Origin of the sequence: Salinispirillum marinum, assembly GCF_042650105.1 — a bacterium.
Lineage (GTDB): Bacteria > Pseudomonadota > Gammaproteobacteria > Pseudomonadales > Natronospirillaceae > Salinispirillum > Salinispirillum marinum.
Genome location: NZ_JBHSAL010000001.1, coordinates 1,201,596 through 1,259,266, shown reverse-complemented (window position 1 = coordinate 1,259,266; position 57,671 = coordinate 1,201,596). Strand labels below are relative to the sequence as shown.

Below are 57,671 nucleotides of genomic sequence, written 5' to 3'. Positions count from 1 at the left end.
CGAGCAGTGATAGCAAGCCAATCTACGAGTTCGCTTAAGTAGTCTTCTATATGCGAAGCTGGATTTGCGCCAGCAAAAGAGTTTTGTATGGCAGTCAATATCTGCTTTGAATCGTCGGAGAGCTTGTCACTTATTAGTGCTTTTTCTGTTAGCTGGCTTGTTAATGGGAGCCCAGCGCAAACACTTGCTCCTGCACCTAACAGAACCGCTTTTGAATGTGATAGCAACTCTTCGAGTTTGTTGATTACTTCTCTGAATTCTTTTTGTTCAAAAATTGTGGTATCAAATGCCATACTCCCTCCTTAGAGCTCGCCTTTAAAGGCAGAATCAAGAATTGATGCTTTTAAGCTTTTCAAGTCTTCTATTTTCCCTAGAAGGACTGCTTCCGCATCGTGAATTTTACTTTTCAGCGCTTCAATCGTTGATACCAATGACTTCTGCTCTTCCAATGAACACATTGGGATTTCAATTTTGCTTAAACGAGTTAGTGCCAACTTAGGCTGTGCAACTGTCTTGGTCGCTAACCCTGCCTGTGCAGAGAAATCAGAGGTCAATGTAAACAGATACAGGTAGCTTAAATCTAGTTGTTGTTTATCTTTGATAACCAACTTAGCGGCGTTTTCTGTCAGGTTTGCACCGTCCAATTCTGGGGGGACGAAGCCTGTCTTACCGATAGTCCCAGCAATACTGATATAAAGGTCGTCCTTGGAAATCACATAGCGTTTGATTTGTTCATGGATTTCTTTCGATATGTACTTGATACCAGATAAATCTATCGTTCCTCTATCGGTAAAATCTGCCACTCGGATATATGGGTGCTCAGTCTCTTCATCACTTAGCTTTTCACCTTTTGGTAAGCGCTTGCCGCCTTTTACCTCAGCTAGCGATTCAATCGTCATTCTCTCAGTGATAGTTGAAAACTGACCATCAAGCGCTGAATGAAAAAGGCTATTTTTCAGTGTGACGCTCTGTTGCAAATGCTCGATAGCTGTGTCGATGCGGGTGAGCAGTGCGTCGAGTTTTTCGACAATGCGTTTTTGTTCGTTCTGTGATGCCAGCGGAATAAGAAACTTAGACAAACTTTTTGCAGACAAATTTGGCTGCGCAGCACCGTTGTTATAGCGTTCAATGAAAGTAGCACATAGAGAGCTATTAAAATAATACAGCAAGTAATTTGGGTCGAGAGCTTCAGACGGTCTAACAATTACCAAAGATGAGGCAATTGCACCTTCGCTTAGATTGCTTACGATAGCGCACTTTCCTAAAGACCCTCTTAAGCAGAACAGTAAATCGCCCTGGCGGATTTTCCCGGAGCCCAAAATATCGTACCGTTCGCGGGTTATGTAATTTAGTCCAGCCTCGACTATTTTTCGTCCATCTAAATTACCTGCGTTAATGACAGGAATTCCTGATTCTACAAAAGCATCTCTAGACGGGTAGTTTTTCCCTCGATCTCCATTCTCAAACTTACAGAGAGAGGCTAATTCTGTGTAACTCCACCCATCCGGCAATTTATGCAAAACCTGCTCCATGCTCATTTCTCCGCCAACAGGTTTTCAATTTCATCCAACAGGCCTGACACCAGTTTTTCTTTGGTGCGGATTTGCTTAAGGATATCGCTTGGCGCTAGATGCTCGGCATCTTTTTGTTTGGCTGGATTTTTGGCGGATAGGTCATAGTCTTCAGCGAATTTACTGGCGGATACCGTCCAAGAGCGCTCAGTAGTTTCTCGGCTGCTATACAGCTCAACAAACTCTTTTAAATGTTCGTCGGTGATCGGTTTGTTTTTGGTGAGCTTTTGCTCAGGCTCACATTCGTAGTACCAGACATCGCTGGTGCCGCCGCTACGCTCGAAAAACAGCACGTTGGTTTTTACGCCCGAATATGGCAAAAATACCCCAGCGGGTAGGCTTAAAATGGTGTGTAGGTTAAAGTTTTCCAGCAGTTCTTGTTTGACCTGTTTAAACGCACTGTTGGTTTGGAACAGCACGCCTTCTGGTACGACGATGGCTGCTTTGCCACCACTTTTCAGTGTTTTCATAAAGTGCTGTAAAAACAGCAGTTCAGTTGCATTACTCTGGATAGGGAAGTTTTGCTGGATTTGTGACTTTTCTTTACCGCCAAACGGGGGGTTGGCCAGAATAATGTCGTAGCGGTCTTTTTCCTGAATGTCGCGGATATTCTGCGTCAGGGTATTACCACGGAACAGGTTGGGTGACTCGATGCCATGCAAAATCATGTTCATCATGCCCATGACGTAAGCCAGCGAGGTTTTTTCAAAGCCAAAGAAGGTATCGCGCTGGATAAAGTCCCATTGCTCAGTAGAAAGCGCACTCTTTTTTGCTTTCAGGTGGTCAAAGGCTTCGACTAGGAACCCGCACGAGCCAGCCGCTGCATCGTAAATGGTTTGCCCGGCTTGCGGGTCAATGGCCTTAATCATGGCGCGTACTACTGGGCGCGGAGTATAGAACTCACCCGCATAGCCACCGGCGTCGCCCATGTTTTGCAATAAGCCTTCATAGACTAACGACAGCTCAAACATTTCATCACTGGACTGGAAATTCAGTGTGTCGATAATATCCAGCACTTCACGCAAGGTATGGCCAGACGCTACCTTGTTGTCTAAATACTGGAAGATGGCACCAATTTTATAGGCGAAGGATTTTGGGTCTGCTCCCGTAATGGCGGCATTGGCAAAGCTTTTTAAATAAGGGAATAACTCGTTATTCACATAATCGGTTAAGTCATCACCCGTGCGAACTTGATTAATGTCTAACTTGCCCTCGGCATTTTTCGGGCAGGCCCAATTTGACCAGCGGTGTTCATCATCCATTACGGGGCGATAGTCTTTACCTGACAGTACAGCTTCATCTTCTTTTTCAGACTCATAATCATCCAAAAACTTTAAGAACAACACCCAAGAGGTTTGCTCGGTATAGTGCATAGCACCACTAATGCCATCGTCGCGGCGCAGTATGTCGGTAATTCGGTCAATCTTTTGTTGTAATAACATTATCGTAATTTCTCTTCAATAAACTGGTACATATTGGTGATGTCTTCGCTGATTTCTGCGGGCGGAATCAGGTCGATATAGGCTTGGAGCTTGTCAATGTCGAGCCCTATACCCTCGGTATTTATCAGAGGGTCAATAACACCTTTGGCATTCAATCGCCGAATATCGTCGTTATCACAAGGGTTGTTTGGTTGTAAATGATTGCGCTGCGCAATATCAGGGTTGTTGATTTGAGTAAGCACGTTGTGGTGCGACAGCGCTGTATGCGAAAGCAAGTAATTTTTGATTTCACGGCGTTTCCAAGCCAATAGATACGGCGAAACTCTGGTACCACGAGGCCATTGAATGGCATTTAGCAACTCACGGTACACTTGTCCGTTCACTTGAACGCCATTGGCAGCATTCCAGTCCAATGCCGCCTCGTCTCGATCACAAATTAGGAAAATCTGTGTTGTTACAAGTGGTGATTCAATCTTGCTTAAGCCATGTAACCAATCTATTTTGCCCTTGCCAAAGGTTTCGCTAGCAGAAGCGTAGCTGGAGGACTTTTTCATGGCATGCACAGTGGCTAATCGATTTACGTCTAACCCTGCACGTGAGGCGAGTTTGGTAAAGATAATCCAGTCGTTGTAGTCATCTAATAAGGCGATGTTAGGCAGCTTGCCACACACCTCAAATTCGACGGATTTGGCACGAGAAAGTACACTGAGGCGGCTGATTAGTTGCTTGATCTTGTTGTCTTCGTTAATTCGACCTTGTTCCACCACTTTCAGATGTTCTATGCGGTTTTCTTTTGCAGAAATAGAGTCCAACAGGTGTGTCGTAGTAATCGCATGACCTTCGATACTGTGAAGAAGCGACCATAGTTTCTCTACATTTTTATAATGAAGGTGCGAATCCGCTTCATCAAACAAGAACAACGTATTGGGGGCATCAAAAAGATCTATCAACGCGTATAGAAAGAGCAGTTGGTATTCTCCATCACTAAGATCATCCAGGTCTAGATCACCTTTAAACGTAAGAAGTACATTAGAACGATCAAAAAAATCATCGGTTCTAGCTGCTTGAGTAAAGAAATCAACTGCTGGAAGTTCCCTGTATACTTCTGGCTTAGGTTCTTCACGAGTTGGATCATCGAATAGATTAGATAAAAAATGGATTTCATTAAATTGATATGGGTGCAGCACTATAGAACGCTGCCTAATTGAACTAGAAAACTCATAACTACTATCAACAGTTTGTTCTACAAAATTCGCTAAATTTCGATGAAAAACGCTCTGCCTAAGAGTATTTATTTCACCGCTTTCTTCTCTCTTCAGTGCATTATGTATTTGCCTAACGTACTCATTCTTGATACGAAATTTCATGGTCAGACGTGAGTGAACATCATCCTTCCAGCCATCCTGGCTTTCTGCCGTGTAGCCCTTATCGACGAGGAACCCTCTTACCTTTCCGGTCTTCATTAAAGTTGTTGCCAGAAATATCAGAGTTTTAGACCACGATTTGTCGTAGAAATAGGCATAAACCTGTTCCGATGATTGAGTGTTCTTCAGTCTTTTGACGTAGAGGGAAAAACCTTTTGAAAACGATTCATTTTGACCGCTCGAAAAACATACAACTCTATAGTCTCTTTGTTGACCAGAAGCGATTCGATCTTCAAATATTGATTGCAGAATGGTGGATTTACCACTGCCATTTTCACCAATCAAAGTCGCCACCTTGTTGATAATTAAGGTTTGCGAATGATCGTACATCGGGTTAGGCGCTAGTGTTAATTCCATTTCAACTCACATGATAAAGCTGTTTTTGAAGTTGTTTGAAGGCCGTGAGCAATTGCGCAGGTTTACCACCAAATGCCATGGAAGCATCTTTGGTTGTTCCAAGACCGGATAGTTCGATCAGAGCTGGCAGGCGATCACGTGACAGTTCTGTAGCGCCAGTTTGCTCGTAGCGGTTCAGAACAAAATGCAGGAATTGCTTCGCCTTTTCCTGTTGGTACTGGTCGAAAAAAGCGCTGTTGGCTCGCACTGCTTCTGCTCTGGATTTACGGGTAGCCATGGGTTGTTCAAAGGCTAGAAACGCCAACAGATCGAACATATCGCAATCTTCCGCTTCAAACATACGACGCAGGGTGGAGAGCTGCTCTTTGTCAAAGCCCGCCTGTACCAGTTTTGCCAGAAGTTGTTCGCGAAGATCTGGATCTGACCAAATGTCACGAAGCTCATCAACACTTTTGAACAATCCGGGGAGTTGTTGAATTAACCGTTCAACAAATTCCTGAATGCTGAGCGGTTTGCCATTTTCGTCTATATAGCGAGTTTCGATATCAATGACCTTAAGTTCGCGGTGTTTACCAAGTTTCACTCTCAGTCTTGGGCGCGGCTCACTCGTTTCTGTATCAGGGCCTTCGCCGCCTTCCGGAGGCTCTGGTGTATAAGGCGGGGTTGGCTCTCTGATTCCTGCTGGTTCAGGCGCTTCAGGCTCGCCGTCCCATTCCTCATCATAAAAGTTATTCGTTGCGCCCCGAAAATCCACGATGGTGAAGTAGTCTTTACCGTCAAACACACGGGTGCCGCGCCCAATGATTTGTTTGAACTCCACCATTGAGCCTATAATGCGATCCAGTACCACGTTACGCACGTTACGGGCATCGACCCCTGTTGTGAGCATTTGTGAAGAGGTAATAATGGTGGGTATATCTTTGTCGTTATCCTGAAACTTCTCCAATAGCTCGCGTCCGACTTTGCCTTCGTCGCTGGTGACTCGTACACAGTAAAGCGGGTCTTTTACGGCTTTGTATTTATTGATCATGTCGCGCATGGTCAGCGCATGATTCTGGTTTTCGCAAAAGACAATGGTTTTTTCTAGTGGATTGATATTGTCCAAAATGGCTTTTGCGACCAGTTCGGTGCGCTCATCAACAATAATTTTTCGGTCATAGTCTTCGACCTGATACAAATCCTGACCAGATTCACCTTCGACGATCACGTCATCTTTGGTAAGCACCAATTCATCCAGATTGGTTCTAACTCGCTTAACTCGGTAGGGAGTCAAGAAGCCATCATTGATACCGTCTTTCAGTGAATAGACATAAGCAGGCTGACCAAAATATTCATAGGTGTCTACGTTGTCTGTACGTTTCGGCGTGGCGGTTAAGCCAAGATGCACGGCACTACTGAAGTGCTCCAAAATAGCTCGCCAAGAGCCTGTGTCATTAGCAGCACCTCGGTGACACTCATCAATCAACACAAGATCAAAGAAATCCTTTGGGTACGCTTTGTAGTAGCCATCAATGTTTTCTCGCTCCGCAATCGCCTGATAGATCGCGAAAAATATGTGGGCATTGGTTGGCACCACACCATTGCGTTTACGTACTTCTTCCCCGTTGATTTTGATCAGGTCTTTTTCATAGGGGTTGAAGGTATTAATCGCCTGGTCGGCCAGGATATTACGGTCGGCCAGAAACAGAACCCGTGGCCTGCGTGAACCGGGGGCGTCGCGGTTCCAGCGAGCCTGAAAAACTTTGTGAACGATTTGAAAGGCGATGAAGGTTTTACCGGTACCGGTGGCCAGTGTGAGCAAAATGCGGGATTTGCCTTGGCCAATGGCATCGGTAGCTGCATGAACTGCCAGCTCTTGATAATAACGTGGTTGCATGGCCCCTTCTATCTGGAAAGGGATATTTCTAAGCTCCTGGCTTAAATCTGTGGTTTCTTCGGCATAGCGTTTTTCTAGCTCAGCAGGCGTTGGGTAGAACTCAATATAGTCGCCTTTACCTGTTTCCAGATCGAATTCATAGGTTTGTTTTCCATTACTGGAATAGACAAAGCGAACGCGAAGCTTGTTCGCATAGTCGATGGCTTGTTGCAGACCTTTAGTTGGATGCTCGGATTCTTTCTTAGCTTCGACTACTGCCAGATAACGGTTGTCTTTGTGAAGTAAGTAATCCACGAAGCAACGTCGTCCACGTACTCCTCCGGCCATTTTTCTGCCGTCGGTGAAGTAATGCTCGCGAATAATATTGCTCGGCTGCCAAGAAGCTGAATGTAGTGCGGGGTCAATGTAGTTTGCTCTTGTATCTGCCTCGGAAGCTCTAATCATCACCAATCCCTGCGTACTACCAATCTGTTGGTCAGCTAAAAGTACCTTACAAGGTATCAGATTGCCAACCATCGAGTTCAGAATGATCTAAGACTACAGCTTTTGCCGAAAGTGAACCTTGTATATGAAAGACTAAAAGGTAGGAATTGATAATAACGGGTCGGTCGTAACCGACCCCTACCGTAGGGGTCAAACAAGATTGACCCGTTGACTGCATGCCACCGAACGTTACTGCAAATGCGCGAGGTACTTTTGCTCCAACCGCTTGAACAGGTAAACCAACGCAAACGTCAGCACCAGATAAATCGCCGCCACAAACAGGAACGAGGTGAACGGTGCGTAGTAGCGCGAGAAGATATCGCGTGCGGCGCCGGTCAAGTCGATGATGGTGACTACACTGGCAATGGAGCTGGCGTGCAGCATAAAGATCACTTCGTTGCTGTAGGCCGGTAGCGCGCGACGCAATGCACTGGGTAATTTAATCCGCGTGATCACTTGCCATGGGGTAAAGCCATAGGCCTGGGCCGCTTCAATTTCGCCGTGCGGTGTCTGCTTGATGGCACCGCGCAAAATTTCCGTGGTGTACGCTGCTGTGTTCAACACAAAGGCAATCAACAACGGTACATAGGCTTCACGAAAAATAACCCAGAAGATCGAATCCTGAATACCCTCGATGAAGGTCACGCCGTAATAAATGATGTAAAGCTGAATCAGCAAGGGTGTGCCACGAAATACATAGGTGTAGCACCATATTGGCCCACTGATCCACCAATGTTTGCTCGTTCGGCCGACAGCCAAAGGTACTGCCAACACCAAACCAACCAACAAAGCCAGAAAGACTAGCTGCACCGTCATCACCAAACCGCCCCAATAATGCAGGATGGTTTCGGTGTTCAAAATGAGATTGTCGGCGAGGAAAATGTCTAAAAATTGTTCAATCATGACGATACCACTCCCCGACTGAAACGCTTGTTGATCAGCTTCATGCCAATTTCCGACACCGCCGTCAGCAACAGGTAGATCGCGGCCACCGGCAAGAAGAAGGCAAAGGGTTCATTCATGGTGCGGGATGCTCGCGAGGCGACCAAGGTCATATCCTGCAGGCCGATGATCGACACCAAAGCGGTAGTTTTCAACAATACCATCCAGTTATTGCCCAAGCTGGGCAGTGCATGGCGCACCATTTGCGGGAATAAAATGCGTGTAAACACCTGCACGCCGCTCATGCCGTACGCTTGACCGGCCTCAATTTGGCCTTTCGGCACGGCCAGAAAGGCACCGCGGAAGCTTTCGCCCATGTACGCACCAAAGATAAACCCAATGGTGACCACACCCGCGGTAAACTGATGAATTTCAACAAACAAATTCGGGTTATCAAACTGGCTGCCGACCCAATACAACAGATTGTTCAAGCCAATCTGGCCACCGTAGAAAATCAACAGCATCAACACCAAATCCGGTACGCCACGAATCAGCGTGGTGTAGGTGGTGGCTGCACCGCGGGCCACGCGGTTTTTGGAAAGTTTTGCGATGGCCGTCAACAACCCTAAAACCAAGGCCAGCGCCAAAGCCATGAAAGCCAACTGAATGGTGAGCCACGCACCGGTCATGATGCTACAGCCATAGCCATGTAGCCCTAAACCGATGCTCTCGTAGAAGCCTTGGCAGTCAAATGTATTTTCGTTCATGGTTGCACCTTGAATCGTCAAATGTGGGGAACCGACCCTTTAATACTTCGGCGTCAGGAACTGCTGTAAACGTTCCGAGCTGGGGTTGTTGAACACCACTTTGGGGTCACCCTGTTCTTCAATCTGACCTTGGTGCAGGAATAACACCTTATTGGATACATCACGAGCAAACGACATCTCGTGCGTGACCACGATCATGGTGCGGCCTTCTTCGGCCAGATCGCGCATCACCTGCAACACTTCACCGACCAATTCCGGGTCTAGCGCAGAGGTCGGCTCATCGAACAACAACACTTCCGGCTCCATCGCCAACGCTCGGGCAATCGCCGCCCGCTGCTGTTGGCCGCCCGACATTTGTACCGGGTAGGCGTCTTTACGATGCGTTAAACCCACTTTTTCCAATAAAGCTTCGCCGCGCGCGACGGCTTCGTCTTTACTGAGCCCGAGCACACGACGTGGCGCTTCGATCACGTTTTCCAAAACCGTCATGTGGGACCACAGATTAAAATTCTGAAACACCATCGCCAACCGGGCCCGCATTAATTGCACTTGTTTCATATCGGCCGGGGCACGGGTGCCATCACGCAAGGTTTTGAACAGAATGGGGTCGCCATGCACTTGAATATCGCCGGAGGTGGGCGTTTCCAACAGGTTAATGCAGCGTAAGAAGGTGCTTTTTCCGGAGCCTGAAGAGCCAATGAGCGAAATCACGTCGCCTTTTTGTGCGGTTAACGAGATACCTTTCAGTACCTCTTGGTCGCCGAAGGATTTATGAACGTCCTTCACCACCAATGGGGGCTGTTGTGTTGTCATGGGTACTCCACTGTTCAAAGGCTTTTTATTTGGGCACTTAACTGCAAATTCGGAACCGATGGCGCAACGCATGGATGCCCTGCAACTGCATGGGCAGACGGGGCGAACGCAGCAACCCTGTTAGAATTGTTCGGTGCTCGTTTAGCGCATCTTGCCGACTATCTTTCTGGTAAACCAAAATGAATGCAACCGTCACGCCAAAAATGTGCATAAAACTGTCGCAAATTTGAAGAATTCCAACCGTTTTACGCACGAAAAAAAATGCAGAACTGGTATGTTGTGCGGCACAACTTACAATAACGGCCGTGTGTAGAGCGTCATCCACTGTTATACACCCCTGCGGCCTTGCCCAGAATTAGGAGAAATCATGAGCGACTTCCAGCCGCCGGCCGTTGGCCATCTATTGTTACGCAATGCCGATGTGCATGCGCCGAGCCGACAGGGCGTGCAGGACATCCTGGTCATCGCCGGCAAGATTGCTGCCCTAGGGAAGAACCTTGAAGTATCGGGTATTCCTGAATTGGTGGATCTGGACGCCCAAGGCTTGCCGGTGTCGCCGGGCTTGGTCGATACCTTAACCCACATTACCGGTGGGGGTGGTGAAGGCGGTTACAGTACCCGCATGCCTTGTATGCCGGTTGAGGATGCCTGGACCAGCGGCGTAACGACCGTAACCGGGGCGCTGGGCACCGATGCGGTGCATCGCACCCATGCCGACCTTCTTGGTCATGCGCGCTTTTTGCAAAGCCATGGCATCAGCGCCTACATCTATGCAGGCCATTATCACCTACCGATCAAAACCCTAACGGGCAGTGTGCAGACAGATATTGCCTACATTCCTGATGTCATTGGCGTGGGCGAGGTCGCCATTGCCGACCATCGCGGTAGCCATCCCAGTGTTGAGGAACTGGCGCGTCTGGCGGCGGAAGTGCGCGTGGGTGCGATGTTGGCGGGTAAGAAAGGCGTCTTGAGCATTCATGTCGGCGACCATCACTCAGGCCTTAGTACACTGCACGCCGCCGCCGACCGCTATCCGGTCAAGCTCAGTCATTTTTATCCCACTCATATCAATCGGCATGAAGATTTGCTGCAACAGGGTTTTACCTTCGCGAAAGGTGGCGGCATGATTGACTTCACCGCTACGAACAACGAAAGTCTATTAGCGGCCGGTGATATCGACAGCCCCATTGCCATTGCGCGGGCCTTGGAAGCGGGTGTGCCGCTAAGCCAACTCACCATGTCAACCGATGCGTACGCCAGCCTGCCCGAATTTGATGCCGACGGGCGGTTTTTACGCGTCGATATGGGGCGCTTGGACAGCTTGGCTAACGCCATTCGTCGAGGCTGTGGCGAGGTAGGCCTAACGTTCTCCTCGCTGCTGCAAACCGCCACGCTTAACCCAGCGAACGCCTTGGGGCTGTGGCATAAGGGGCGCCTGACCGTCGGTGCCGACGCCGACTTTATCATTTGGAGCAAAGACCTCAACGTCAACGCAACCATTACTCGTGGCCTCGTACGGCGCGAACTTTCTGTGTAGGACAGGTTATGACACAACAGATCCCAACCCTTGATATCCAACGTTTCACCACCGACCGTTCCGCTTTTGTGCAGGCGTTGGGGGATACCTATGCCGAATGGGGTTTCGCCGGTATTTCAGGCCATGGCATTGACCCGGAATTAATCACCCGTGCCATGGCGGTGGCGGAACAATTTTTTGCTCTACCAGCCGACACCAAGGTTGGCTACAAGAGCACCTATGGCGGTGCGCGCGGCTATACGCCATTTGGGGTTGAGGTGGCGAAGGGTGCCCAGCATGTTGACCTAAAAGAGTTCTGGCATGTCGGCCGCGAAGTTGAAGGCACGCCACGCTACCCACAACTGTTACCCAACGCGTGGCCCAGCGAAGTACCCGAATTCAAGCCGGTCATGCTGGCGCTGTATGACGCCCTCGATCAACTTGGACGCCAGGTATTGCGTGCTCTCGCGCTCTATTTAGGCCAAGAAGAAACCTACTTCGAAGACAAAGTCGACAGCGGCAACAGCATTTTGCGCGCCTTGCATTACCCGCCCGTTCAGGATGAAGGCACCCCGAGCGTGCGCGCCGCCGCCCATGAAGACATCAACCTGATTACCTTATTGGTCGGATCGCGACAAAGCGGCTTGGAAGTGTTGAGCCAAAAAGGTGACTGGGTGCCCATCTCCATCATCCCCGGCACCATCATTGTGAACATTGGCGATATGCTGCAACGCCTGAGTAACCATGTGTTGCCCAGCACCACCCATCGCGTGGTGAACCCGGCGGGTGCGGCAGCGCAAGAAAGCCGGTATTCCATTCCGTTTTTTCTGCACCCGAATCCCGATGCTTCGCTGGATGCTTTACCGGAATGCGTGACTGCTGAGAACCCAAAACGCTATCCACCGATCACCGCCAACGAATATTTAGAAGAGCGCTTGCGCGAAATCGGTTTGCTGAAGTAAGTTCAGCGGTCTATCGTAGGAGCGCAGCCCTCTGCGCGAAATTGTTAAGACGATCTGAGTCGACTACCTAAACAAGAGAGCTATCATGACCATCCAGCACGTCGCCATTGTCGGCGGTACGCACGGTAACGAAATCACCGGTTTGCATCTGGTGCAACATTGGCAGGAAAGCCCGGACGAAGTGCTGCGCAACTCTTTTGCGACCGAACTGCACATCGCCAACCCGCAGGCCAATCGCATCATGAAGCGCTATGTCGATCAGGATCTGAACCGGCAATTCGCGCTGGAAGACTTGAACAACACGGCGCTGACCAATTATGAGCAAAGCCGTGCCAAAGCGATCAATCACATGCTGGGGCCAAAAGAAGACCCGCGTGTGGATTTTGTGATTGATCTGCACACCACAACCGCCAATATGGGGCTGACGCTGGTCATTTCAGAAAACTCACCCTTTCTGATTGGTATGGCGTTTTATATCAAAAGCCACATGCCAGAAACGGTACTGTTTTATGAACCCAAGGAACGGTTGGATGATTATTTTCTTGCCAGCTTGGGGCGACACAATGGCTTATTGATCGAAGTTGGCCCCACACCGCAAGGTTTGCTGCGCGCCGACGTTTACGATCTAACCCGCCGTGCCACCCTGCATGCCTTGGACTACATCGAGCACACGAACCGGGGCGATGTCCTCGATTTGCCGGATTCTTACGAAGCCTTTGAGTTTGTCGACACCATCAAACTGCCCGAAAGCACGGATGGCCGCCGCTGGGGCATGGTGCACCCCAGCGTGCAAGATCAAGATTACCAGCCGATCAACCCTGGCGATCCCCTGTTCCTGACCTTTTCCGGCGAAGTGATTCCGTACTCCGGAAACGCCACACACTACTTAGCGTTCGTGAACGAAGCGGCCTATTACGACCGCAACATTGGGGTAAGCTTGATGAACAAGATCACCCTACAACGCCCTTAGGACGCGCGGCGGTGTGGCCGGTCTAACTGGAGGCTCGGCCCCTTAGGCACCACCCGCGTCGGGTTAATGGTGTCGTGGCTGTAGTAGTAATGTCGCTTGATGTGCGTCAAATCCGTTGTGGCGGCTACCCCTGGCTGTTGATACAGCTCACGCAAGTACTCACTCAGGTTGGGGTAGTCTTCGATGCGTTTCAGGTTGCACTTAAAGTGGCCTACGTACACGGCATCGAACCGCACCAGCGTTGTAAACAACCGCCAGTCTGCTTCGGTGATCTGATCACCCGCCAGGTATCGGCGTTCACCCAGCAGACCGTCGAGCCATTCCAGACTGTCGAACAAAGCGGTAAAGGCTTCTTCATAGGCCGCTTGCGTGGTCGCAAAGCCGGACTTGTACACGCCGTTATTGACGGTGTGATACACCCGCTCATTGATCTGGTCGATTTCGGCACGCAAGGCTTCCGGGTAGAAATCCAAGGTGTTGCCGGTTAAGTCGTTGAACGCGCTGTTCAGCATGCGGATGATTTCCGCCGACTCGTTACTGACAATGGTATTGCGTTGTTTATCCCACAACACCGGCACGGTCACGCGACCGCTGTAGTCGGCTTGGGTGCGGGTATACACTTGATGCAAGAAATCGTAGCCGAACAGGTCATCGCCCACCGGGGTGCTGGAATCCAGTTCCGGGCCGGAGAATTCCCAACCATTGCTCAGCATGTCGGGGTGCACCGCGGATACACTGATGTGTTCGTCCAAGCCTTTAAGGTGGCGGAAAATCAGCGTGCGATGCGCCCACGGGCAAGCCATGGAAACATAAAGGTGATAACGCCCGAATTCGGCTTTGAAGCCCGCATCGCCGGTAGGACCAGCGCTACCGTCAGCGGTTACCCAGGAACGGAATTGCGCGTCTTCGCGCACGAATTTACCGCCGCTTTTGCTGGTGTCGTACCACTCGTCGTGCCATTGGCCGTCAACTAATAAGCCCATAATGCTGTCTCCCCTTTTCAGTTACTGCACATTATGACGGCTTACACCCAGTATGAAATTGTAAGTATCTGAACGCCCGCTTCAAAAAAAGTGAATAAGCTGACCACCTACTATCATTCCGGGATTTACCGACATTCATTCCGAAATTTACTTGTGTTAAAAGTGATACAGGGCACACCTTCGCCATTGAAACATGTGCGATCAAACTCAAAAAAGCATGGCTCAGCACCCCGTAAGCGGCTATGTTAACAACAGTTCTTCAGGTAGAGTCTGACCATGCGCTATTACCACCCTGACATTCAGCCTTACCATTCTGACCACCTACCGGTGGGTGAAGGCCACAAGATCTGGTTTGCGGAAAGTGGCAACCGCGACGGCATTCCGGTCGTCATTCTGCATGGCGGCCCCGGAGCGGGCAGCGCCGACAAAGACCGTGGATTTTTCGACCCCCGCCAGTACCGCATTATTCAACTGGACCAACGCGGTTGCGGGCGCTCTACCCCGCATGGCGCACTGGAAAACAATACGCCACATCATTTAGTGGCCGACTTGGAAGCGCTGCGCGCGCACCTAGGCATTACACAATGGGTGTTGTTTGGCGGCTCGTGGGGTTCAACACTGGCGTTGTTGTACGGGCAAACACATCCCGCCGCGGTTTTGGGGTTCATCTTGCGCGGCATCTTTTTAGGTCGCCCGGAGGATTTATCCTGGCTGTATGAGAACGGTGCAGGGCGGATTTTCCCGGAACACTGGCAAAAATTTTGTGCCGCGGTCGACTACGAGACCCCGTTGCTCGACACCTACTATCATCGCTTAACCGGTGCCGACGAGCTCGAAGCACTGCGAGTTGCCAAAGCATGGGCCGCTTGGGAAGGGCTGATTGCCACGTTGAAACCCAGCCCGAAAACCGTGGCGCGCTTCATCAACCCGCACACCGCGCTTTCGATGGCGCGTATTTCAGCACACTATTTCGTGCAACAGTGCTTTCTCGATGACAACCAACTGTTGCGCGATATGCCCAAGATCGCTGATTTGCCGGCCATTATTGTGCACGGTCGCTACGACATGATATGCCCCATGGACAATGCCTGGGCCTTAAAACAAGCGTGGCCCGGTGCGCGCCTTGAGGTGATTCGCGAAGCTGGTCATTCAGCGCACGACCCCGCCATGGCGGATGCCTTGATCCGGGCGACCGATGACTTGGCGCATGACCTTGGTGTGCCCGACCGAAGTGCTTAACGCGGCAATCCGTTCATCGCTCATGATGCATTCGACCACGCTATCCGATGATTTTCCACCGCGCCGACTGCTGATCCTGTGCGGGCCGGATGATTGGATAACCCACCAGCTTGCCCAGCGCCCAACACGGCCAGTCGGTCCAGATGTACGCCTTTCTGTTGGCGTGCGCTTGCCCGACCACCAAACCATTCCGGCCAAGCAAGTGCAGCGTGTACTCGGATGCAGCGCCGAGAGCATCATCCTTGACTGGCGAAGCGGCTGGAACACCAACCACCTCAGCGCCCTGAGCGGCTGTATAAGAGCGGGCGGGATCTTGGTCATTTTGTTAGCCGACGAAGCTGCCTGGCCACAGGTCTATGCGTGGGATGCCGACTTTGCATGTACCGAGCCTCCGCCATTTTTTGCGCACGTTGTTCGGTGTTTACGACACCCAAGTGTACGCTGGCGGACACCGGAACAGCCCCCGACACCCGCCGAATGGGTGCCCGCACCATGGTCTGGCCTGCCCCCCAACGCACCCGTAGTCACCGAGCAATCCGCCGTCATTCAGGCATTGATTAGCCTGCCAGAGCAGCACGCCCATCATATTTTATTCACGGCACCCCGTGGGCGCGGTAAAAGCACAGCACTGGTCAAAGCCGCCAGCGCGCTGGCTCGCCATCAACCGGTCGTTCTAACCGCACCGCTGCTCGACCAACGCACACAGCTGACCGATTTACTGGCGCAGCATCACCATGCAGACCATGCGCCACCGAGCGTTCTGGCGTGGGATGCTTTACCTGACAGCTTGGCACCCGATACGATACTGATGGTCGACGAAGCCGCTGCATTCGGTTTGCCACGCTTACGCTGGCTGGCCAAACAGGGTAAGCGGCGTGTATTTGCCAGCACCACCGACGGCTATGAAGGCAGTGGGCAGGGGTTTCGATTGCGGTTTCTGCCCTGGCTACGTCAACAACGTGGGGGAACAAAAGAACTCACACTGCATCGTCCTTTGCGCTGGGCGGAGGCAGACGCGCTTGAACAACTCGTCAACGCGGCCCTGTTGCAAGACATAAGCCTGCAGGACACCAGCACGCACGACATTACCCCCAAAAGCCGCGACATCGAGAAAACGCTGCAATGGTGGAGCACAGAACAACTTTTAGCTCCGCGCTGGCAAACACGGTGGAGCCATTTATTGCGGGCAACACATTACCAAACCCGACCGGAAGACGTACGCCAAACCCTGGACGATGCGGCCGTACGCGCACTCGCCTGGGTAGACAACGACAACCTGTGTGGTCTGTTGTTAAGCCTTGAAGAACCCCCTATAGACAACGACTTAGCCAAATCCGTTTGGTTAGGCACACGCCGACCGGCGCAACAACAAGCCAAGCAAAGCATCATTGGTCAATTAGGTCATTTGACCGCCGGACACTGGCGCGGGCAACGCATTTGGCGCTTAGCGGTAGACCCCCGGCAACAGCGTCAGGGTGGAGGAAACGCCTTAGTTTCCGCCACCATCGCGCACGCACAACAGCAGGGTTATGACTATGTGGCTACCAGCTTTGGTCTGACCCCCGAATTGATAGACTTCTGGGCCGCCTCGGGTGCTTGGCGTTTGGTTCGCATTGGACAAACCGTCGACGCCGCCAGCGGCGCGCGTTCCGGCTTATGGATAAACCCCTTAAGCCCTGAAGTGAACGCTTGGAGTCAAACCGCACAGGAAGCGCTCTGCGAACAAGGGTTGTTGCAGCCGGACATCTGGCAGGGCTTAGATGATTCAATACTGCTCGCGCTGCTCGATCATCTGCCTGCGCCACCTCTGAATGCCGTTGCTCAGCAACGCGTACAGCACTGGTGCGCCAGCCAACAGCCGATAACAGGCGTCCGCGCATGGGTTTGTGTGGCTTGGTGGGCGGCACGTCAACACGGCTTTCGACATGCCGACGACGACCTATTGCTGCGTCTTTTATGGCGCGGTGAACACTGGCAAGCAGCACAACGCCACCGACCCGGTGACGACCAAAAAGCCCTCTGGCGACGGTTGAAAAATCGACTTTCCCTGTACCTCAACCACTAACCCACCGTGCTCCATGCTGGCTTAGGGGGTTCGCTTATGGTAAAAGACAAAGCGGTTGAGCGGTGCATCGACCTGATTATTTTACGCCCGGCTCGACATTCAACAGTTTTGGACCGCAAGGCACTTAAGCCTTGTAGCCCCTAGAGGTGCCACTATGATTTATCTTGTTCGCCATGGCGAAACCGTATGGAATGCAGAACAGCGCCGCCAAGGGCGCGGTGATTCACCCCTCACGGAAAAGGGCATAGCGCAGTCGCGTGCTCTGGGGCGTACGTTAAAAACCATGCTGGAAAGTGAAAAAAGCATCACCTTGGTGACCAGTCCGGCGGGCCGGTCGCGGCGCACGGCGGCCATCATTGCCGAAGAATTGGGCATCGCCCATGAACGCATTCAGACCACACCGCTGTTGCAAGAAATGGACTTTGGCGGCTGGCAAGGCCTAACCGACGCGGAAATCGCCGACCAGTTCCCCGAGCAATGGCGCGAGCGCGAACTGAACCGCTGGTTTTTCGTCTACCCGGACGGTGAAAGCTACCCTGTATTGTGCAGCCGCGTTGCCCAATGGATGGAAACCGCGCAAAACCAGCATGGCGTTATCGTGGCGGTTACGCACCAGTGGACCAGTCGGGCCATTCGTGGGCAGTACCTGCGATTGCCGAAAGAAGACATGTTTGAACTGATGCACGCACCCGAACACATCATTGAGCTGCGTAATAACGAGCAACGGGTGTTTCGTGTGCATGAAGAAGACTGAGGAAACTCACTCCCGGTGAAAGCTTTATTGCAGCGTGTAACGCACGCCTCCGTGGTGGTTGATGGCAATACCGTGGGCGCCATCGACACCGGGTTGTTGGTCTTAGTCGGCATTGAACCTGCCGACACCCCAAGCATCAGTGCGCGTATGCTCGAACGGTTGCTGAACTACCGGGTATTCCCCGACCAGGAAGGCCGCATGAATTGTAGCTTGCGGGATATCGGTGGGGGTTTGTTACTGGTTTCGCAGTTCACCTTGGCGGCCGAAACCAAGAAGGGCAATCGCCCGGGGTTTTCCACGGCGGCGGCCCCCGACCTCGCGGAGACCTTATTCAACGATCTGGTGCAGCAAGCACAGCGCTTGCATCAACCCGTTGCCACTGGCCGTTTTGGTGCCGACATGCAGGTATCTCTGACGAACGATGGGCCGGTAACGTTTCTTTTAGAGCTATAAAGTTCGACAAACGTCAGATTGAGAAAAGGAAGTTTTTAATTACCAGCCGCCTGTTACCAACCATAATCACGCCGTACCGCCGCTACCACCTTCTCGATGACCCGGTCACCCCGATCTCCATTCGCCATCACCACAACTCCATTGCCACTGCGCGTTTGTCCCAACACAAAGGTACGATATCCCGCGGTGCTGCCACGTAGGGAAAATTCGGTTTCCGAGCCACGCCGCTCCACCGACCATCCCAGGCCCCAGCGGCAACCTTGAGGACTCAACAAGGCGCTCACCAGATCCGGGTCGGTGATAATTCGGCCTTGCCCACGGACGGTCGCCATGACTTCGAGCACGATACGAGCCAAGTCAGTTGGCGTCGCCCACAGCCCCTTCGCCGCATGTTCATGATAACGCCGGAATCCACCGGGAATAACTTTACCGCGCCAATCATGGCCTAGGGCGGGCGAGGGCAAGCCGATCAATTGATAACGGGCAGGAATGTTAAGTGGGGTAAATACCGCAATATTTTGCCAACTGGCGAAGGTCCAATCGGATTGCTGTTCCAGCCAATACGCCAGCACTTCGTAACCCGCCGCTGAATAATCACAATTTTCACCCGGCTGGCTGGCAAGTAATACCGGTGCCGAGTTCGCCGCACCTTGTCCGGTGAGCATCTCGCTCCATGTCGGAGGCATTTCACCCACCGCATAGCCTCGGAAACTGGTGGGGCTTAAGCCATGCCGGTGGCTCAGCAAATCCCGTAGGGTAACGGCATTACCCGACCAACCACGGCGGTCGGCAATCTGCCAGTCGGCCAACCCTTCATTGACGACCAGGTCCAAATGGCCACCCGAGTCTTGCAGCCAGGCAAGAACGCCCAAGGCCGTCACCGGCATACTCAAGTCCCCGGCTTGAAACGGCGTGGTGACACTGATGGACCGATTCAGATCCATACTGGCGGTTCCTACCGCCCACTGCTCAACCACGCGAAAGTTTTGTAGCACCACAACACTGACTGCAGGCACATGGGCACGCGCCATGATTTCATCGAGTGTCGCTCGACATTCCGGATTGTCAGTCGGATCCGTACAGGGGATTACCGCGCGGCCACAACCGACCAACACGCTTACCACGCAAAGTAGCATAAACACTGTTTTACAGCGCCAAAACAACCCCATGAGCACCTAAACTTTGCCGGTTTCTAAACAGACGACATGATGCCACAGGCAAGCCTTATTCGACCAGCGTCCCGACCGAATACCCCTATCTAAAGCACCTCAAGCATCAACGATCGCTAGCAACGCAGCGGCAACCGTTTCATGCTGCCAATGAAAACCCTCCGCCTTCAGGCGCTCCGGAAGGGCGCGCGTGCTGGACAACATCAACTGTGCCCGCTGACCCAGCAATAGTCCCAAGGCCCACTGCGGTGGTGTCAGCCATACCGGGCGATGCAAGGTCTTCCCCAGCGTTTGTGCAAACTCTGCATAGCGCACCGGATGGGGAGCGGTCAGGTTATAAGGCCCTTGCGCTGTGGGTGTTCCGAGTAACGCAACGGTAGCCGCTACCCAGTCGTCCAGATGAATCCAACTGTACCAAAACTGCCCACGCCCTAATGATCCACCCAAGCCCAAACGAAACAACGGCAGCAGCGGTTGCAGCAAACCACCTTCACCCAGTACCAGACCTGTACGCAACAACACCGTGCGGATGCCCTCAGTTTCTGCTTGCAAGGCCGCACGCTCCCACGCCTGCACCAATTCAGCCGCCCAATCCTGGCCCGCTGGGCTTTGCTCATTCAGCGTGGTGTCGCCCGCATCCCCATAGATACCCACTGCCGAACCCGACAAGAATACCTGCGGGCGCACAGGGCGCTGCAGCATCCAATCCACCAAGGCTTGGGTATGGTCGACCCGGCTGCGCCACAAGGTGGCTTTGCGCTTGTCCGTCCAAGGCAGGGTAAACAGGTTAGCCCCGGTAAGGTTGATCACGGCATCCACATCGCCGTGTATGTCCTGCAGTGTTGCCACCCACTCAACGTTCAAATCGGGCTGGCGTCGCTTTTGTCGTTCCGGCTCGCGGCTGTGAATCACTACCTTGTGGCCTTGTAGTAACAGATCTCGACACAGTGCTTGGCCTAAAAAGCCACTGCCTCCGGTAATGAGTACTCGCATCGTTAACCCTCTCAGTTATCGTTTTTATCTTCATGCTGTCATCAAGGTTTGCTACCCTGCTCAAAACATTGCGCAACCCTAAGACATTAAAGGTACTCTCTTCCTTAAACACCTACGAACACAGGCCAAAATATGTTCACCATCAGCGAATTATTTCGTAAAACGCCCAATGAATTTGCTGCCATTGATTTGGGCTCAAATTCGTTTCACATGGTCGTTGCTCGACAGGAAGACGGTGAACTGCGGATTCTTGATCGACTCAAAGAATCTGTCCGTTTGGGGTTTGGCCTAACCCCCGAAGGTGATTTGGATGACGCGGCAAAAGAGCGTGCGCTGGCCTGTTTGCGCCGCTTTGGTGAGCGCCTAAGCCACTTGCCATCGGGTTCTGTACGCTGTGTTGGCACCAAAACCTTACGCTCGGCGAACAACACAGAAGCTTTCTTGAGCGCAGCGGAAGACGCCTTGGGGCATCCTATTGAAATCATCTCGGGCGCTGAAGAAGCGCGTTTAATCTACGACGGCGTAGCGCACAGTTTAGCCGGGCAAGCGGGCAATCGCCTGGTGGTCGACATTGGCGGTGGCAGCACCGAAATCATCATTGGCAAACAGTTCAGCATCGACTTCAAAGACAGCCTCGGCATGGGCTGTGTCGCCATTACTCGACAGTTTTTCCCCGACGGCAAAGTCACTGGCAAAGCCATTCAAGCCGCACTGATGTCGTGTTGGCAAGAGATCGAGCCCATATTGCGCACGCTCAAGCGCTTCCAGTGGGAGCATGAAGTGGGTGCCAGTGGCACCATCAAGGCGGCGTTTAAAGTGTGTCAGGCCAATGGCTGGGGCACCCATGGCATTACCCTGGAAGGGTTGGAAAAAATCTGCACTCACTATGAAGCACATGGCAATGTTGAGGGCCTTTCTTTGCCGGGGCTTTCCGCTGACCGTGAACCGGTGTTTCTGGGTGGCGTGATTGTATTACGCGCTCTGTTCGAGAGCTTACAACTGAAATCGATGGAAGCTTCTCAAGGGGCGTTGCGTGAAGGGTTGCTGTACGACTTAGTGGGCCGCTATGGCAACCAAGACATTCGTGAAACCAGTGTGCGTCAACTTGCCCAGCGCTTTCATGTCGATACCGAACAGGCCGAACGAGTGGCGAACACAGCCCTTGAGTTAATGCAGCAAGTGCAACAAGAATGGGACCTCAACCCGGAAGAGGCCGGGCGTTATCTGCGCTGGAGCGCCTACTTACTCGAAGTCGGCTTGGACATCGCGCACGCCAACTTTCACAAACACAGTGCTTACATCTGTGAACACAGCGACATGGCGGGGTTCTCGCAACAAGAGCAACAAATATTGGCGTTTTTGGTGTTGAGCCAACGGAAGAAATTTCCCGCTAAAACGTACAAAGAACAGAAAGACAAAGAAACCGTCGATAAAGCCATTCAGCGATTGTCCGTGCTGCTTCGCTTGGCCGTCATTCTGCACCGGGCCAGAGCGGACCACAGCGACATTCGCATCACCTTAAGTGCGCAAAAGAAAAAGCTCGCGCTGCATCTTGCGCCACCCTGGTTCGCCGAACAGCCTCTGTTGCAAGCCGATTTAGCCTCCGAAGCGCAGCATTTAGCTGCCATTGGTTATGAGTTAAGCCTAGACGCCCCGTCACCATCGACTTAAAATTCGGCAGGCACGCGCAAGGGGCGTATTAAAGCGACTTGCGGGAGGGTCGTGACCCCTCCCCTGCAACGCGTCCTATCGGCGTAGGGGTCATTCACGAATGACCCGATAAGTGAACGGTTACGGGCTCCGCGTTAGCGTTTCCAATAAGCGTTCTTGTGCCGAAAAGCGGTCTTCCCCGTCCGCGGGCGAATGACGGTAATATTCGCCGTCACTGTGCAATTCCCACGCTTGGCAATTGTCTTTCAGATAGTACTCGATTTCCCGAATGACTTTTTCTCTCAGCCTTTTCTGCAAAATCGGAAAACCGGTTTCGACGCGGTGGAACATATTGCGTTCCATCCAGTCTGCACTGGCCGCCCAAACTTCGGGTTCACCATTATTGTGGAAAATGAAAATCCGTGTGTGCTCCAAAAAGCGCCCCACAATCGAACGTACCCGAATGTTCTCTGATACACCGGGCACGCCGGGACGAATCTGGCAGATACCGCGAATCACCAGATCAATCTGCACACCGGCTTGCGATGCTTCATACAACTTGCGCGTTAAATGCTCTTCCCACAGTGAGTTCATCTTCGCCACAATACGCGCTGGCTTACCGGCTTTCGCGTTGCTGATTTCTTGCTCTATGCGCTTCATCATGCCTTTGTGCAAGGTAAAGGGCGCATGCAGCAAATGCTCCATTTTGGATACCTTACCCAAACTGGTGAGCTGCAAGAAGATGCGGTAAACATCATCACCCACCGCTTCATTCGCGGTCAGCAACCCATAATCGGTGTATATCCGGCTGGTGCGGGCATGATAGTTCCCCGTACCCAAGTGCACATAATTGCGCAATATGCCGTTCTCGCGGCGCGCCACCAGCACCATTTTGGCGTGTGTTTTATAGCCGACCACGCCATACACCACATGGATACCGACATCTTGCAGCTTAGCTGACAATGCTACGTTGGCTTCTTCGTCAAAGCGCGCGCGCAGTTCCACCACCACGGTGACTTCTTTACCCGCTTTGGCGGCAGCCACCAAGGCATCCACAATCACCGAATTAGGGCCAGTGCGGTATAGGGTTTGTTTGATCGCCAGTACGTGCGGATCTTTCGCGGCTTGGCGCAGAAATTCAACGACAGTGCGGAAAGAATCAAAGGGATGGTGCAATAAGATGTCTTGCTTGCGGATCACCTCAAACAGACTGTCTTTCTTTTGCACCGCACGCGGCATGCTGGAGGTAAAGGCCGGGTATTCCAAGTCGCTGCGTTCGGCCAAATCAATCAGTTGATTCAGGCGGTTCAGATTGACGGGGCCATCCACCCGATACAGGTCAGCCGCCGTCATTTCAAATTGTTTCAGCAGGAAAGCCACCAAGACATCCGGGCAGTTCTGCGCGACTTCCAAGCGCACTTCATCGCCGTATTGGCGATAGACCAACTCGCCTTCAATCGCGCGGCGCAAATCGCCCTGTTCTTCTTCGTCCACAAACAATTCCGAGTTACGTGTCACCCGAAATTGATAGCAGCCCACTGGCGTGATGCCGTAAAACAAATCGTCGATGAAGGCATGGATGATAGACGATACAAACACCACACCCTGCCCGCCCTCGGGCATGAGTTCGCTGGGTAAACGCAGCATATCGGGCAAGCCTCGCGGTACCGGCACGATGGCCATACCGCTGTTCCGGCCAAAGGCATCTTTGCCTTCCAGTTGCACAATAAAGTTTAGGCTTTTGTTCAGAATGCGGGGAAACGGGTGCGCGGGGTCGAGCCCCATGGGTGACAGCAGGGGCAGAATTTCGTCTTCAAAATACGCATGCAGCCATTCGGTTTGCGGTTTTGTCCAAGCATCACGTTTGAGCACATGCAAACCCACGCCATGCAGCAAAGGCAATAGGTGGTCGTTCAACAGAGCGTATTGATCAGTCACCAGCGCATGGGCGCGCGTACTGATCATATCCAATAACTCTTGTGGCCCCAGATTGTCTGGCCCGGTCGTTTGAATACCGGCTTCCAAACGCTCTTTCAAGCCGCCAACCCGAACTTCGAAGAATTCATCAATGTTGGACGCTGAAATACACAAAAACCGCAACCGCTCCAGTAAAGGCAAACTTTCTTCCATGGCTTGCGCCAACACACGGCGATGAAACGCCAACAAACTCAATTCACGGTTAAAAAAATGTTCGGCGCTGAAAGTGCTCATGCAGGTGCGTGATTCCTGTTAAAAAATGCTTTTTAACAGCATAGCACAGGCTTTGTGGCAAATTGGTGACCAAACACGCCTACGCGATGCGATGTCGTCTTTAACAACGCTGGCTTGAGAATGCGTAACACATAAAACCCCAGAGGCGATAAGCCAGCGCGGCAAAAATATCCGAGATGAGCCGAGCTTACTGCCGGTAAGTGAGCGATTCGAGGGAATTTTTAACAACGCTGGCTTGAGAAAAAGGGGTTTTATCCTAACTACATGCCCTTAACGGCATAGATCCCCGGCGCATTCCGCCAATACCCTTTGTAATCCATACCGAACCCGAACACATAGCGATCAACACATTCCAAGCCAATGTAGTCGATGGCCATATCCGGCCGGACTTTGCGGTCGTGGATTTTGTTGATCAATACCGCAACACGCACCTCTTCTGCACCCGCCGCATGGCAATGGTCGACAATGGCCGCTAAGGTGCCGCCTTCGTCGTAGATATCATCGACAATTAACACGCTACGGTCTTTCACATCCTGCATCGGGAAAGCCCGCCAGTCGAGCGAGCTGCCGTGGGTTTCATTGCGATAACGGGTAGCATGCAAGTAGCTGATTTCTAAAGGAAACGTGAGTCGCGTAACCAAGTGACCGGTCAGTACCAGGGCGCCGTTCATGACGGAATAGACCACCGGGTTGCGATCACCCATGGTGCTGTTGATGGCTTCTGCCATCCGGTCTATGGCGGCGCTGACATCGGCTGCGGAATACAGCTCATCGGCTTGGGCATAGACTTGGGTAATCTCGTTGGGTACTGGGTGCATAACAATTGGGTCCAATAGATAAAACTCGTGACCGGCGTATAATCCAGAACCTGAATCGAAAGTACAAGGGCAAGACCATGCAGAAAGCGTTAATTTGGGCACAAGCCGCCAATGGCGTTATTGGGCGTAACAATGCGTTGCCTTGGTATTTACCCAACGATTTAAAATTTTTTAAGGCCATGACCTTCGGCAAACCGGTAATTATGGGGCGAAAAACCTTCGATTCCATTGGCAGACCCTTACCGGGGCGCACCAATATTGTGCTTTCGCGTCAACCTGATGCGCTCCCAGCGGGCGTCATCGGTGTAACTACGTTGGCGGACGCATACGCTCAGGCAGAAGCCAAAGCGCTGATCGATGGGCAAGACGAAATCATCGTTATGGGCGGTGCCCAGCTGTATGCCCTTGCTCTGCCGGATGCCGACCGACTCTACATCACCCACGTCCATGCCGATGTCGAGGGTGATGCTTGGGCACCCGAAGTCGACTGGTCGCAATTTACCGAGCGCCAGCGCGAGGATTTCACGGCGGAAGGTCCGAACCCTTACCCGTATTCCTTCGTGCTGTATGAGCGGGATTCAGGCGCTTAATGCCGCTACTGTGCAAAAATCTGTACACATTGATGAACGAAATTCCGGCATATTCGCGGTGTACCGTCAAAAGCGTTTGAAATTCTTGACCGACCTGTCTAGCCTAGCCAGTGTTAATCTGCTGAGACAAAAACTATAAATCAGTGTTTACCCTACATACCAAGCGCAAACGTAACGTTATTTGTACATACTGCATCGTTTTAGTTTGACCAGATGTTCAACTGTGGCGTAATGTTTGCTGTGACGTGTGGCTGGGTGTAGAGACGGTCTCCGCATCACAGGCTCTGACACTGAGCTAAAAAGAAGAATCGCTTACCCGCCAAAGCTCCATGCTGGGGTTGAGAGTAAGCCCATTAATATTGAGGAAACCAACATGAAAAGGTTTGTCCGTACTGTATCAACAGGCGTTGCGATGTCTGTTGTTTTGGCCGCAGGGGCCAGTGCTGAAACGTTGCGCTGGGCTAGTGCCGGTGACTCTCTGACGTTTGACCCCCATTCACAGAACCACGGGATGACCCATGCCGTGGCGCACCAGATGTATAACCCACTGGTGTATTTGGATATGGACTCTGCCATGCAACCTGGCTTGGCGACCGAGTGGCGTATCCTGCCTTCGGACCCTACCGTGTGGGAATTCAAACTGCGCCAAGGCGTGAAATTCCACGGTGGTGAAGACTTCACCGCAGAAGACGTGGTGTTCTCCTTCCAACGTGCGCAGCACGAAAACTCGGACATGCGCACCCTGATCAGTTCAGTGGTAGAAGTCACGGCGGTGGATGACTACACCGTTCATCTGCGCACCAGCGGCCCGAACCCGCTGTTGCCGAACAACCTGACGAACCTGTTCATCATGGACAAGGGCTGGTCAGAAGCCAACAATGTAACCATTCCGCAGGACTACTCAGCCGGTGAAGAAAACTTCGCGGTACGTAATGCCAACGGTACCGGGCCTTTCCGCTTGGTCAGCCGTGATCCGGACGTCCGCACAGAAATGGTACGCAACGAAAACTATTGGGGCCGTAACATGTTCCCAATGGAAATTTCACGTATCGTACACACGCCTATTCAGTCCGCCGCCACGCGTGCTGCTGCCTTGCTGTCGGGTGAGATCGACTTCCTGCAAGACGTTCCTGTACAGGACATTCAGCGTCTGAACAATGCCGCTAACATTTCTGTGGCAACAGGCCCGGAAAACCGCACCATCATGTTTGGTATGGATCAAGGTCGCAGTGAACTGCGCACGTCGAACGTGAAAGGCGAAAACCCCTTCGCGGACATCCGTGTACGTCAAGCGATGAACATTGCCATCAACCGCCAAGCGATTCAGCAAGTGGTTATGCGTGGTCAGTCAACTCCTGCTGGTATGATCGCACCGTCGTTCGTGAACGGTTACACCACCGAACTGGATACCGTACCCGTTACTAACGTTGCTCAAGCACGGCAATTACTGGCTGAGGCAGGCTACCCCAATGGCTTCCAAGTCACGCTGACGTGCACAAACGACCGTTACGTGAACGATGAAGCCGTCTGCCAAGCCGTAACCGGCATGCTGGGCCAAATCGGTATCGCCGTTCGTTTGGACGCCCGTGCGAACAGCATTCACTTCGCTGAACTGCAACAAGGCGTGCTGGACTTCTACATCCTGGGCTGGTCTGTTCCAACACTGGATTCGCACTATGTGTTCGACTTCCTGTTGGAAACGAAAACGGCCAATACGGGTGCGTGGAACTTCACCGGCTGGTCTAACGCTGAGTTCGACCGTCTGTCACGTTCATTGCCAACGCAAACCGACCTGAACGCGCGTAATGCGGCCATCGCTCAGGCTTGGGATCTCGCACAAGAAGACGTGGTTTACCTGCCGGTTCACCACCAAGTATTGAACTGGGCGATGCGTACCGACATCAACTTTGATGTACAGTCGCAAAACCAGCCTATGCTGAAATACTTGAGCTTTAACTGATAAGTAACCATTAAGGCGCTGTTGATTTCGGCGGTAGGAGGCCAGCCCACTGGCCGAATTCGCGCGGTGGGCCGCGCTCCTACCCATGAATTCAACACAGCGTTAGCGGTAACCTGAGAAGACAGACTGCGGTCTGTCTTCTTGTTATGAGAAACGATCATGAATAAGGGTATTGACCAATGATCGCCATGTTAATTCGACGGATCATTCAAGCCGTCATCGTCATGCTGGTCGTGGCCTTCATTTCCTTCAGTTTGTTCCAATTTGTGGGTGATCCCATCAACAATATGGTTGGTCAAGAAGCCAGCCAGCAAGATCGAGCAGAACTGCGCGAGCGGTTGGGCTTGAATGACCCCATCCCTCTTCAATTTGTGCGCTTTGTCGGCAATGCCGTACAGGGTGAATTTGGTATTTCTTATCGCATGGCACGCCCGGTATCGGAAGTGATCATGGAGCGCTTGCCTGCCACCTTAGAATTAGCCTTTGTTTCCGGGGTGTTTGCCCTGAGCTTGGGTATTGGACTCGGGGTATACACCGCCTTGAACCGTAACGGTTGGCTGAGTAATTTTATTATGTCGTCATCGCTGGTTGGGGTGTCGCTACCGACCTTCTTGATCGGTATTTTGTTGATTTATGTGTTTGCGGTAGAACTGTCCTGGCTGCCTTCGTTTGGCCGTGGTGACGTGGTGCCCATTGGTGATTCCTGGACCACTGGCTTTTTAACCGCCTCCGGTATTCAGTCGCTGATTTTACCCGCCATTACGCTGGGGCTGTTCCAGCTGACGCTGATCATGCGCCTAGTGCGCGCTGAAATGCTCGAAGTACTGCGCACGGACTACATTAAGTTTGCCCGCGCCCGTGGCTTGAAACAGCGCTCTATCCATTTTCATCATGCGCTGAAAAACACCATGTTGCCGGTTATCACCATCACCGGCTTGCAGTTGGGTTCCATTATCGCCTTTGCCATCATCACTGAAACGGTGTTCCAGTGGCCGGGCGTCGGATTGCTGTTTATCAATGCCATCCGGTTTGTGGATATTCCGTTTATGTCCGCCTATTTGCTGGTGATTGCACTGATCTTCGTCATCATCAATTTCATCGTGGATATGCTCTATTTTGTGGTAGATCCTCGCTTGCGCGCCACTAAACGCAGCGCTGGTCGATAAGGAGTACCATAGGAATGAACAATATGACTGAACAACACGAGATGCCCGTAGCACCACCCTTGTGGAAGCGAATTGTCGATAGCGATTTGTTTTACGATTTTATTCGCCGCCCGGTGGTGGTGGCGTCAGCGGTGATTACCTTGTTGATCATTTTGGCTTCGTTTTTAGCCCCCTGGGTCGCACCGCATACCCCCTTTGACCCGGCCACGCTAAATCTGATGGACGGGTTTACGCCGCCTTTGGCCGAGAATATGTTCACCGGAAACAGTTACCTCATGGGCACCGACAGCCAGGGGCGGGATATTTTCTCGGCCATTCTATACGGCTCGCGGATTTCCCTACTGGTTGGCTTTGCCTCGGTGGCTTTTGCCGCCGTGTTGGGCATTGGTCTGGGCTTGATAGCCGGTTACAAAGGCGGCTGGGTGGACAGCCTGATCATGCGCGTTGCCGATGTGCAATTGAGCTTCCCAGCCATTTTGGTGGCCTTGCTGATCTTTGGTATTACCAAGAGTTTGATTCCGGTGGCCTATCAGGAACAAGCTGCGGTGTACGTACTGATCATTTCCATTGGCCTGAGTGACTGGGTGCAGTACGCGCGTACTGTGCGCAGTTCTACGCTGTCCGAGAAAAACAAAGAATACGTACAAGCAGCCCGCATCTTTGGCGTGCCGGCCCCCCGTATTCTGTTACGGCATATTCTGCCTAACGTTATGGGCCCGGTGTTGGTCATTGGCACCATCGGCTTGGCGCTGGCGATCATTCTGGAGTCTACCCTGTCGTTCTTGGGTGTGGGCGTACCCGCCACGCAACCCAGCTTGGGCACCTTAATTCGCGTTGGGAATGAATTTTTGTTCTCTGGCGAATGGTGGATTACCTTCTTCCCCGGGGTAACGCTGTTGATTCTGGCGTTGTCTGTGAATTTATTGGGCGATTGGTTACGTGACGCCCTGAACCCGAGGTTGCGTTAAACATGAGTCGTGAACAAAACAATGAACAACAGGGTGTACTTTTGTCGGTACGTGACTTGGTGGTGGAATTCCCCAAGCGCAAGAATGTGCTGCGTGCCCTAGACCATGTGTCGTTTGACATTGCGCGCGGTGAAATACTGGGCGTGGTCGGTGAGTCTGGCGCGGGTAAATCGCTGACCGGAGCCGCCATCATAGGCTTGCTGGAACCACCGGGCCGGGTAGCGTCGGGCGAGATTCTCCTCGACGGCGAACGCATTGATAACCTCCCCTATGAAGCCATGCGGCGCATTCGGGGCAAGCGCATCGGCATGGTATTTCAGGACCCCTTAACGTCACTGAACCCTATTCTGACCATAGCCGACCAGCTGATCGAAACCATTCGTACACACTTGCCGATGAACGAAAAGCAAGCGCGGGAACGTGCTATTGCGTTGCTCGATGAAGTAGGTATTCCCGCCGCAGACAAACGGGTGGACGATTATCCGCACCAGTTTTCCGGTGGAATGCGTCAACGCGTGGTGATTGCGTTAGCGTTAGCGGGTGAACCGGAATTGATCATCGCGGACGAACCCACCACCGCGCTGGATGTATCCGTGCAGGCGCAGATCATCGACGTGCTGAAACGCATGTGCAAAGAACACGGTGCAGCGGTGATGTTGGTGACGCATGACATGGGCGTGATCGCGGAAGCCTGCGACCGCGTGGCGGTTATGTACGCCGGTCGAGTTGCCGAAATCGGTCCGGTGCGCGATGTCATCAAACACCCGAAACACCCCTATACCGTCGGTTTAATGGGTTCCATTCCGTCTATCGTGCATGAAACCGAGCGTTTGGTGCAGATTCCTGGCAGCATGCCACGTTTGGATGCCATACCGACCGGCTGCGCCTACAATCCGCGTTGTGACCGGGTTTTCGCACGCTGCAAAGAAGAACGTCCCGACCTGATAGCTGTGGCAGACGGGCAAGTAGCCTGTTGGTTGTACGACGCTAAGGAGCCCTCATGACCGCACAACCTAAAACGCGAACGGCGAACGAAGCCTTGTTGCAAATCAACGATTTATCCTGCCATTTCGATGTCTCGAAACCTTGGTTAAACCGCGTATTAGAGAAGGAACCCAAACGTTTTCTGACCGCAGTCGACCGGGTTTCCTTTTCCATCAACAAAGGGGAAACCTTTGCTTTGGTGGGTGAATCTGGCTCGGGCAAGTCCACCATTGCGAAATTGATTGTGGATTTGATCAGTCCTTCCAGTGGCACCATTACCTTTGATGGTCAAAATCTTGCGGCCTCGAAAGGTGAAGCCTTCAAAACCTTGCGTCGACGCATTCAAATGATCTTCCAAGATCCGTTTGCGAGCCTCAACCCACGTTGGCGGGTGGGGGACATCATCGCCGAACCTATCTATGCCTTCGGCCTTGAGAAAGACAAAGCTAAAGTGGTCAAACAGGTTGAAAAGCTGCTTGATACCGTCGGTTTGGCCGGGCGTGACCGCCATAAATTCCCGCATGAATTCTCCGGTGGTCAACGGCAGCGCATCGCCATTGCGCGCGCACTGTCTGCGCAGCCCGACTTCTTGGTGTGTGACGAACCGACATCGGCACTGGATGTGTCCGTCCAGGCACAGATTCTGAACCTGATGCGTGACCTGCAAGACGAGTTTGGCCTAACCTATTTGTTCATCAGCCATGATTTGTCTGTGGTGAAACACATGGCCAACCGCATCGGTGTGCTCTACTTGGGTTCTATGGTGGAAAATTCACCCAGCCAAGAACTGTTCGCCAATCCCGTGCACCCTTACACCCGCATGCTGCTGGATGCTATTCCCGACCACGAAATGAGCGGACGGAAGCGTCAACCGGTAACCGGGGAAATCCCCAGCCCGATTGATCCACCATCTGGCTGTACTTTCCACCCGCGTTGTCCGTACGCCAATGACCGCTGCAAATCCGAACGACCGAAATTGATTTCAGTGCGTGACAGTTTGGCGTCTTGTTTTGCGGTAGAAGAAGGACGCATCTAGCGTTCCCAGCTCTGTGCCGAAAGGCGAGTCATTGACTCGCCTTTTTTGTGCATTCCGTCCGCGCAGGCAACAATCGACACGCTGTAATTTAGAACGCTGGAGAACCTGGCGTTGCTGATCTACGCTGTACCTGCAGTCCATCACAACAATAAATAGGAGACACCGCACATGCGTTGGCTAATTGCACTTTCCCTTGTGTTAACCGCTTTTGCCGCACAGGCACAAACCAGCCCAGTGGGATTTTGGTACACCATTGATGACGAAACGGGCGACGTACGCAGCCGCGTCGAGTTGAACGTCGTGAACGGCGAGCTGGTAGGGCACATTCGTGAAATCATCAAGTCAGACCGCCCACGTGACCAGTGGTTCTGTGACCAATGCAAAGGCGATAAACGTGATGCGCCCTTTGAAGGCTTACAGATTATCGAAGGTTTACGCTGGGATGCCGGCAAGCAAGAATGGAACGGCGGCACCATTACCGACCCGGCCAACGGCAAAGAATACAAAGCCTTGCTGACCGTAGCCGATAATGGCGATACATTGGAAGTGCGCGGGTTTATTGGGTTTGCGTTGATCGGGCGGACGCAGACGTGGCAGGCGGTGCAGTAGGAGTCCAGCCCCTTGGCCGAACAATAATCGTAGGAGGCCAGCCCTCTGGCCGAACAATAATCGTAGGAGGCCAGCCCTCTGGCCGATTTTCGCGCAGAGGGCTGCGCTCCTACGATACGTTCAAACGACCTTAAAGCAACTCAGTAATACTCGCCCTTCTGCGACGGCGTATTGATGACGGATAGGCGACGTACACCCGTCGGCGAGGCCAGCAACAACAAATCCGCGCTGCGACACGCAAAGATACCGTTCGTTACCACACCCACGATAGAATTCATCTCAATTTCCATGGCCTTGGGATCGGTGATGTTCAAACCATGTACATCAAGAATGATGTTACCGTTGTCGGTGATCACACCTTCACGATATACTGGCCGCCCACCGAGCTTCTCCAACTTCCGCATCACGTAATTACGCGCCATGGGAATCACTTCAACCGGAATGGGGAATTTACCCAACGTCTCCACCGCTTTTGATTCATCCGCAATGCAAATGAACTCTTTGGCACAGGCCGCGACAATTTTTTCCCGCGTTAACGCCGCTCCGCCACCTTTTACCAAGGCCAACTGCAAATTCGCTTCATCGGCACCGTCGATGTAAAACGGCAACTCTTTCACGTCATTCAGGTCAATGACTTCGATACCATGCCCGCGCAACCGTTCAGCTGAGGCTTCGGAACTGGCCACGGTTGCCCGGAATTTACCTTTTAACGCTGCCAATTGGTCAATAAAATGGTTCGCCGTAGAGCCCGTACCAATACCGATGACCGAATCAGCATGGATCTGCCCACGAATTTCTTCCAACGCCGCTGCCGCAACGGCTTTTTTCATGTCGTCTTGAGTCATGTGACCTGTCCTGAATGAAGTTACGACTCATTATAGACGCATCACCGGCAAGGGGGTATGGGTGTACTTTTTAGTTTTGTGTATTGTCTGCGTCTTCTCTGCTAACACGACCATAATTAGGGCTGTGACAACTTGCGGTAAACCCAAACTTCCCCAACGCAACCGATACATTTCCCCGCCCGCTTTGTTACAATCGAGCGCTTGTTGATTTCATCCACCCCCAAGCTCAGGCAGCACCATGACTCTGGAAGAAACGGTTAAGAAAATACTGAACGCTAAAGTGTACGAGGCGGCCCGTGAAACGCCGCTCGACATTGCGCACAATCTCTCCAAGCGCTTCAATAATCAGATTTTGATTAAGCGCGAAGATTTGCAGCCGGTATTTTCTTTCAAGATTCGTGGCGCCTATAACCGTTTGGCGAATTTGACGCAGGCAGAACGTGACCGCGGGGTAATTTGTGCTTCGGCGGGCAATCACGCGCAAGGCGTGGCCTATTCGGCGAATTTGCTGAAAACCCGTGCTGTGATCGTAATGCCGAAAACCACGCCAGACATCAAAGTGAATGCCGTGCGCAGTCATGGCGGCAAGTACGTGAAGGTGGTGTTGCACGGTGATGCGTTTGATGAAGCGTCAGCGCATTCGCGGATATTGATGGAAGAACAGGGCTTAACCTATATCCACCCGTTTGATGACCCGGACACCATCGCCGGGCAGGGTACCGTTGCACGGGAAATTCTGCACCAGCATGGTCGCCCCATGCACGCCATCTTTATCCCGGTCGGTGGTGGCGGTTTGATCGCGGGCATGGCCGCTTATGTGAAGTATTTAAACCCGGAAATCCGCATTGTCGGGGTCGAATTTGAAGAGTCGGCCTGTTTGGCGGCGGCTATGAAAGCGGGCGAACGGGTGATTCTGGACCAAGTGGGGATCTTTGCCGACGGGGTAGCGGTCGCGCAAATCGGTGCGGAAACGTGGAAAATTTGCCAGCACCATGTGGATGAAGTCATTACCGTCACCGCCGATGAAATCTGTGCGGCGGTGAAGGATATGTTCGATGATACCCGTTCGGTGTCCGAGCCTTCCGGAGCTTTGGCTTTGGCTGGGGTGAAAAAATACATTCAGCGCGAAGGCACTACCGACGAAACCTATGTGGCGATATCCAGTGGCGCCAACATGAACTTCGACCGCTTACGTTATGTGGCGGAGCAGGCGGAAGTGGGTGAGCAGCGTGAGGCCTTATTGGCGGTAACGATTCCAGAAAAAGCCGGGGCGTTTCTGGCTTTCTGTGCGGTGTTGGGACGGCGCTCGGTGACGGAATTCAATTATCGGTATGACGATGACAACGATGCCAACATTTTTGTTGGTGTGCAGGTGTCAGGCGCAGACGAAAAGAACGAACTGGTGGCTTCGTTGCGTGCGGCGGAATACCCGGTGGTGGACCTCACTGACAACGAAATCGCCAAGGCCCACATTCGCCACATGGTAGGCGGTAAATCACACCACAGCGTTACCGAAGTGTTGTACCGCTTTGAATTCCCGGAGCGCCCTGGAGCCTTGATGAATTTCTTAAAGAAATTGGGCAAGCGCTGGAGTATTTCATTGTTTCATTACCGCAACCATGGTGCGGCCTATGGGCGCGTACTCTGTGCGTTTCAGGTGCCAAGAGAGGACAATGCCGAGTTCCAGCAAAAGTTGAAAGAGCTGAATTATCAGCACTGGAACGAATCCGAAAATCCGGTGTATCGGATGTTCTTATAGCCGTTTAATCGTCGGCCCCGTTCCGGGGCCTACTGTCACAGAGTTTTGTCTTTGAGCTGCACCGATTTCAATTGCCGCCCGATCGCTTCTTCCGTCAGGTTATACCCTAATTGAATCAGCTCGTTTGCTTGGTCATAGTCAAAGAATCCACCGGCCGACCGGTGCAAATTGATCACCACATCCGGCCGATAAGACGCCAGCCTCGCATCGGTAATCTGTGATTGCATGATGTCGAATGAGCGGAACAACACATCCACCATGTTCATGCTGTTTTGCTGTTCGGGCTTGTCTTTGTGCATGCCACGAATGCTGTCCAACATGGCACTGAAGGCAGGCCAACGGCTGTCATCCTCTTCTGGCTCTTCCACCTTTTTCTTCAGCGGGCGTTTGCGGGGTTTTATGGGTGTGGCCTCACCCAAGAGTTCAATTTCATCAATCGCGTGGTTTAGGTTCACGGCAATGGTGATGTCGGCGTTTGCATTCATGGTCGGGCCGACGGGCACGGGGTCAACCAAGCCGCCATCCACCAGCCAGCGGCCCATGTAATGGTGCGGCGTAAACACCGAAGGCACCGCAATAGAACTGCGAATAGCGTCGAACAGCGAGCCTTTATTCAGCCAAATCGCGCGCTCCCGGTTCAAGTCCGTCGCCACCGCTGTGAATGGAATGGCCAGGTCTTCGATGTTCAGGTCGCCGGTCATGTCGCGCAGTAGCTTAATGACTTTCTCGCCTTTGAAGATCCCCGAACGAGAAAACGATAAGTCCAGCATGCGTAATACACTGGAGCGCTCCAAACTGGTCACCCAGTCACGATAGTCTTGTAGCTTTCCGGCCGCATGCATGCCGCCTATCAGCGCGCCAATGGATGAACCGGCAATACTGACAATTTCAAAATCGTGTTTCTGTAACCATTCGATAACCCCAATATGGGCCATCCCACGGGCTCCACCACTACCAAGGGCAAGGGCGACGGTTGGCATAACGAACTCCTGTTCTGTGTTTACTGTTAAGACGGTACATGCGGCCGCCGTGGCGAAATCCAAGCCGTGTCAGTAACAATGGCGTTTAAAGGCACATCCCACGGGGCATTGGGCAAACGCGCGACCTGTTGGCAGGTATGGGCAATACCCAGCAACAATGGCCGCATGCCACGGCGGGCAAAGGTGCGGTCGTAAAAGCCGCCGCCCATACCCAACCGCTGGCCGAGAGCATCAAAGCCCACCAACGGTAGCAAGACCAAGTCCAGTTCATAGGGCGCTCGGTGTTTTGTCGTACGCGGCTCGGGAATATCAAAACGATTGCGCCGCATCAGGCTATGTCGGCGATACAACGCGAACCGCATGCGTTGTTGTAACGGGTGAACCACCGGCAAGTAGACGTGTTTGTTCTGCAACCAAAGCAGGTGAATTAACGGTTGTAGGCTCACTTCACCGTCATTCGACAAGTACAAGGCAATGTGTTGGGCTTGATGTACCCAAGGGTGATGTTGCAAACGGCGGGCGATGCGCAGCGCTGCATGGCGTTGTTGCCACTCTGACAGGCCGCGCCGACGGGCTCTCAGCTCGCGCCTGAGCTGGATTCGGTCTGCGGTGTTGCTCATAAAATAGGATCCCCGATACTACCGCTGTCGAGTGTGGCCTTGAACCGAAGAGTTCAAGGTGGTGACTCTGGTGACGAATTAGGCGTTCCGACCAGCGGACGTGCACACATCGCCAACGCAAAATCTCCAGGATAATTAATATCGGCTCGAGGACGTATCGACTGGCAAATAGACCAGGGACAGTGCCTAGTATACTGATCTAAACTTCGAATACAGCGTTGACAATGTAATTTCGTGTATTTGGTGGCTTTATCTTTAACGGTCCGGACTAAACTGGATCCGTATCGTCCAACACGGCATCTATCTTGCCAATCAGTCGCGCAATGGATTCGTTCGAGGCTTGATTCGCGACCTGCTTCTGACGCAATTCATGGATCAGGTTTAACGCCGCCATGACCGCCACACGCTCAACGCCAAAAACTTTTCCCGAGCCTTTGATTTCGGTCATTTTCTGATGCAGTTGCAACGCCGCCGCCTTCAATTCCGCTTCCGATTCTGGCGGGCAGGCCACGTTATAGTCACGGTCTAAGATGGTCAATTTTACGGTATTGTGGGCTTTCATGATGCCTGCTCAAATTCTTTCAATCGGGCAATAACAAACTCCAGCCGTTGCCGCGCTTGCTGGTTTTTATTTTCTAAATCGGCTTTTTCGGCCGCCCACCCACGACGCTCTTCTTCATGGGCAGCTTGTACACGTTTAAGCCGTTGGAACTCACGCAGGAGCTCGTCTACCCGCGCTTCCAAGGCCATCATTTCATCTTGTGACATGCCATTACTCCCTGCTCTGTCATCAATATCGGGTTGCGCGGGGTAATTGAACCGTTTACCGGCCAAGGCCAGCGTATCGATCCGCGTCAAGGGCCTTAGCGTACCAGCGTCAAGGATGCTAGCATAGTGCGAAATTGTGAATAGGAGCTGGCTATGGAGCGTAGCACGGTGGAAAACGATTATTATGCGCTGGATGATGTCCTGGCCGATCTCGACCCGACGGAATCCTTGGCGTATTTGCATGGCAGCCTAACCGCGCGTCTGGTGAGCGGACAACGTTTGGATCGCGCTGCGTGGCTTGCGGCGGCCTGCGAAGCATTGGAAATAGACGCCGAATTGAGCGAGCAACACACCACGGTTTTGCATCATTTGTACGATGGCACATTGACCGAACTAAAAACGGAAAACTTCGCCTTAACGCTCATGCTTCCGGACGACGCACCACTGCCCGACCGCTTAGAGGCCTTATCTGATTGGTGTGCGGGTTTTGTCAGCACGCTCGGAGTAACCGGCCAATTGACGGCACCGGAAGGTGAAGACGAAGAATTGCTGGAAGATCTGATCGCCATTGCGCAATTGGACGTAGAATCAGAAAGTGACGCGGAAGCTGAAGAAGACTATGCCGCGTTAACCGAGCATGTCCGCTTGGCAGCGCATCACTTTCAACTGGTGCTGGGCATCACGGCCGAGGCCGAGAAGCCCACCCTTCATTAACCCAAGAAGACGTAAAACTCTATGTCACACACCCCCATTGCTCCGGAAGAGTTTGCGCTTCGTCGCCACCGTTTGATGGCGCAACTGGAACCCAACAGCATCGCCATTTTGCCGTCCGCCACCGAGCGCCTGCGCAACAACGATGTGGATTATCCGTTTCGCCAGGACAGCACCTTCTTCTACTTCACCGGCTTCAACGAGCCTGATGCACTGGCCGTGTTTATGCCCGGCCGGGCGGATGGAGAGTTTATTCTGTTTTGCCGCGAACGTGACCGTGACATGGAGATCTGGAACGGCTATCGCCTTGGGCCGGAAGGGGTGAAAGCACACCTGCAAGCCGATGAGGCCTACCCAAACGATGAGTTGGACGAGCTGATGCCCACCCTGCTGGACGGGTGCAGCCAGGTGTATTTTCCCATGGGGCAAGATCAAGGGCTGGACATGCAAGTGATGGCATGGATCGACACCTTGCGTGCACAAGCCCGGCGCGGTGCACGCGCCCCGGAACGGCTTGAGAATTTGAATCCGATTACCCACGAAATGCGCTTGTATAAGTCGGACGCTGAAGCCGCCATTATGCGCCATGCCGGACTGATCAGTGCCGAAGCCCACAAGCGGGCGATGCGCATGGCCAAACGTGCTACCCATGAATATCAGTTAGAAGCTGAAATTAACCATGAATTTGCCTGGCATGGCGCGCGCCTGCCCGCGTATTCCGCCATTGTCGGTGGCGGTGCCAATGGCTGTGTGCTGCATTACACCGAAAACAAATCACTCTTGCGAACCGGCGACCTGGTGTTGATTGATGCCGGTTGTGAGTTGGATTACTACGCCGCTGACATCACCCGTACCTTTCCTGTTTCCGGACGCTTCTCGCCGGAACAACGCGCCCTCTACGATTGGGTGTTGCGTGCCCACAAGGCCGCCCTTGCCGAAGTGAAGCCTGGCAATCATTTCAATCAACCACATGAAGCGGTCTTGCAGGTGCTTACCACTGGCTTGGTGGAACTGGGTTTACTAGAAGGCCCAGTAGAAGAATTGATCGCACAAGAAGCCTACCGGGAATTTTACATGCACCGTACCAGTCATTGGCTGGGCATGGACGTACACGATGTAGGGCGCTACAAGAAAGACAATGGCGATTGGCGCGAACTGGAACCGGGCATGTGCCTGACCATTGAACCGGGCTTATACGTCGCTCCGGATAATGAACGGGTAGACGCACGGTGGCGTGGCATCGGTATTCGCATTGAAGACGATGTCATGGTCACTGTCGAAGGCCATGAGAACTTCACTCTGAGTGTCCCCAAAGACCCTGACGAGATTGAACGCCTGATGCAGGATGCCTAATGCCCATTCCGTCCCCTATGGCTTTGGCACATATTGCCCTGCATTTTTTGGTGCCTGCGTTGGTTGCTTGGCTCTGCTTTCGCGCGCAATGGCGGCGTGCTTGGTTAATCATGGTAGCCACCATGCTGGTGGATCTTGACCACCTACTGGCGGATCCTATTTATGACCCGACACGCTGCAGCATTGGCTTTCACCCGTTACACAGCTACCCAGCAATAGCGGGGTACGGTGTTCTAGCCTTGTGGTCGCGCACGCGCTTGGTCGGCCTCGGTCTCCTGATCCACATGGCGTTGGATGGACTCGACTGTTTGCTGATGTGAACCAGCCCGCAGTTTAATGCCTCATCGGTTGCGCCGGACCGGAGCCTCTGCTAGCGTTCTCTGGCCGGTGCCACAAGGAACACTGGCGAATTGAATAAGGACGCAAGGGTTGGGGATGCTCAGGACGGCCCCACCATGATGCGTTCATCATGCGACCCCATTGGAGTACCACATTATGCAACGACTGCTCTTACCTCTGCTCACTGCTTTGGTCATCCTGACCGGCTGCGCGACCACGAACACCACCACCGAACGTAGCGCCTTACCGACCGACTACTCGTCGTACCCGACGGACAAGCCGGAAGCTCTGGTGTTCTTTGGCTACCAGTGTGGTCCCTGCTATCAGTTCTATCACCAAGAGCTGATTCACTGGGATGAACGCATCGAGAATGACGGCCAATTGGTCTTAGTCCCCGTGTTGTTTGACCCCACGGTTGAATACGCTGCGCGCGCCTTTCATGCGGCTGAAATATTGGGCGAAAACCCGCAGTTCCATGCGCATTTATTCTATGCCTATCAAAGCGGTGTAGATTTATACTCCGAGAAAGCCGTACTGGCCTTCGCCCGCCAACACATCAATGTACCTTATGCGGATTTTCAGGCGGCCTTACGGTCGGATTTGGTGGATCAACGTATGGCGCAGGCCCAAGCCTTGGTTCAACAGTACAATATTCGCGCTACGCCCAGCATTATCGTGAACCGCAAGCATTTGGTGGACCCAACCATGGTCGGCTCAACCGCCGAATTATTTGAAGAAGTACAGAACACCATGAACGGTGGGCAGCCGGGACGCGGCAGCGCCATTTAGACCTTTCGTCACCTGCGCGTATCCTGACTACTCAGTAAGGATACGCGTTAAATGCTTACCCCCCTTTAATTCATTCTACCCTTGATCGATAAAGAACCCCTTGCGGGGTTTAACTTCCGGCCGCCATCAGCGACAATACGCGCTCAAAAAAGAACCACCCGCCCAGGAGATCAGACCTCATGCCCAACCGCAATGAGTTGGCTAACGCCATTCGTGCACTCAGTATGGACGCCGTCCAAAAAGCCAAAAGTGGACACCCCGGTGCCCCCATGGGAATGGCAGACATTGCCGAAGTGTTATGGCGCGACTATCTGAACCATAACCCCACCAACCCGAATTGGCCAAACCGCGACCGCTTTGTCCTGTCCAACGGCCACGGCTCCATGCTCCTGTATTCTTTGCTGCACCTGAGCGGGTATGACCTCCCCATTGAAGAACTGAAGAATTTCCGCCAACTGCACAGCAAAACACCTGGCCACCCGGAATACGGCTATGCCCCGGGCGTTGAAACCACCACCGGCCCACTGGGGCAGGGCATTGCTAATGCTGTAGGCATGGCGTTGGCCGAACGCGTTTTGGCAGCCCAGTTTAACCGCCCTGGGCACGATGTAATTGACCACTTCACCTACACCTTTATGGGTGACGGTTGCATGATGGAAGGTATTTCGCACGAAGTCTGTTCTCTCGCAGGCACCTTGGGCTTAGGTAAATTAATCGCGTTTTACGACGACAACGGCATTTCCATTGATGGAGAAGTAGAAGGCTGGTTCACCGACGACACAGTGAAACGCTTTGAGTCATACGGATGGCAGGTAATTCCTCGGGTCAACGGGCACGACAGCGACGAAATTCGTCAGGCCATTGAAACCGCGCGTGCGAACACCGAACAGCCTACGTTGATTTGCTGCAAAACCATCATCGGTTTTGGCTCACCGAATAAAGAAGGCAAAGAAGATTGTCACGGCGCGCCCTTGGGCGACGATGAAATTGCCCTCACCCGCGCCCGCTTGGGTTGGAACCATGCACCGTTTGAAATCCCGCAGCCCGTCTATGAAGCATGGGATGCGCGTGGCAAAGGCCGCGTGAAAGAATCCGCTTGGGAAGACAAAATGGCCGCTTATGCCAAAGCCTTCCCTGAACAAGCTGCCGAACTCAAACGCCGCCTGGCCGGTGAACTGCCCGCCGATTTCGCAGCTCAAGCAGAGCGCATTGTGGCCGAGGTTAATGCAAAAGGTGAAACCATCGCCAGCCGTAAGGCCAGCCAAAATGCCATTACCGCATTCGCTAAAGTGCTGCCTGAGTTCTTGGGTGGTTCTGCTGACCTCGCGGGCAGCAACCTGACCAAATGGCCTGAATGCAAACCGGTAACCGGCCTGGACGCCAACGGTGACTACGTTTACTACGGCGTGCGTGAGTTTGGTATGAGCGCCATGATGAACGGCATTGCCTTACATGGTGGTTTCATTCCCTTCGGCGCTACCTTCCTAATGTTTATGGAGTATGCGCGCAATGCGGTGCGCATGGCTGCACTGATGAAGCAACGTGTGTTGTTCGTCTACACGCACGACTCCATTGGCTTGGGTGAAGATGGCCCAACGCACCAACCGGTTGAACAACTGGCCAGCATGCGCACCACGCCTAATCTGGATACGTGGCGTCCCTGCGATGCCGTGGAATCTGCAGTTGCTTGGCAGGTTGCCGTTGAGCGCAAAGAAGGGCCAAGTGCCTTGGTATTTTCGCGCCAAAATCTGGCCCACCAAACCCGCTCAGCCGAGCAACTGGCGCAGATCAAGAAAGGCGGCTACATCCTGAAGGATACGGCAGGTACACCGGATGTCATTCTGATCGCCACCGGCTCGGAAGTCAGCCTGGCAGTAGAAGCGGCCGAAACTCTGGCTGCCGAAGGCGTGCAAGCACGCGTGGTGTCCATGCCATCGACCTACCAGTTCGATCAGCAACATGCCGCTTACCGTGAAGCCGTATTGCCGAAAGCCGTGCGTGCACGGGTAGCCGTTGAAGCCAGCATAAAAGATTACTGGCTGAAATACGTGGGTCTGGACGGCGCTGTCGTGGGTATGGACACGTTCGGGGAATCCGCGCCAGCGGGTGACTTGTTCAAGCACTTTGGCATTACCGCCGACGCCGTAGTTGCCGCAGCACGCGCCGTACGATAACGCTCAAGTTTGGGGGTAGCGAGCAGCCGACGAGCTGCCTGCTACCGCACGATGGCAATTCCGCAAAGGGCCAGCTGCCGCTGGCCTTTTTTGTGTGTCCTGCTCTGCAATTGGGCAACGAGCCATAATTTAGGGCACGAATGCGGGCTTGTCTTGATCTTTTCACAGTCTCCTTTCATTTAATACCGTTCAAACATTCACACAGAATTGCCTTTTGGAAGGGTTGGGGAATAAGATGAAGCTTACGTTTGGGTGGATCTGTGAAAGAAGTATTGACCAATTGGTCAAGTGCATTAATATAGCACGATCTCCCAATGATAAAGTTTCGAGATAGCTCGCCGTTTTGGCCCAAAAACTGCTATCTTGGTCAGGTTTGATAACAATAACAGGTGGACGTTGTTTTAGCTGTCCTTCATCCACCATTACCGCATAACACCATAGGGGAAAACATGAAAACATTAACCAAATTGGCGCTGACCGGCGTTGCTTCGGCCATCATTCTGGCGGGTTGCTCTAATGATGAACCTGCAGCCACCGCTGCCGCTGCAGAAGAAAGCTCTTCTTTCCGCCCTGCCGTTGTTTATGATGTCGCCGGTAAGTTCGACAAATCGTTCAACGAAGCCGTATTCCGCAATGGCGTTGAAACCTTCGTTGCCGACAAAGGTGTTGCTGTCCGTGAATTCACGCCAGACAACGAATCGCAACGTGAGCAAGCCATTCGTCGCTTGGCACAAGACGGCCATAGCCCTATCGTTACCGTAGGCTTCAACTTTGGTAGCGCCGTAGAAGCTGTTGCGGCGGACTTCCCTGATACCCAGTTCGCCATCATCGACTCTGTGGTGGATGCCCCGAACGTACAGTCGTTGGTGTTCCAAGAGCACGAAGGCTCGTTCCTTGTAGGCGCATTGGCGGCCATGGTGTCTGAGACCTCTACCATCGGTTTCGTGGGTGGTATGGATATTCCGTTGATTCGTAAATTCGCCTGCGGCTATGAGCAGGGCGCAAAATACGTCAACGAAAACATCAATGTACTGCAAAACATGACCGGCTCTACGCCGACCGCGTTTAACGATCCTGTCCGTGGTGGTGAGTTGGCTAACTCGCAAATCTCGCAGGGTGCAGACGTTATTTATGCAGCGGCTGGTGGTACGGGCTTGGGCGTATACCAAACAGCGGCTGACAACGAAATCTATGCGATTGGCGTAGACTCGAACCAAAACTACCTGCAACCTGGCACCATGCTGACCTCCATGGAGAAGCGTGTGGGAACTGCCGCTTATACATCATGGGAACAGTCTATGATGGGTAACTGGGAAGCCGGCGTACAAGTCTTTGGCATCGCTGAAAATGGCGTTGACTGGTCACTGGATGAGTTCAACCGTGACTTGATCTCCGCTGATCTGGAAACAGCCGTAAACGATATTCGCTCGAAAATCGTATCCGGAGAAATTCAAGTATATGACTACATGCAAAACGGTGACTGCAACTACGCAGCCATGTAAACCGTTGTAAGCGTTAGCCCTCGTGCGCTGTTACTCAGCCTCGGGGGCTTTTACTGTCTAACGCGCTAAGGTGAACCCAAGGGTCTATCCTTCCCTGTTCAACAGGTTACTCACATGTCTCAAGATAACAATAAACCTTTGGCCTTGGAGCTAAAGGGCATCGATAAGCGGTTTGGCACCGTACACGCCAATCGCGGCATCGACCTTCAAGTAGAAAAAGGCACCATTCACGGTATCGTGGGTGAGAACGGAGCCGGCAAGTCCACGCTGATGAGCATCATTTATGGCTTTTACCAAGCCGATGCCGGGGAAATGTTCATTGATGGGCAACCGCTCATTGCGAAAGATTCTAAAGCCGCTATCGACGCCGGTATCGGCATGGTGCACCAGCACTTCATGTTGGTGCACAATTTCACGGTATTAGAAAACGTCATCTTGGGGGCTGAATCCAGCCCGCTGCTCAACCGCAGCATGAGTGACGCACGGGCCACTCTGAAACAACTGGAGAAAGACTACAATCTCCAAGTGCCGCTCGACACCCAAATTCAAGACTTACCCGTCGGCATCCAACAACGCGTCGAGATTCTTAAAGCACTGTATCGCGGCGCTAAAGTGCTGATTCTTGACGAGCCCACGGGCGTTCTGACGCCACAAGAAACCGATCACCTGTTTAAAATTTTAGCGGCCTTGCGTGATCAAGGCACCACGGTGATCATCATTACGCACAAGCTGCGTGAAATTCTGGCCGTCACCGACAATGTATCAGTTATGCGTCAGGGCGCTATGGTGGCGCATTTGAAAACCAAAGAAACCTCCCGCGAAGAATTGGCGGAACAAATGGTAGGCCGGAAAGTGTTGTTACGGGTGAAAAAAGGTGAATCCACGCCCAGCCAAGAACGGTTGCGCGTCGAACAACTCAACTATACCGACAAACATGGCGTACCGCGTTTAAAGAACCTGAACTTCTCGGTACGTGCGGGGGAAATTGTTGGCATTGCTGGGGTATCGGGCAACGGTCAGTCAGAACTGCTGGAAGTGTTGGCCGGAATGAAAGCTCTGACGTCGGGCCGTTTTGCCTTTGGCGATACTTGGATCACCCATGAGGCCCCGCTCAATGCCGAACAAATCCGGCATTTGAAGGTGGCGCACGTCCCGGAAGACCGGCAAGCACAGGGCTTAGTAACGGCCTTCCCGGCCAGTGAAGCCTTTATTCTGGGTTATCATCGTGACCCGCAATACAACCACAAAGTTTTAATGAAGCAAAAAGACATCGTGGCTGACTGCGCGAAGCAGATGAAAAAATGGGATGTTCGGCCGCCCATCCCCGACCTGAAAACCGCGAATTTTTCCGGTGGGAATCAACAGAAGTTAGTGTTGGCCCGCGAAGTCGAACGCGACCCTGATGTGATGCTGATTGGTCAGCCCACCCGAGGGGTCGATATTGGGGCGATTGAATTCATTCACCAAGAAATTATTCGTTTACGCGACCACGGCAAAGCCATCTTGTTGGTGTCGGTTGAACTCGATGAAATTTTTTCGCTGACCGACCGTATTCTGGTGTTGTTCGATGGCCAGATCGTGGCCGAAGTGAACACCGCTGATGCCGACGAGCGTATGCTGGGCTTAATGATGGCGAACGCGCATGAAGAGGAAGTCGCTCATGGCTAATACTGTTACGACACCGTGGTGGATGACCACCGTGGTCATTCCCGTGGCCAACATTGTGTTGGCCTTTGCCGTGTGCTCCTTGTTGTTTCTGTACATTGAGGTCAACCCGATCGATGCCATTGTTGCCATGGTGGATGGCTCATTTGGTAACACCGAAGGCTTGGGCTACACACTGTTTTACGCCACGGGTTACATTTTTACCGGGTTGGCGGTAGCCGTAGCGTTCCATTGCGGCTTGTTCAACATTGGCGGAGAAGGCCAAGCCACCTTTGCGGGGTTGGGCGTTACCGCCGTGGCTTTAGCGCTTGGTCCTATCATGCCCATGATCTTAGTGATTCCGTTGGCCATCATCATGGCCGGTGTATTCGGCGCTGCCTGGGCTTATATACCGGCGTATTTACAGGCCAAACGCGGTTCACACATTGTTATTACGACCATCATGTTCAACTTCATTGCGGCGTCTTTGATGGTGTATTTGCTGGTGGACTGGCTGCGCCCACCCGGCTCAATGTCGAGTGAGAGCGCTGTATTCCCGACCAACTCCTGGATGCCCCGCGTGTGGGAATGGTTCGGCTGGCGGCGTAGCCCCTTGAACTTAACCTTTATCGTTGCCTTATTAGCAGCCTATGGCACGTGGTTGTTTCTCTGGCGCACGCGCTGGGGCTATGAAGTACGGGCCTTAGGCTTTAACCACAATGCCGCCCGCTTTGCAGGCATCAGCGACAGCAAAGTGGTTATTTTGGCTATGTTGGTGTCGGGCATGTTGGCGGGTTTGTTTGCCGTGAACGCGTTATTGGGCGACTTACACCAGCTCAAACTGGGCTACGTAGCAGGCTTTGGCTTCACCGGCATTGCGGTGGCCTTGATGGGACGTAACCATCCGGTCGGCATTGTGCTGGCAGCCGTCTTCTTCGGATTCCTTTACCAAGGAGGAGCCGAACTGAAATTTGCTTATGAAGTCGACCGCAATATCGTGGTGGTGCTGCAGGGCTTGGTGGTGTTATTCAGTGGTGCGTTGGAGCACATGCTGAAACAACCGTTAACCAAACTCTACATTCGCTTTCAGGTGAAAAAGAAAGAGGAGCCCGCGCATGTTTGACATCATCTTGGTGATGGTCGATGCCACCTTGCGTGTGGCAACACCCTTAATCTTTGCCGCATTGGCCGGCTTGTTCTCTGAACGTGCGGGTATCGTCAATATCGCTCTGGAAGGTAAATTGTTGCTCGGTGCCTTTGCCGCCGCAGCGGCCGCTTACTTTACCGGCTCCGCATGGGCCGGTGTGTTCGCCGCTATCTGCGTGGGCGTCGTGTTCGCGTGGTTGCATGCCTTCGCTACCGTGACGCATCGCGGGGATCATGTAGTAAGTGGCTTGGCGATCAATATTCTTGCCGCAGGCTTAACCGTTACCCTGGCACGGCATTGGTTTGACATGGGTGGACAAACGCCTTCACTGTTCGGTGATGCCCGCTTCCGACCCATCACCCTGCCTTTTGTCGACCTGATCAATTACATTCCCGTGGTGGGCACCATTTACCGCGAAGTCATCTCCGGGCATACCATTTTGGTGTATATGTCTTGGGCCGCCGTGCCTTTGGTATGGTGGATGGTATTCCGCACCCGGTTTGGCCTGCGTTTACGCGCCGTGGGCGAAAACCCGCAAGCCATTGACACCGCCGGTATTGGTGTAGCCAAAATGCGCTACTTGGCCCTGACGGTATGCGGTGTTTTAGCGGGCCTGGGTGGTGCCTATTTGAGCATCGCACACAGCGCTCAGTTCATTCCCGACATGAGCGCCGGTAAGGGCTATATGGCTTTGGCCGCGCTGATCTTCGGTAAATGGCGACCCGTACAAGCGCTGCTGGCATGTCTGCTGTTTGGCTTTTTGGAAGCCGTCGCCATCCGTCTGCAAGGTGTGGAGATCGGCGGCTTTGTGGTCCCGGTACAGTTCATTGAGATGCTGCCATACGTCCTGACGGTGGTGTTATTGGCGGGCTTTATTGGCCGCGCTATTGCGCCGAAGAGCATTGGTAAGCCGTACGCGAAAGAGCGGACTTAGGCCGTAAAATGAAGTACACACCTTGGTGTTCAACCGGAGCGAGGATGCCCCGGTTGAACACCGACTTTTCCTAGCGAATTATTCGACCGTAACGCTCTTGGCCAAATTCCTCGGCTGGTCCACATCAGTACCCTTAATCAAGGCAACATAGTACGACAGCAGTTGCAGCGGTACGGTGTAGATAACCGGGGCCAATAAATCCGGCACCGATTGCATCGGAATGACTTGAATGCCAGGTTCAGATTCCATCTCGGCGTTTTCATCCGCAAACACATAAAGCTGTCCACCACGCGCGCGCACTTCTTCCATGTTGGATTTCAGTTTTTCCAGCAGGTCGTTGTTCGGGGCGACGACGATAACGGGCATGTCTTCGTCGATCAGCGCCAACGGGCCGTGTTTCAATTCACCCGCAGCGTAGGCTTCGGCGTGGATGTAGGAAATTTCTTTCAGCTTCAGCGCACCTTCCATAGCGATGGGGTATTGAGTACCCCGGCCAAGGAATAATGCGTGGTGTTTATGTGCAAAGTCTTCCGCCAAGGCTTCAATTTGGTCCGAAAGGCTCAGCGCACGCTCAACCAAGCGGGGCAGTTGGTTCAGCAGTTGTACGGCGCTTTTCACGTCCTTTCCTTGTTCTTGCGCGATGCTCATGGTGAGCAGTAGCAAGCCTGTGAGCTGAACAGTAAAGGCTTTGGTTGAGGCTACGCCAATTTCCACGCCCGCGCGCATCATGTAGGCGAGGTCGGACTCGCGTACCAAAGAGGACCCGGGCGCATTACAGATGGTCAGCGAGGCGGTGTAACCCAGCTCTTTTGCCAGCCTTAGCGCAGCTAAGGTGTCTGCGGTTTCGCCCGATTGAGAAATGGTCACCAACAGGCTGTTGGGCAATACCACCGATTTGCGGTAGCGGAATTCCGAAGCGATTTCGACTTGGCACGGAATACCGGCAATTTCTTCAAACCAATAACGCGCCACCATACCGGCGTGATACGAGGTGCCGCAGGCGATGATTTGTACGGCCTGCACTTGCCTTAGAATGTCGATGCTGCCTGCGCCGAACGCTTCAGCCACCACACGCCCGTCAGTTACACGTCCTTCCAATGTGGCTCGTAAGCTATCGGGCTGTTCGTGAATTTCTTTCAGCATGAAATGGCGATATCCGGCTTTATCACCTGCATCGTGCGTGACATTGCTTTCAGTAATTTCGCGCTCTACCGGTTTGTCTTGAGCGTCGAAAATTCGTACTGAAGTGCGTTTCACTTCGGCCACGTCACCTTCTTCCAAAAATTGGAAGCGACGAGTAACAGGCAGCAGGGCAAGCTGATCGGACGCGACGAAGTGCTCGCCAATGCCATAACCAATGACCAGTGGCGCACCAGAGCGAGCCACGACCAGCGTTTCTGGTTCGCGGCTGTCCATCACTGCTGTACCGTACGCGCCATGCAGCAGTTTACGTGCGGCCTGTACCGCTTCCACTAAGGTGTCGTGCTCTTTGCGCAACTCGGCGATGAGGTGGGCGATGACTTCGGTGTCGGTTTGCGAAATAAACTCATAGCCTTTGGCACGCAGTTCATTGCGTAAAACCTGGTGATTTTCGATGATACCGTTGTGCACCACCACAATGTCGCCACTGACATGAGGGTGAGCGTTCACTTCGCTGGGTTCACCGTGCGTGGCCCAACGGGTATGCGCAATGCCGGTGCCGCCGCTCAGCGGGTTCGCTTTTAACGCGTCGGCCAATTCGGCGACTTTGCCCAAACGCTTGGTCTGTTGAGTAGCGCCATGGGCTTCCATAACCGCTACCCCGGCGCTGTCATAGCCACGGTATTCCAAGCGGCGTAAGCCTTCGACCAAAATTTCTACAATGTCACGTTGCGCTACGGCGCCAACTATTCCACACATCGGTGTTCTCCCTGCGTCCATGCGGTGGCTTTTGTGCCCGCCAGACGGTTAGACAGTATTACTGCGTTAATATTGAGTGCTGCAAAACTTACAGCGGCCATGCTGACCAGTCATGAAAGATAAGGTCTATGTTCAAACGTTCAATTTGTTCGGAGGTGGCGGCGGGACGGTAAGCCCATACGGTTGCGCCACTGGCTTTTCCGGCCGTTAAGCCCGGATAGCTGTCTTCAATGATCAAGCACTGCTGAATGTCCACACCCATGTGCTGAGCCGCACGTTGATAAATTGCTGGGTCTGGCTTAGCCACGCCCATACGTTCGGCATCGAAACGGCGTTCTGGCGGAAAGAACGGGCTTAAACCACTCACTTCAAGTTTCATTGCCAATTCTTGCGTCCGCGAATTCGTGACGACAGCAAATGGAAGATGCAATCCGTCCAGTACCGCCGAAACACCAGCCATTGGCACCAAGGACTGATGCATTAGGCGTTCGAATTCCTGTCGATTGTGCGCCATAAAGTGCGCAGGAATAGGCTGCCCCAACATGTCCTCGATGATCTCAATGCAACGCGGCCACGCATGTCCGGTAAAGGTTTCTGCTACCTCGTGTTCGGTGATCTCGATACCGACAGCTTGCAATGACGCATGCAGGGCCTGTGTGGCGATGGTTTCGGAATCCACCAACACACCGTCGCAATCGAACAATACGGCGCTGAATCTATTTTGGCCTGTCACCGCTCAGGATTCCTTCTTACTTGGGCGCTGCCATTTAGCGATCGTGACTTGGCGTGAACGCGCCAGGGTCAGTTGCTCTGCGGGGGCATCTTTACTGATCACAGAACCGGCGCCAATGTAACCACCATCGCCTATTGTCACGGGGGCAACCAAGGTGCTGTTGGAGCCAATGAACGCGCCCGCGCCAATATCGGTGATGTATTTATTTACCCCGTCGTAATTGCAGGTGATGGTCCCCGCACCGATGTTGGCTTTGGCACCGATTCGAGCATCGCCAATGTAGGTGAGGTGATTCACTTTCGCACCGGCGCCGATATGGGCTTTTTTGATTTCAACAAAGTTGCCGACTTTAGCCCCGGCCTCCAGAACGGTGCCCGGGCGAATGCGAGCAAAGGGGCCGACATTTGCATTCGAGCCGATGTCGGCGTCTTCGATCAGTGTGTTGTCCAGAATCACGGCGCCATCGCCAATGCGGCAATCGCGTAAGATGCAATTTGCGCCGATGGTGACGTTCGCGCCCAAGGTGACGTTTTCTAAAATGACGTTGACATCGATCAGCGTATCTTGCCCGCTGCTGACGGTGCCCCGAATATCTAGGCGCTGCGGGTCAAGAACAGTTACACCCGCCAACATCAAGGCTTCGGCCTGCCGACGTTGATATTCTCGTTCTAATTCTGCCAGTTGCACGCGATTATTCACGCCTTGTGTACTGATAACATCCTGCGCCTTAACAGCATTCACGGGCACATCATCGGCCACGGCCATAGCGACCAAATCGGTCAGGTAATATTCCCCTTGGGCATTGTTGTTACCCAATTTCGGCAACCAACGGTGCAGGTGTTCACCGGTCATTGCCATGATGCCAGTATTAACTTCGCTGATCGCCAGCTGCTCTGCTGTCGCGTCCTTTTGTTCTACGATGGCTTGAATGTGCTCGCCTTGGCGGACAATACGGCCATAGCCGGTCGGGTCGTCCAATTGTGCGGTGAGAATCGTCAGGGCTTGATGGTGCTCCGCCGCGACCATGGGTAAAAGAACGTGATGCTGCAAGAGCGGTACGTCGGCATACAACACCAGAACACGGTCGCTTGCTTGTATATGCGGCAAGGCTTGCGCCACAGCATGACCGGTACCCAGCTGTTCATGCTGGGTGACAAAGTGTACGGACTGCCCGGCAAACTGTGCCTTTACCGCATCGGCACCATGGCCGACCACGAGGGTAATTGCTTCGCCTAAGGTACGTGCTACATCGACCACATGCTGAACCATGGGCTTGCCCGCAATGGGGTGTAAAACTTTGGGCAGTGCGGACTTCATGCGAGTCCCTTGGCCTGCAGCCAAAATGACAATATGTACTGACATTTCCATTCTTCTCCATTCAATGGTGCCATTCTAAGCCTATTGAATGACATTTATAGCCCTTTATTTGTCAATTATTTCCTGACTTTGCATTTTTCCATTAAATTCCGGTACGCATAAAATGGAGCCCATAAAAAAAGCGACCCGGAGGTCGCTTCTTTGTTGCCTTTCGTGTGGCTGGGCCTTACTTGCGTCGGCGACGCATCGCTTCCAACACGCGCAACTGCGCCATGGCTTCCGCCAAACGTGCCGCTGCGTAGGCGTAATCTGGATCACCAACGAGGTGTTCCATTTCTTTCTTCGCTTCTTCCGCCGCTTTTTCGGCAGCCGCTTGATCGATATCATCGGCCCGAGTCACGGTATCGGCAAGAATGGTGAGCAGGTTCGGTTGCACTTCTAAGAAGCCACCGGACACGTACATCATTTCTTCTTTGCCACCTTGACGGGTGATCTTGATATAGCCTGGTTCCAATGTAGTCAGTAGTGGTGCGTGATTCGGCAATATACCTAATTCACCCATCGAACCACTGGCCACTAGGAATTCAACCAAGCCAGAAAAGATCTTGCCTTCAGCGCTGACGATATCGCAATGTACTGTCATTGCCATCTTTCACTCCCTAAGGGATCACTGAAAGCCAGTGCCGTCGATACAAAATCAACGACACCGGAATTCATTATTTGGCCTTGCTGGCTTCGTAGCCTTCGATCACTTCTTGAATCGTACCCTTCATGTAGAAGAATTGCTCAGGAATGTGGTCGTAGTTACCATCCAGAATGCCCTGGAAACCACTGATGGTGTCTTTCAGGGAAACGTATTTGCCAGGCGCACCGGTGAAGATTTCTGCCACGTGGAACGGCTGTGACAAGAAACGCTGGATCTTACGAGCCCGCGCCACCACTTGCTTATCCTCGTCGGACAATTCGTCCATACCCAGAATCGCAATGATGTCTTTCAGCTCGTTATAACGCTGCAATACTTGCTGCGTGTCACGCGCTACTTCGTAGTGCTCACGGCCGATTACCAAAGGATCAAGCTGACGTGACGTAGAATCCAATGGATCTACCGCTGGGTAAATACCCAAAGCAGCGATATCACGGCTCAGTACAACGGTCGCATCCAAGTGGGCGAACGTGGTAGCAGGCGATGGGTCGGTCAAGTCATCCGCAGGTACGTATACTGCTTGCACAGAGGTGATCGAACCTGTTTTGGTTGAGGTGATACGCTCTTGCAGCGCACCCATCTCTTCCGCCAGCGTTGGCTGATAACCTACCGCAGAAGGCATACGACCCAGCAGTGCTGATACTTCTGTACCGGCCAAGGTATAACGATAGATGTTGTCCACGAAGAACAATACGTCACGGCCTTCATCACGGAATTTTTCCGCCATGGTCAAACCGGTCAGTGCAACGCGCAAACGGTTACCCGGTGGCTCGTTCATCTGGCCGTATACCATCGCAACTTTCGACTCAGGTAGGTTCTGCAACTGGATTACGCCAGCTTCCGACATTTCATGATAGAAGTCGTTACCTTCACGCGTCCGCTCACCTACACCGGCAAACACGGACAAACCGGAGTGTTCTTTGGCGATGTTGTTGATCAGTTCCAGCATGTTTACGGTTTTACCAACACCCGCACCACCGAACAAACCAACCTTACCACCTTTCGCAAACGGGCAGATCAAGTCGATTACCTTAATACCTGTTTCCAGGATCTCTTGGCTTTGCGCTTGCTCGGCATAGGTCGGTGCATCACGGTGGATCGACATGCGATCTTTTTCACCGATAGGACCACGTTCGTCGATGGGGTTACCCAACACGTCCATGATCCGACCCAATGTTTCAACACCTACCGGCACCATGATAGGACCGTTGGTATTGTCGACGTTCAAACCACGGGTTAAGCCTTCTGAGGCACCCATGGCGATGGTACGCACCACGCCGTCGCCCAGCTGTTGCTGAACTTCCAAGGTCAGGTCTTTACCTGCCACGGTCAGCGCGTCATACACTTTAGGCACGGAGTCACGTGGGAATTCCACGTCTACTACAGCGCCGATGATCTGTACGATCTTTCCGCTACTCATTAGTATTTCCTCTCAATTCAAGATCGCCTGCTTAAACCGCCATGGCGCCGCTTACGATTTCCGACAATTCCTGCGTAATGCTGGCCTGACGGGCTTTGTTGTATTCCAACTTCAGCTCATCCATCAGTGTGCCCGCATTGTCTGTCGCGTTCTTCATTGCCAACATTCGAGCGGCCTGCTCGCAAGCCAAGTTTTCCACTACAGCCTGGTACACCAAGGACTCGACGTAACGTGAGAACAACCCGTCCAACAAACTCTTTGCTGTTGGCTCGTAGATGTATTCCCAAATGTCACGTTTCGCGGTGTCGTCTTCAGCCGCCACCAATGGCAGCATTTGCTCAACCACCGGCGTTTGCGTCATGGTATTGATGAACTCGTTGTACACCACATATAGGCGATCGATCTCACCCTTGTTGTACTTTTGCAGCATGACTTGCACAGAGCCAATAACATCTTTGACTTCAGGCTTGTCACCTAACGAGCTCGTCGCAGCAGCGATCTTCAATCCGATTTTACGGATGAAACCCGCGCCCTTGTTCCCGATGGTGCACACCTCAACGCCGACAGCTTGACCTTTCCAGTCAGAAATCGACTTGAGCACCGCTTTGAACATGTTCGCGTTCAAACCGCCGCACAATCCACGATCCGTCGATACCACGATATAACCTACGTTTTTTATTTCACGCTCTTCCATATAGGGGTGCGTGTAGTCGTAGTCGGTATCCGAATTCGCAATGTGGCCGATGACTAACCGTACTTTTTCAGTATACGGCTTGGTGGCTTGCATCCGGTCCTGGGCTTTGCGCATCTTACTCGCAGACACCATCTCCATCGCGGAAGTGATTTTCTGCGTGTTCTTGATGCTCCCAATTTTGGTACGTATCTCTTTTCCGGCTGCCATAATTATCGCCTCTCACTGTGCTGAACAGGGCATCCGTGGATGACCTGTTCAACGTTGATCAGGAACGAGATGCCTTGAACTTTTCGATGGCTTCACGGAATGCTTTTTCGATGCTGTCATCGTATTTGCCGGTGGCAACGATGTCTTTCATCAAATCGGCGTATTCCGCGTCCATGAATTTGTGCAAGTCAGCCTCGAATGAACCTATGTCTGCAACAGCGACGTCTTTGAGGTAACCCTCGTTCGCCGCAAAAATGGACACGGCCATATGAGCGATTGACAGCGGTGCGTATTGGCCTTGCTTCATCAGCTCGGTTACACGCTCACCGTGATCTAACTGAGCACGGGTTGCTTCGTCCAGATCCGATGCGAACTGCGAGAAAGCGGCAAGCTCGCGGTACTGTGCCAACGCGGTACGAATACCACCGGACAGTTTTTTAACAATCTTGGTTTGCGCTGCACCACCTACCCGCGATACCGAAATACCCGCGTTCATAGCCGGACGAATACCGGAGTTGAACAGGTTGGTTTCGAGGAAGATCTGACCGTCGGTGATCGAAATTACGTTCGTTGGAACGAACGCCGATACGTCACCACCTTGGGTTTCGATGATCGGCAGAGCGGTCAAAGAACCGGTTTTGCCTTTCACTTCGCCGTTGGTCAGTTTTTCAACTTCTTCCGCGTTCACGCGTGAAGCACGCTCCAGCAAACGCGAGTGCAGGTAGAATACGTCACCAGGATAGGCTTCACGACCGGGCGGACGACGCAAGAGCAAGGAGATTTGACGGTATGCAACAGCCTGCTTGGACAGGTCATCGTATACGATCAACGCATCTTCGCCGCGATCACGGAAGTATTCACCCATGGTGCAGCCAGCGTAAGGTGCTAAGAACTGCATGGATGCAGGCATAGAAGCTGAAGCGGCCACGATGATGGTGTGCTTCAATGCATCATGCTCTTCCAGCTTACGCACGACGTTGGCGATGGTCGATTGCTTCTGACCAACGGCAACGTAAACGCATTTAACGCCGGTTTCTTTTTGCGCAATGATGGCATCGATCGCCATGGCGGTTTTACCCGTCTGACGGTCACCGATGATGAGCTCACGCTGACCACGGCCGATTGGCACCATGGCGTCTACGGCTTTATAACCGGTTTGCAACGGCTGATCGACCGATTGACGCGCAATAACACCAGGCGCTACTTTTTCAATAGCGTCGGTGCCTGCGGCATCCACTGGGCCTTTGCCATCAATTGGGTTACCCAATGCATCCAGAACGCGACCCATCAAACCAGGGCCAACGGGTACTTCAAGGATACGACCGGTGCACTGGCATTTTTGACCTTCGGCCAAACCTTTATAGTCGCCCAGTACAACGGCACCGACGGAGTCACGCTCCAAGTTCAGTGCCATGCCGTATAGGCCACCATCAAAGGCGATCATTTCGCCGTACATTACATCGGCAAGGCCGTGGATACGAACGATACCGTCCGATACCGACACGATCGTGCCTTCATTTTTTGCTTCAGAAGAGACATTGAGACCCTCAATGCGCTTCTTGATCACTTCACTGATTTCTGAAGGATTCAGTTGCTGCATGCTATTTCCCTCAATTAGGAATTCATCGCTTCTGCCAGCTTGACCAAACGACCACGTACAGAACCGTCAATCACCGTATCGCCGTAACGAATGATGACACCGCCTTTAAGCGACGGATCGAGTTCTGTCGATACCTGAACCTGACGGCCCAGTTTCTTGGCAAGTTTATCTGACAGGGTGTTTAACTGTGCATCGGACAACGCGAACGCAGTAGATATGACCACATCGGCGGTTTGTTCTTCCGCCAAACGCAGCGTTTCGAATTGCTCAAAGACTTCTGGTAACAGGCTTAAACGGCTATTTTCAGCCATGGTGACGAGCAGATTTTCACCACTCTTAACCATATTTTCCTGACACAACGACTTCAGTTGTTCGACCTTTTTATCGGTCGTTAGGCTGACGTGATTGACCAGTGCCTGTACAGCGGGCAGGGCCGCTACGCTCGCTAAAGAACGCAGCATGGCGGACCACCCACTCAATTCACCATTTGCCTTGGCAACATCAAACGCCGCTTTCGCGTAGGGACGTGCTAACGTGCTGATTTCTGCCATAGCGCCACCCCCTTACAGTTCTGCTGCCAGTTTTTCCAGCATGTCACTGTGGACTTTCTCGTCGATAGAGGCATCCAATACTTTTTCTGCGCCCAGCATAGCGAGCACGGCAACTTTCGCACGCAACTCTTCTTTAGCCAGGTTCTGCTCGTGGCGAATGTCGTCGCGTGCTGTTGCCAGCATACGCTCACCTTCGGCACGGGCCTCATCCTTTGCTTCTTCAACCAATTTGGCAGCGCGACGGTTCGCCTGCTCAATAATGGCTGCAGCT

The 57,671-nt window shown here is 52.8% G+C and carries 52 protein-coding genes and 1 other RNA gene (2 of these 53 cut by a window edge); 25 read left to right on the top strand and 28 right to left on the bottom strand.

Annotated elements, in window-relative coordinates; all coding sequences use genetic code 11:
• From ACFOSD_RS05875 to ACFOSD_RS05840, 8 genes are all read right to left on the bottom strand, one after another.
• Window positions 1–293 carry the 5' end (the start) of an SIR2 family protein gene (locus ACFOSD_RS05875; RefSeq protein WP_380692621.1) on the bottom strand. It extends 850 nt beyond the left edge of the window, so the window shows 293 of its 1,143 coding nt (coding positions 1–293); the start codon lies at window positions 291–293; its stop codon lies beyond the left edge, outside the window.
• A gap of 9 nt (window positions 294–302) precedes the next feature.
• Window positions 303–1,532: a restriction endonuclease subunit S gene (locus ACFOSD_RS05870; RefSeq protein WP_380692622.1), complete on the bottom strand. Its 1,230-nt coding sequence runs from the start codon at window positions 1,530–1,532 to the stop codon at window positions 303–305.
• 2 nt (window positions 1,533–1,534) lie between these two features.
• A complete protein-coding gene (locus tag ACFOSD_RS05865) occupies window positions 1,535–3,013 on the bottom strand; it encodes a class I SAM-dependent DNA methyltransferase (RefSeq protein ID WP_380692623.1) in 1,479 nt (492 codons plus the stop codon).
• Window positions 3,013–4,794: an AAA family ATPase gene (locus ACFOSD_RS05860; protein ID WP_380692624.1), complete on the bottom strand. Its 1,782-nt coding sequence runs from the start codon at window positions 4,792–4,794 to the stop codon at window positions 3,013–3,015. The genes ACFOSD_RS05865 and ACFOSD_RS05860 overlap by 1 nt, the downstream gene beginning before the upstream one ends.
• A 1-nt stretch (window position 4,795) precedes the next feature.
• Window positions 4,796–7,114, bottom strand: coding sequence for an EcoAI/FtnUII family type I restriction enzme subunit R (gene hsdR, locus ACFOSD_RS05855; RefSeq protein WP_380692626.1), 2,319 nt, complete (start codon window positions 7,112–7,114; stop codon window positions 4,796–4,798).
• 228 nt (window positions 7,115–7,342) lie between these two features.
• Entirely contained in the window at window positions 7,343–8,056 is a 714-nt protein-coding gene (locus ACFOSD_RS05850) for an ABC transporter permease (protein WP_380692627.1), read from the bottom strand.
• Complete coding sequence (locus tag ACFOSD_RS05845) at window positions 8,053–8,802, bottom strand: ABC transporter permease (RefSeq protein ID WP_380692628.1); 750 nt, start codon at window positions 8,800–8,802, stop codon at window positions 8,053–8,055. Before ACFOSD_RS05845 ends, ACFOSD_RS05850 begins: the two co-directional genes overlap by 4 nt.
• A gap of 39 nt (window positions 8,803–8,841) precedes the next feature.
• Window positions 8,842–9,615 carry an ABC transporter ATP-binding protein gene (locus tag ACFOSD_RS05840; protein WP_380692629.1) on the bottom strand — a complete coding sequence of 258 codons (774 nt, stop codon included), beginning with the start codon at window positions 9,613–9,615 and terminating at the stop codon, window positions 8,842–8,844.
• A 367-nt stretch (window positions 9,616–9,982) separates the two neighbouring features.
• On the opposite strand from ACFOSD_RS05840, the gene iadA reads away from it, so the two are divergent.
• The 3 genes from iadA to ACFOSD_RS05825 all read left to right on the top strand — a co-directional run bounded on the left by iadA (window position 9,983) and on the right by ACFOSD_RS05825 (window position 13,063).
• Window positions 9,983–11,152 carry a beta-aspartyl-peptidase gene (gene iadA / locus ACFOSD_RS05835; RefSeq protein WP_380692630.1) on the top strand — a complete coding sequence of 390 codons (1,170 nt, stop codon included), beginning with the start codon at window positions 9,983–9,985 and terminating at the stop codon, window positions 11,150–11,152.
• Window positions 11,153–11,160: 8 nt separating this feature from the next.
• Window positions 11,161–12,093 (top strand): isopenicillin N synthase family dioxygenase, encoded by a 933-nt coding sequence (locus ACFOSD_RS05830; protein WP_380692632.1) that lies wholly within the window; start codon window positions 11,161–11,163, stop codon window positions 12,091–12,093.
• 85 nt (window positions 12,094–12,178) lie between these two features.
• Window positions 12,179–13,063 (top strand): aspartoacylase, encoded by an 885-nt coding sequence (locus ACFOSD_RS05825; RefSeq protein WP_380692633.1) that lies wholly within the window; start codon window positions 12,179–12,181, stop codon window positions 13,061–13,063.
• Here ACFOSD_RS05825 and ACFOSD_RS05820 read toward each other — a convergent pair.
• Entirely contained in the window at window positions 13,060–14,046 is a 987-nt protein-coding gene (locus ACFOSD_RS05820; RefSeq protein WP_380692634.1) for a glutathione S-transferase family protein, read from the bottom strand. The genes ACFOSD_RS05825 and ACFOSD_RS05820 overlap by 4 nt on opposite strands.
• Before the next feature lie 276 nt (window positions 14,047–14,322).
• Between ACFOSD_RS05820 and pip the strand changes: the two genes are divergently transcribed.
• The 4 genes from pip to dtd all read left to right on the top strand — a co-directional run bounded on the left by pip (window position 14,323) and on the right by dtd (window position 18,557).
• On the top strand, window positions 14,323–15,285 hold the full coding sequence (gene pip, locus ACFOSD_RS05815; protein WP_380692635.1) for a prolyl aminopeptidase: 963 nt from the start codon (window positions 14,323–14,325) through the stop codon (window positions 15,283–15,285).
• A complete protein-coding gene (locus tag ACFOSD_RS05810) occupies window positions 15,242–17,350 on the top strand; it encodes a GNAT family N-acetyltransferase (protein ID WP_380692637.1) in 2,109 nt (702 codons plus the stop codon). The genes pip and ACFOSD_RS05810 overlap by 44 nt, the downstream gene beginning before the upstream one ends.
• A gap of 154 nt (window positions 17,351–17,504) precedes the next feature.
• On the top strand, window positions 17,505–18,104 hold the full coding sequence (locus ACFOSD_RS05805; protein ID WP_380692638.1) for a histidine phosphatase family protein: 600 nt from the start codon (window positions 17,505–17,507) through the stop codon (window positions 18,102–18,104).
• Window positions 18,105–18,119: 15 nt separating this feature from the next.
• Window positions 18,120–18,557 (top strand): D-aminoacyl-tRNA deacylase, encoded by a 438-nt coding sequence (dtd, locus tag ACFOSD_RS05800; protein ID WP_380692640.1) that lies wholly within the window; start codon window positions 18,120–18,122, stop codon window positions 18,555–18,557.
• A gap of 53 nt (window positions 18,558–18,610) precedes the next feature.
• Here dtd and ACFOSD_RS05795 read toward each other — a convergent pair whose 3' ends face one another.
• Together ACFOSD_RS05795 and ACFOSD_RS05790 are read right to left on the bottom strand one after the other, a co-directional pair.
• Complete coding sequence (locus ACFOSD_RS05795; RefSeq protein ID WP_380692641.1) at window positions 18,611–19,681, bottom strand: serine hydrolase domain-containing protein; 1,071 nt, start codon at window positions 19,679–19,681, stop codon at window positions 18,611–18,613.
• 144 nt (window positions 19,682–19,825) lie between these two features.
• Window positions 19,826–20,719 carry a TIGR01777 family oxidoreductase gene (locus ACFOSD_RS05790; RefSeq protein ID WP_380692642.1) on the bottom strand — a complete coding sequence of 298 codons (894 nt, stop codon included), beginning with the start codon at window positions 20,717–20,719 and terminating at the stop codon, window positions 19,826–19,828.
• A 132-nt stretch (window positions 20,720–20,851) separates the two neighbouring features.
• Here ACFOSD_RS05790 and ppx point away from each other — a divergent pair, with 132 nt between their 5' ends.
• Window positions 20,852–22,390 (top strand): exopolyphosphatase, encoded by a 1,539-nt coding sequence (gene ppx / locus ACFOSD_RS05785; protein ID WP_380692643.1) that lies wholly within the window; start codon window positions 20,852–20,854, stop codon window positions 22,388–22,390.
• A gap of 120 nt (window positions 22,391–22,510) precedes the next feature.
• On the opposite strand, the gene ppk1 is transcribed toward ppx, so the two are convergent.
• Together ppk1 and ACFOSD_RS05775 are read right to left on the bottom strand one after the other, a co-directional pair.
• Window positions 22,511–24,580, bottom strand: a complete 2,070-nt coding sequence (gene ppk1, locus ACFOSD_RS05780) for a polyphosphate kinase 1 (RefSeq protein ID WP_380692645.1) — start codon at window positions 24,578–24,580, stop codon at window positions 22,511–22,513.
• Window positions 24,581–24,840: 260 nt separating this feature from the next.
• On the bottom strand, window positions 24,841–25,398 hold the full coding sequence (locus ACFOSD_RS05775) for a hypoxanthine-guanine phosphoribosyltransferase (protein ID WP_380692646.1): 558 nt from the start codon (window positions 25,396–25,398) through the stop codon (window positions 24,841–24,843).
• A 77-nt stretch (window positions 25,399–25,475) separates the two neighbouring features.
• Between ACFOSD_RS05775 and ACFOSD_RS05770 the strand changes: the two genes are divergently transcribed.
• The 7 genes from ACFOSD_RS05770 to ACFOSD_RS05740 all read left to right on the top strand — a co-directional run bounded on the left by ACFOSD_RS05770 (window position 25,476) and on the right by ACFOSD_RS05740 (window position 32,711).
• Window positions 25,476–25,988 (top strand): dihydrofolate reductase, encoded by a 513-nt coding sequence (locus ACFOSD_RS05770; RefSeq protein ID WP_380692647.1) that lies wholly within the window; start codon window positions 25,476–25,478, stop codon window positions 25,986–25,988.
• 373 nt (window positions 25,989–26,361) lie between these two features.
• The gene (locus ACFOSD_RS05765; RefSeq protein WP_380692648.1) at window positions 26,362–27,948 is read left to right on the top strand and encodes an ABC transporter substrate-binding protein; all 1,587 of its coding nucleotides are present in this window, start codon (window positions 26,362–26,364) and stop codon (window positions 27,946–27,948) included.
• Window positions 27,949–28,127: 179 nt separating this feature from the next.
• Window positions 28,128–29,114 (top strand): ABC transporter permease, encoded by a 987-nt coding sequence (locus ACFOSD_RS05760; protein WP_380692650.1) that lies wholly within the window; start codon window positions 28,128–28,130, stop codon window positions 29,112–29,114.
• 23 nt (window positions 29,115–29,137) lie between these two features.
• Entirely contained in the window at window positions 29,138–30,082 is a 945-nt protein-coding gene (locus tag ACFOSD_RS05755) for an ABC transporter permease (protein ID WP_380692652.1), read from the top strand.
• A gap of 2 nt (window positions 30,083–30,084) precedes the next feature.
• Complete coding sequence (locus tag ACFOSD_RS05750; RefSeq protein ID WP_380692653.1) at window positions 30,085–31,086, top strand: ABC transporter ATP-binding protein; 1,002 nt, start codon at window positions 30,085–30,087, stop codon at window positions 31,084–31,086.
• Window positions 31,083–32,102, top strand: a complete 1,020-nt coding sequence (locus ACFOSD_RS05745) for an ABC transporter ATP-binding protein (RefSeq protein ID WP_380692654.1) — start codon at window positions 31,083–31,085, stop codon at window positions 32,100–32,102. The genes ACFOSD_RS05750 and ACFOSD_RS05745 overlap by 4 nt, the downstream gene beginning before the upstream one ends.
• Before the next feature lie 168 nt (window positions 32,103–32,270).
• The gene (locus tag ACFOSD_RS05740; protein ID WP_380692655.1) at window positions 32,271–32,711 is read left to right on the top strand and encodes a DUF2147 domain-containing protein; all 441 of its coding nucleotides are present in this window, start codon (window positions 32,271–32,273) and stop codon (window positions 32,709–32,711) included.
• Window positions 32,712–32,851: 140 nt separating this feature from the next.
• Here ACFOSD_RS05740 and rpiA read toward each other — a convergent pair whose 3' ends face one another.
• Entirely contained in the window at window positions 32,852–33,556 is a 705-nt protein-coding gene (gene rpiA, locus ACFOSD_RS05735; RefSeq protein ID WP_380692657.1) for a ribose-5-phosphate isomerase RpiA, read from the bottom strand.
• 238 nt (window positions 33,557–33,794) lie between these two features.
• On the opposite strand from rpiA, the gene ilvA reads away from it, so the two are divergent.
• Window positions 33,795–35,315 carry a threonine ammonia-lyase, biosynthetic gene (ilvA, locus tag ACFOSD_RS05730; RefSeq protein ID WP_380692659.1) on the top strand — a complete coding sequence of 507 codons (1,521 nt, stop codon included), beginning with the start codon at window positions 33,795–33,797 and terminating at the stop codon, window positions 35,313–35,315.
• Window positions 35,316–35,350: 35 nt separating this feature from the next.
• Here the strand turns inward: ilvA and ACFOSD_RS05725 are convergent, their stop codons facing one another.
• The 5 genes from ACFOSD_RS05725 to ACFOSD_RS05705 all read right to left on the bottom strand — a co-directional run bounded on the left by ACFOSD_RS05725 (window position 35,351) and on the right by ACFOSD_RS05705 (window position 37,773).
• Window positions 35,351–36,295, bottom strand: a complete 945-nt coding sequence (locus tag ACFOSD_RS05725) for a patatin-like phospholipase family protein (RefSeq protein ID WP_380692661.1) — start codon at window positions 36,293–36,295, stop codon at window positions 35,351–35,353.
• A gap of 26 nt (window positions 36,296–36,321) precedes the next feature.
• Complete coding sequence (locus ACFOSD_RS05720; protein WP_380692663.1) at window positions 36,322–36,915, bottom strand: 5-formyltetrahydrofolate cyclo-ligase; 594 nt, start codon at window positions 36,913–36,915, stop codon at window positions 36,322–36,324.
• A gap of 5 nt (window positions 36,916–36,920) precedes the next feature.
• Window positions 36,921–37,098: non-coding RNA, 6S RNA (gene ssrS / locus ACFOSD_RS05715), on the bottom strand.
• Window positions 37,099–37,183: 85 nt separating this feature from the next.
• Window positions 37,184–37,477, bottom strand: a complete 294-nt coding sequence (locus ACFOSD_RS05710) for a cell division protein ZapA (RefSeq protein ID WP_380692665.1) — start codon at window positions 37,475–37,477, stop codon at window positions 37,184–37,186.
• Window positions 37,474–37,773, bottom strand: a complete 300-nt coding sequence (locus tag ACFOSD_RS05705; RefSeq protein ID WP_380692667.1) for a hypothetical protein — start codon at window positions 37,771–37,773, stop codon at window positions 37,474–37,476. The genes ACFOSD_RS05710 and ACFOSD_RS05705 overlap by 4 nt, the downstream gene beginning before the upstream one ends.
• Before the next feature lie 63 nt (window positions 37,774–37,836).
• On the opposite strand from ACFOSD_RS05705, the gene ACFOSD_RS05700 reads away from it, so the two are divergent.
• From ACFOSD_RS05700 to ACFOSD_RS05660, 9 genes are all read left to right on the top strand, one after another.
• Window positions 37,837–38,397 carry a UPF0149 family protein gene (locus ACFOSD_RS05700; protein ID WP_380692668.1) on the top strand — a complete coding sequence of 187 codons (561 nt, stop codon included), beginning with the start codon at window positions 37,837–37,839 and terminating at the stop codon, window positions 38,395–38,397.
• Between the two features lie 21 nt (window positions 38,398–38,418).
• Entirely contained in the window at window positions 38,419–39,747 is a 1,329-nt protein-coding gene (gene pepP / locus ACFOSD_RS05695; protein ID WP_380692670.1) for a Xaa-Pro aminopeptidase, read from the top strand.
• A complete protein-coding gene (locus ACFOSD_RS05690) occupies window positions 39,747–40,067 on the top strand; it encodes a DUF6122 family protein (protein WP_380692672.1) in 321 nt (106 codons plus the stop codon). The genes pepP and ACFOSD_RS05690 overlap by 1 nt, the downstream gene beginning before the upstream one ends.
• Before the next feature lie 175 nt (window positions 40,068–40,242).
• Entirely contained in the window at window positions 40,243–40,875 is a 633-nt protein-coding gene (locus tag ACFOSD_RS05685; protein WP_380692673.1) for a DsbA family protein, read from the top strand.
• A 179-nt stretch (window positions 40,876–41,054) separates the two neighbouring features.
• Entirely contained in the window at window positions 41,055–43,049 is a 1,995-nt protein-coding gene (gene tkt / locus ACFOSD_RS05680) for a transketolase (protein WP_380692675.1), read from the top strand.
• 449 nt (window positions 43,050–43,498) lie between these two features.
• Window positions 43,499–44,551, top strand: a complete 1,053-nt coding sequence (locus ACFOSD_RS05675) for a BMP family lipoprotein (protein ID WP_380692677.1) — start codon at window positions 43,499–43,501, stop codon at window positions 44,549–44,551.
• Window positions 44,552–44,665: 114 nt separating this feature from the next.
• Window positions 44,666–46,219, top strand: coding sequence for an ABC transporter ATP-binding protein (locus ACFOSD_RS05670; protein WP_380692678.1), 1,554 nt, complete (start codon window positions 44,666–44,668; stop codon window positions 46,217–46,219).
• Window positions 46,212–47,318 carry an ABC transporter permease gene (locus tag ACFOSD_RS05665; RefSeq protein ID WP_380692680.1) on the top strand — a complete coding sequence of 369 codons (1,107 nt, stop codon included), beginning with the start codon at window positions 46,212–46,214 and terminating at the stop codon, window positions 47,316–47,318. Before ACFOSD_RS05670 ends, ACFOSD_RS05665 begins: the two co-directional genes overlap by 8 nt.
• Window positions 47,311–48,276: an ABC transporter permease gene (locus tag ACFOSD_RS05660; protein WP_380692682.1), complete on the top strand. Its 966-nt coding sequence runs from the start codon at window positions 47,311–47,313 to the stop codon at window positions 48,274–48,276. The genes ACFOSD_RS05665 and ACFOSD_RS05660 overlap by 8 nt, the downstream gene beginning before the upstream one ends.
• 78 nt (window positions 48,277–48,354) lie before the next feature.
• Here ACFOSD_RS05660 and glmS read toward each other — a convergent pair whose 3' ends face one another.
• From glmS to ACFOSD_RS05615, 9 genes are all read right to left on the bottom strand, one after another.
• A complete protein-coding gene (gene glmS / locus ACFOSD_RS05655; RefSeq protein ID WP_380692684.1) occupies window positions 48,355–50,175 on the bottom strand; it encodes a glutamine--fructose-6-phosphate transaminase (isomerizing) in 1,821 nt (606 codons plus the stop codon).
• 88 nt (window positions 50,176–50,263) lie between these two features.
• The gene (locus ACFOSD_RS05650; RefSeq protein ID WP_380692686.1) at window positions 50,264–50,908 is read right to left on the bottom strand and encodes an HAD family hydrolase; all 645 of its coding nucleotides are present in this window, start codon (window positions 50,906–50,908) and stop codon (window positions 50,264–50,266) included.
• Between the two features lie 3 nt (window positions 50,909–50,911).
• Window positions 50,912–52,270: a bifunctional UDP-N-acetylglucosamine diphosphorylase/glucosamine-1-phosphate N-acetyltransferase GlmU gene (glmU, locus tag ACFOSD_RS05645; protein ID WP_380692688.1), complete on the bottom strand. Its 1,359-nt coding sequence runs from the start codon at window positions 52,268–52,270 to the stop codon at window positions 50,912–50,914.
• A gap of 181 nt (window positions 52,271–52,451) precedes the next feature.
• Window positions 52,452–52,874, bottom strand: a complete 423-nt coding sequence (locus ACFOSD_RS05640; protein ID WP_380692689.1) for a F0F1 ATP synthase subunit epsilon — start codon at window positions 52,872–52,874, stop codon at window positions 52,452–52,454.
• Window positions 52,875–52,941: 67 nt separating this feature from the next.
• Complete coding sequence (gene atpD, locus ACFOSD_RS05635) at window positions 52,942–54,348, bottom strand: F0F1 ATP synthase subunit beta (RefSeq protein WP_380692690.1); 1,407 nt, start codon at window positions 54,346–54,348, stop codon at window positions 52,942–52,944.
• A 31-nt stretch (window positions 54,349–54,379) separates the two neighbouring features.
• Window positions 54,380–55,249 carry a F0F1 ATP synthase subunit gamma gene (gene atpG, locus ACFOSD_RS05630; RefSeq protein WP_380692691.1) on the bottom strand — a complete coding sequence of 290 codons (870 nt, stop codon included), beginning with the start codon at window positions 55,247–55,249 and terminating at the stop codon, window positions 54,380–54,382.
• A gap of 58 nt (window positions 55,250–55,307) precedes the next feature.
• Window positions 55,308–56,849 carry a F0F1 ATP synthase subunit alpha gene (gene atpA, locus ACFOSD_RS05625; RefSeq protein WP_380692692.1) on the bottom strand — a complete coding sequence of 514 codons (1,542 nt, stop codon included), beginning with the start codon at window positions 56,847–56,849 and terminating at the stop codon, window positions 55,308–55,310.
• A gap of 14 nt (window positions 56,850–56,863) precedes the next feature.
• Window positions 56,864–57,400, bottom strand: coding sequence for a F0F1 ATP synthase subunit delta (locus ACFOSD_RS05620; RefSeq protein WP_380692693.1), 537 nt, complete (start codon window positions 57,398–57,400; stop codon window positions 56,864–56,866).
• A gap of 12 nt (window positions 57,401–57,412) precedes the next feature.
• Window positions 57,413–57,671 carry the 3' portion of a F0F1 ATP synthase subunit B gene (locus ACFOSD_RS05615; protein WP_380692695.1) on the bottom strand. Its footprint extends 212 nt past the window's final position, so 259 of the gene's 471 nt are visible here — the last part of the coding sequence; its start codon lies off the right edge, out of view — the gene reads right to left on this strand; its stop codon occupies window positions 57,413–57,415.

Excerpts from the sequence above, each read along its gene's own strand:
- ACFOSD_RS05870 (WP_380692622.1), bottom strand. The coding sequence starts at position 1,532 with ATGGAGCAGGTTTTGCATAAATTGCCGGATGGGTGGAGTTACACAGAA.
- ACFOSD_RS05865 (WP_380692623.1), bottom strand. The coding sequence starts at position 3,013 with ATGTTATTACAACAAAAGATTGACCGAATTACCGACATACTGCGCCGC.
- ACFOSD_RS05860 (WP_380692624.1), bottom strand. The coding sequence starts at position 4,794 with ATGGAATTAACACTAGCGCCTAACCCGATGTACGATCATTCGCAAACC.
- hsdR (WP_380692626.1), bottom strand. The coding sequence starts at position 7,114 with ATGATTAGAGCTTCCGAGGCAGATACAAGAGCAAACTACATTGACCCC.
- ACFOSD_RS05850 (WP_380692627.1), bottom strand. The coding sequence starts at position 8,056 with ATGATTGAACAATTTTTAGACATTTTCCTCGCCGACAATCTCATTTTG.
- ACFOSD_RS05845 (WP_380692628.1), bottom strand. The coding sequence starts at position 8,802 with ATGAACGAAAATACATTTGACTGCCAAGGCTTCTACGAGAGCATCGGT.
- ACFOSD_RS05840 (WP_380692629.1), bottom strand. The coding sequence starts at position 9,615 with ATGACAACACAACAGCCCCCATTGGTGGTGAAGGACGTTCATAAATCC.
- iadA (WP_380692630.1), top strand. The coding sequence starts at position 9,983 with ATGAGCGACTTCCAGCCGCCGGCCGTTGGCCATCTATTGTTACGCAAT.
- ACFOSD_RS05830 (WP_380692632.1), top strand. The coding sequence starts at position 11,161 with ATGACACAACAGATCCCAACCCTTGATATCCAACGTTTCACCACCGAC.
- ACFOSD_RS05825 (WP_380692633.1), top strand. The coding sequence starts at position 12,179 with ATGACCATCCAGCACGTCGCCATTGTCGGCGGTACGCACGGTAACGAA.
- ACFOSD_RS05820 (WP_380692634.1), bottom strand. The coding sequence starts at position 14,046 with ATGGGCTTATTAGTTGACGGCCAATGGCACGACGAGTGGTACGACACC.
- pip (WP_380692635.1), top strand. The coding sequence starts at position 14,323 with ATGCGCTATTACCACCCTGACATTCAGCCTTACCATTCTGACCACCTA.
- ACFOSD_RS05810 (WP_380692637.1), top strand. The coding sequence starts at position 15,242 with ATGACTTGGCGCATGACCTTGGTGTGCCCGACCGAAGTGCTTAACGCG.
- ACFOSD_RS05805 (WP_380692638.1), top strand. The coding sequence starts at position 17,505 with ATGATTTATCTTGTTCGCCATGGCGAAACCGTATGGAATGCAGAACAG.
- ACFOSD_RS05790 (WP_380692642.1), bottom strand. The coding sequence starts at position 20,719 with ATGCGAGTACTCATTACCGGAGGCAGTGGCTTTTTAGGCCAAGCACTG.
- ppx (WP_380692643.1), top strand. The coding sequence starts at position 20,852 with ATGTTCACCATCAGCGAATTATTTCGTAAAACGCCCAATGAATTTGCT.
- ppk1 (WP_380692645.1), bottom strand. The coding sequence starts at position 24,580 with ATGAGCACTTTCAGCGCCGAACATTTTTTTAACCGTGAATTGAGTTTG.
- ACFOSD_RS05775 (WP_380692646.1), bottom strand. The coding sequence starts at position 25,398 with ATGCACCCAGTACCCAACGAGATTACCCAAGTCTATGCCCAAGCCGAT.
- ACFOSD_RS05770 (WP_380692647.1), top strand. The coding sequence starts at position 25,476 with ATGCAGAAAGCGTTAATTTGGGCACAAGCCGCCAATGGCGTTATTGGG.
- ACFOSD_RS05765 (WP_380692648.1), top strand. The coding sequence starts at position 26,362 with ATGAAAAGGTTTGTCCGTACTGTATCAACAGGCGTTGCGATGTCTGTT.
- ACFOSD_RS05760 (WP_380692650.1), top strand. The coding sequence starts at position 28,128 with ATGATCGCCATGTTAATTCGACGGATCATTCAAGCCGTCATCGTCATG.
- ACFOSD_RS05755 (WP_380692652.1), top strand. The coding sequence starts at position 29,138 with ATGACTGAACAACACGAGATGCCCGTAGCACCACCCTTGTGGAAGCGA.
- ACFOSD_RS05750 (WP_380692653.1), top strand. The coding sequence starts at position 30,085 with ATGAGTCGTGAACAAAACAATGAACAACAGGGTGTACTTTTGTCGGTA.
- ACFOSD_RS05745 (WP_380692654.1), top strand. The coding sequence starts at position 31,083 with ATGACCGCACAACCTAAAACGCGAACGGCGAACGAAGCCTTGTTGCAA.
- ACFOSD_RS05740 (WP_380692655.1), top strand. The coding sequence starts at position 32,271 with ATGCGTTGGCTAATTGCACTTTCCCTTGTGTTAACCGCTTTTGCCGCA.
- rpiA (WP_380692657.1), bottom strand. The coding sequence starts at position 33,556 with ATGACTCAAGACGACATGAAAAAAGCCGTTGCGGCAGCGGCGTTGGAA.
- ilvA (WP_380692659.1), top strand. The coding sequence starts at position 33,795 with ATGACTCTGGAAGAAACGGTTAAGAAAATACTGAACGCTAAAGTGTAC.
- ACFOSD_RS05725 (WP_380692661.1), bottom strand. The coding sequence starts at position 36,295 with ATGCCAACCGTCGCCCTTGCCCTTGGTAGTGGTGGAGCCCGTGGGATG.
- ACFOSD_RS05720 (WP_380692663.1), bottom strand. The coding sequence starts at position 36,915 with ATGAGCAACACCGCAGACCGAATCCAGCTCAGGCGCGAGCTGAGAGCC.
- ACFOSD_RS05710 (WP_380692665.1), bottom strand. The coding sequence starts at position 37,477 with ATGAAAGCCCACAATACCGTAAAATTGACCATCTTAGACCGTGACTAT.
- ACFOSD_RS05700 (WP_380692668.1), top strand. The coding sequence starts at position 37,837 with ATGGAGCGTAGCACGGTGGAAAACGATTATTATGCGCTGGATGATGTC.
- pepP (WP_380692670.1), top strand. The coding sequence starts at position 38,419 with ATGTCACACACCCCCATTGCTCCGGAAGAGTTTGCGCTTCGTCGCCAC.
- ACFOSD_RS05690 (WP_380692672.1), top strand. The coding sequence starts at position 39,747 with ATGCCCATTCCGTCCCCTATGGCTTTGGCACATATTGCCCTGCATTTT.
- ACFOSD_RS05685 (WP_380692673.1), top strand. The coding sequence starts at position 40,243 with ATGCAACGACTGCTCTTACCTCTGCTCACTGCTTTGGTCATCCTGACC.
- tkt (WP_380692675.1), top strand. The coding sequence starts at position 41,055 with ATGCCCAACCGCAATGAGTTGGCTAACGCCATTCGTGCACTCAGTATG.
- ACFOSD_RS05675 (WP_380692677.1), top strand. The coding sequence starts at position 43,499 with ATGAAAACATTAACCAAATTGGCGCTGACCGGCGTTGCTTCGGCCATC.
- ACFOSD_RS05670 (WP_380692678.1), top strand. The coding sequence starts at position 44,666 with ATGTCTCAAGATAACAATAAACCTTTGGCCTTGGAGCTAAAGGGCATC.
- ACFOSD_RS05665 (WP_380692680.1), top strand. The coding sequence starts at position 46,212 with ATGGCTAATACTGTTACGACACCGTGGTGGATGACCACCGTGGTCATT.
- ACFOSD_RS05660 (WP_380692682.1), top strand. The coding sequence starts at position 47,311 with ATGTTTGACATCATCTTGGTGATGGTCGATGCCACCTTGCGTGTGGCA.
- glmS (WP_380692684.1), bottom strand. The coding sequence starts at position 50,175 with ATGTGTGGAATAGTTGGCGCCGTAGCGCAACGTGACATTGTAGAAATT.
- glmU (WP_380692688.1), bottom strand. The coding sequence starts at position 52,270 with ATGTCAGTACATATTGTCATTTTGGCTGCAGGCCAAGGGACTCGCATG.
- ACFOSD_RS05640 (WP_380692689.1), bottom strand. The coding sequence starts at position 52,874 with ATGGCAATGACAGTACATTGCGATATCGTCAGCGCTGAAGGCAAGATC.
- atpD (WP_380692690.1), bottom strand. The coding sequence starts at position 54,348 with ATGAGTAGCGGAAAGATCGTACAGATCATCGGCGCTGTAGTAGACGTG.
- atpG (WP_380692691.1), bottom strand. The coding sequence starts at position 55,249 with ATGGCAGCCGGAAAAGAGATACGTACCAAAATTGGGAGCATCAAGAAC.
- atpA (WP_380692692.1), bottom strand. The coding sequence starts at position 56,849 with ATGCAGCAACTGAATCCTTCAGAAATCAGTGAAGTGATCAAGAAGCGC.
- ACFOSD_RS05620 (WP_380692693.1), bottom strand. The coding sequence starts at position 57,400 with ATGGCAGAAATCAGCACGTTAGCACGTCCCTACGCGAAAGCGGCGTTT.